This is a genomic window from Niallia yueguangensis, assembly GCF_052663115.1.
In genome coordinates, this window is the sequence record NZ_JBQTCX010000028.1 from 1 (window position 1) to 57,671 (window position 57,671).

At 35.3% G+C, this 57,671-nt stretch carries 46 protein-coding genes, 1 pseudogene and 1 riboswitch (1 of these 48 running past the window's edge); of the genes and pseudogenes, 10 read left to right on the plus strand and 37 right to left on the minus strand.

The window, feature by feature from the left end; translation table 11 throughout:
• From ACTYA4_RS19475 to ACTYA4_RS19505, 7 genes are all read right to left on the minus strand, one after another.
• The coding region (locus ACTYA4_RS19475) for an alpha-amylase family glycosyl hydrolase (RefSeq protein WP_443483199.1) at window positions 1-601 on the minus strand (601 nt) is incomplete at its 3' end.
• A gap of 26 nt (window positions 602-627) precedes the next feature.
• Window positions 628-1,665, minus strand: coding sequence for a LacI family DNA-binding transcriptional regulator (locus ACTYA4_RS19480; RefSeq protein ID WP_443483200.1), 1,038 nt, complete (start codon window positions 1,663-1,665; stop codon window positions 628-630).
• A gap of 185 nt (window positions 1,666-1,850) precedes the next feature.
• Window positions 1,851-2,684 (minus strand): sugar ABC transporter permease, encoded by an 834-nt coding sequence (locus ACTYA4_RS19485; RefSeq protein ID WP_443483201.1) that lies wholly within the window; start codon window positions 2,682-2,684, stop codon window positions 1,851-1,853.
• Window positions 2,684-4,033, minus strand: coding sequence for a sugar ABC transporter permease (locus ACTYA4_RS19490; RefSeq protein WP_445505843.1), 1,350 nt, complete (start codon window positions 4,031-4,033; stop codon window positions 2,684-2,686). The genes ACTYA4_RS19485 and ACTYA4_RS19490 overlap by 1 nt, the downstream gene beginning before the upstream one ends.
• 95 nt (window positions 4,034-4,128) lie before the next feature.
• Window positions 4,129-5,397 carry a sugar ABC transporter substrate-binding protein gene (locus ACTYA4_RS19495; protein ID WP_443483203.1) on the minus strand — a complete coding sequence of 423 codons (1,269 nt, stop codon included), beginning with the start codon at window positions 5,395-5,397 and terminating at the stop codon, window positions 4,129-4,131.
• A 369-nt stretch (window positions 5,398-5,766) separates the two neighbouring features.
• The gene (locus tag ACTYA4_RS19500; RefSeq protein WP_443483204.1) at window positions 5,767-6,867 is read right to left on the minus strand and encodes an ABC transporter ATP-binding protein; all 1,101 of its coding nucleotides are present in this window, start codon (window positions 6,865-6,867) and stop codon (window positions 5,767-5,769) included.
• Between the two features lie 666 nt (window positions 6,868-7,533).
• Window positions 7,534-7,634, minus strand: a riboswitch (purine riboswitch).
• A gap of 212 nt (window positions 7,635-7,846) precedes the next feature.
• A complete protein-coding gene (locus ACTYA4_RS19505) occupies window positions 7,847-8,668 on the minus strand; it encodes a TetR/AcrR family transcriptional regulator (protein ID WP_443483205.1) in 822 nt (273 codons plus the stop codon).
• Window positions 8,669-8,768: 100 nt separating this feature from the next.
• On the opposite strand from ACTYA4_RS19505, the gene ACTYA4_RS19510 reads away from it, so the two are divergent.
• Window positions 8,769-11,852, plus strand: coding sequence for an efflux RND transporter permease subunit (locus tag ACTYA4_RS19510; RefSeq protein ID WP_443483206.1), 3,084 nt, complete (start codon window positions 8,769-8,771; stop codon window positions 11,850-11,852).
• A gap of 238 nt (window positions 11,853-12,090) precedes the next feature.
• On the opposite strand, the gene ACTYA4_RS19515 is transcribed toward ACTYA4_RS19510, so the two are convergent.
• Together ACTYA4_RS19515 and ACTYA4_RS19520 are read right to left on the minus strand one after the other, a co-directional pair.
• Window positions 12,091-12,759 (minus strand): GntR family transcriptional regulator, encoded by a 669-nt coding sequence (locus tag ACTYA4_RS19515; protein ID WP_443483207.1) that lies wholly within the window; start codon window positions 12,757-12,759, stop codon window positions 12,091-12,093.
• Between the two features lie 245 nt (window positions 12,760-13,004).
• On the minus strand, window positions 13,005-14,429 hold the full coding sequence (locus ACTYA4_RS19520; RefSeq protein WP_443483208.1) for an NCS1 family transporter: 1,425 nt from the start codon (window positions 14,427-14,429) through the stop codon (window positions 13,005-13,007).
• 738 nt (window positions 14,430-15,167) lie between these two features.
• Here ACTYA4_RS19520 and ACTYA4_RS19525 point away from each other — a divergent pair.
• Window positions 15,168-16,127 (plus strand): L-lactate dehydrogenase, encoded by a 960-nt coding sequence (locus tag ACTYA4_RS19525; RefSeq protein ID WP_443483209.1) that lies wholly within the window; start codon window positions 15,168-15,170, stop codon window positions 16,125-16,127.
• Between the two features lie 88 nt (window positions 16,128-16,215).
• On the opposite strand, the gene ACTYA4_RS19530 is transcribed toward ACTYA4_RS19525, so the two are convergent.
• The 3 genes from ACTYA4_RS19530 to ACTYA4_RS19540 all read right to left on the minus strand — a co-directional run bounded on the left by ACTYA4_RS19530 (window position 16,216) and on the right by ACTYA4_RS19540 (window position 20,892).
• Window positions 16,216-17,610 (minus strand): NCS1 family transporter, encoded by a 1,395-nt coding sequence (locus ACTYA4_RS19530; RefSeq protein ID WP_443483210.1) that lies wholly within the window; start codon window positions 17,608-17,610, stop codon window positions 16,216-16,218.
• Between the two features lie 336 nt (window positions 17,611-17,946).
• A complete protein-coding gene (allB, locus tag ACTYA4_RS19535; protein WP_443483211.1) occupies window positions 17,947-19,323 on the minus strand; it encodes an allantoinase AllB in 1,377 nt (458 codons plus the stop codon).
• A 678-nt stretch (window positions 19,324-20,001) separates the two neighbouring features.
• Window positions 20,002-20,892 (minus strand): LysR family transcriptional regulator, encoded by an 891-nt coding sequence (locus ACTYA4_RS19540; protein WP_443483212.1) that lies wholly within the window; start codon window positions 20,890-20,892, stop codon window positions 20,002-20,004.
• Window positions 20,893-21,005: 113 nt separating this feature from the next.
• Here ACTYA4_RS19540 and ACTYA4_RS19545 point away from each other — a divergent pair, with 113 nt between their 5' ends.
• Complete coding sequence (locus tag ACTYA4_RS19545) at window positions 21,006-21,881, plus strand: sulfite exporter TauE/SafE family protein (RefSeq protein WP_443483213.1); 876 nt, start codon at window positions 21,006-21,008, stop codon at window positions 21,879-21,881.
• A 256-nt stretch (window positions 21,882-22,137) separates the two neighbouring features.
• Here the strand turns inward: ACTYA4_RS19545 and ACTYA4_RS19550 are convergent, their stop codons facing one another.
• From ACTYA4_RS19550 to ACTYA4_RS19570, 5 genes are all read right to left on the minus strand, one after another.
• A complete protein-coding gene (locus ACTYA4_RS19550; RefSeq protein WP_443483214.1) occupies window positions 22,138-22,476 on the minus strand; it encodes a YmaF family protein in 339 nt (112 codons plus the stop codon).
• A gap of 280 nt (window positions 22,477-22,756) precedes the next feature.
• The gene (gene cuyA, locus ACTYA4_RS19555; protein WP_443483215.1) at window positions 22,757-23,758 is read right to left on the minus strand and encodes a D-cysteate sulfo-lyase; all 1,002 of its coding nucleotides are present in this window, start codon (window positions 23,756-23,758) and stop codon (window positions 22,757-22,759) included.
• 102 nt (window positions 23,759-23,860) lie between these two features.
• A complete protein-coding gene (locus tag ACTYA4_RS19560) occupies window positions 23,861-24,850 on the minus strand; it encodes an anti sigma factor C-terminal domain-containing protein (RefSeq protein ID WP_443483216.1) in 990 nt (329 codons plus the stop codon).
• Complete coding sequence (locus ACTYA4_RS19565; RefSeq protein WP_443483217.1) at window positions 24,843-25,343, minus strand: RNA polymerase sigma factor; 501 nt, start codon at window positions 25,341-25,343, stop codon at window positions 24,843-24,845. The genes ACTYA4_RS19560 and ACTYA4_RS19565 overlap by 8 nt, the downstream gene beginning before the upstream one ends.
• Window positions 25,344-25,642: 299 nt before the next feature.
• Window positions 25,643-26,053: a VOC family protein gene (locus tag ACTYA4_RS19570; protein ID WP_443483219.1), complete on the minus strand. Its 411-nt coding sequence runs from the start codon at window positions 26,051-26,053 to the stop codon at window positions 25,643-25,645.
• A gap of 148 nt (window positions 26,054-26,201) precedes the next feature.
• On the opposite strand from ACTYA4_RS19570, the gene ACTYA4_RS19575 reads away from it, so the two are divergent.
• Window positions 26,202-26,696, plus strand: a complete 495-nt coding sequence (locus tag ACTYA4_RS19575; protein ID WP_443483243.1) for a L,D-transpeptidase family protein — start codon at window positions 26,202-26,204, stop codon at window positions 26,694-26,696.
• A gap of 119 nt (window positions 26,697-26,815) precedes the next feature.
• Here ACTYA4_RS19575 and ACTYA4_RS19580 read toward each other — a convergent pair whose 3' ends face one another.
• The 11 genes from ACTYA4_RS19580 to ACTYA4_RS19630 form a co-directional block, all read right to left on the minus strand.
• Window positions 26,816-27,466 (minus strand): hypothetical protein, encoded by a 651-nt coding sequence (locus tag ACTYA4_RS19580; RefSeq protein ID WP_443483220.1) that lies wholly within the window; start codon window positions 27,464-27,466, stop codon window positions 26,816-26,818.
• A gap of 116 nt (window positions 27,467-27,582) precedes the next feature.
• Window positions 27,583-28,587 carry a LacI family DNA-binding transcriptional regulator gene (locus ACTYA4_RS19585; protein WP_443483221.1) on the minus strand — a complete coding sequence of 335 codons (1,005 nt, stop codon included), beginning with the start codon at window positions 28,585-28,587 and terminating at the stop codon, window positions 27,583-27,585.
• A 122-nt stretch (window positions 28,588-28,709) separates the two neighbouring features.
• Window positions 28,710-29,396, minus strand: coding sequence for a YesL family protein (locus tag ACTYA4_RS19590; RefSeq protein WP_443483222.1), 687 nt, complete (start codon window positions 29,394-29,396; stop codon window positions 28,710-28,712).
• A 33-nt stretch (window positions 29,397-29,429) separates the two neighbouring features.
• Window positions 29,430-30,308 carry a carbohydrate ABC transporter permease gene (locus tag ACTYA4_RS19595; protein ID WP_443483223.1) on the minus strand — a complete coding sequence of 293 codons (879 nt, stop codon included), beginning with the start codon at window positions 30,306-30,308 and terminating at the stop codon, window positions 29,430-29,432.
• 17 nt (window positions 30,309-30,325) lie between these two features.
• Complete coding sequence (locus ACTYA4_RS19600) at window positions 30,326-31,237, minus strand: ABC transporter permease (RefSeq protein ID WP_443483244.1); 912 nt, start codon at window positions 31,235-31,237, stop codon at window positions 30,326-30,328.
• Between the two features lie 614 nt (window positions 31,238-31,851).
• Window positions 31,852-33,504: an extracellular solute-binding protein gene (locus ACTYA4_RS19605; protein WP_443483224.1), complete on the minus strand. Its 1,653-nt coding sequence runs from the start codon at window positions 33,502-33,504 to the stop codon at window positions 31,852-31,854.
• A gap of 272 nt (window positions 33,505-33,776) precedes the next feature.
• The gene (locus ACTYA4_RS19610) at window positions 33,777-35,402 is read right to left on the minus strand and encodes a glycoside hydrolase family 13 protein (protein ID WP_443483225.1); all 1,626 of its coding nucleotides are present in this window, start codon (window positions 35,400-35,402) and stop codon (window positions 33,777-33,779) included.
• A gap of 527 nt (window positions 35,403-35,929) precedes the next feature.
• Window positions 35,930-36,652, minus strand: coding sequence for an amino acid ABC transporter ATP-binding protein (locus ACTYA4_RS19615; RefSeq protein WP_443483226.1), 723 nt, complete (start codon window positions 36,650-36,652; stop codon window positions 35,930-35,932).
• Window positions 36,649-37,305 (minus strand): amino acid ABC transporter permease, encoded by a 657-nt coding sequence (locus tag ACTYA4_RS19620; protein WP_443483227.1) that lies wholly within the window; start codon window positions 37,303-37,305, stop codon window positions 36,649-36,651. Before ACTYA4_RS19620 ends, ACTYA4_RS19615 begins: the two co-directional genes overlap by 4 nt.
• Before the next feature lie 104 nt (window positions 37,306-37,409).
• The gene (locus ACTYA4_RS19625; RefSeq protein WP_443483245.1) at window positions 37,410-38,219 is read right to left on the minus strand and encodes a basic amino acid ABC transporter substrate-binding protein; all 810 of its coding nucleotides are present in this window, start codon (window positions 38,217-38,219) and stop codon (window positions 37,410-37,412) included.
• Window positions 38,220-38,742: 523 nt separating this feature from the next.
• The gene (locus ACTYA4_RS19630; protein WP_443483228.1) at window positions 38,743-43,896 is read right to left on the minus strand and encodes an AAA family ATPase; all 5,154 of its coding nucleotides are present in this window, start codon (window positions 43,894-43,896) and stop codon (window positions 38,743-38,745) included.
• Between the two features lie 240 nt (window positions 43,897-44,136).
• On the opposite strand from ACTYA4_RS19630, the gene ACTYA4_RS19635 reads away from it, so the two are divergent.
• Window positions 44,137-44,313, plus strand: coding sequence for an anti-repressor SinI family protein (locus ACTYA4_RS19635; protein ID WP_443483229.1), 177 nt, complete (start codon window positions 44,137-44,139; stop codon window positions 44,311-44,313).
• Here ACTYA4_RS19635 and ACTYA4_RS19640 read toward each other — a convergent pair.
• Window positions 44,291-45,016, minus strand: coding sequence for a response regulator (locus ACTYA4_RS19640; protein ID WP_445505844.1), 726 nt, complete (start codon window positions 45,014-45,016; stop codon window positions 44,291-44,293). The genes ACTYA4_RS19635 and ACTYA4_RS19640 overlap by 23 nt on opposite strands.
• Window positions 45,017-45,845: 829 nt before the next feature.
• On the opposite strand from ACTYA4_RS19640, the gene ACTYA4_RS19645 reads away from it, so the two are divergent.
• Window positions 45,846-46,670 (plus strand): hypothetical protein, encoded by an 825-nt coding sequence (locus ACTYA4_RS19645; protein WP_443483231.1) that lies wholly within the window; start codon window positions 45,846-45,848, stop codon window positions 46,668-46,670.
• A 282-nt stretch (window positions 46,671-46,952) separates the two neighbouring features.
• Here ACTYA4_RS19645 and ACTYA4_RS19650 read toward each other — a convergent pair whose 3' ends face one another.
• A complete protein-coding gene (locus tag ACTYA4_RS19650) occupies window positions 46,953-47,597 on the minus strand; it encodes a spore coat protein (protein ID WP_443483246.1) in 645 nt (214 codons plus the stop codon).
• Between the two features lie 170 nt (window positions 47,598-47,767).
• Entirely contained in the window at window positions 47,768-48,187 is a 420-nt protein-coding gene (locus ACTYA4_RS19655) for a disulfide oxidoreductase (protein WP_443483232.1), read from the minus strand.
• A 292-nt stretch (window positions 48,188-48,479) separates the two neighbouring features.
• On the opposite strand from ACTYA4_RS19655, the gene ACTYA4_RS19660 reads away from it, so the two are divergent.
• Window positions 48,480-49,250 carry a hypothetical protein gene (locus tag ACTYA4_RS19660; protein WP_443483233.1) on the plus strand — a complete coding sequence of 257 codons (771 nt, stop codon included), beginning with the start codon at window positions 48,480-48,482 and terminating at the stop codon, window positions 49,248-49,250.
• 339 nt (window positions 49,251-49,589) lie between these two features.
• The gene (locus tag ACTYA4_RS19665; RefSeq protein ID WP_443483234.1) at window positions 49,590-50,708 is read left to right on the plus strand and encodes a S8 family peptidase; all 1,119 of its coding nucleotides are present in this window, start codon (window positions 49,590-49,592) and stop codon (window positions 50,706-50,708) included.
• An 80-nt stretch (window positions 50,709-50,788) separates the two neighbouring features.
• Here ACTYA4_RS19665 and ACTYA4_RS19670 read toward each other — a convergent pair.
• A pseudogene (locus ACTYA4_RS19670) lies at window positions 50,789-50,971 on the minus strand (IS4 family transposase); the annotation flags it as partial.
• A gap of 88 nt (window positions 50,972-51,059) precedes the next feature.
• On the opposite strand from ACTYA4_RS19670, the gene ACTYA4_RS19675 reads away from it, so the two are divergent.
• Entirely contained in the window at window positions 51,060-51,317 is a 258-nt protein-coding gene (locus tag ACTYA4_RS19675; protein ID WP_445505845.1) for a hypothetical protein, read from the plus strand.
• Between the two features lie 352 nt (window positions 51,318-51,669).
• Here ACTYA4_RS19675 and ACTYA4_RS19680 read toward each other — a convergent pair whose 3' ends face one another.
• The 3 genes from ACTYA4_RS19680 to ACTYA4_RS19690 form a co-directional block, all read right to left on the minus strand.
• Complete coding sequence (locus ACTYA4_RS19680; protein WP_443483236.1) at window positions 51,670-52,584, minus strand: nucleoside hydrolase; 915 nt, start codon at window positions 52,582-52,584, stop codon at window positions 51,670-51,672.
• A gap of 105 nt (window positions 52,585-52,689) precedes the next feature.
• The gene (gene rbsK, locus ACTYA4_RS19685) at window positions 52,690-53,619 is read right to left on the minus strand and encodes a ribokinase (RefSeq protein WP_443483247.1); all 930 of its coding nucleotides are present in this window, start codon (window positions 53,617-53,619) and stop codon (window positions 52,690-52,692) included.
• Window positions 53,620-53,638: 19 nt separating this feature from the next.
• On the minus strand, window positions 53,639-54,616 hold the full coding sequence (locus ACTYA4_RS19690; RefSeq protein WP_443483237.1) for a LacI family DNA-binding transcriptional regulator: 978 nt from the start codon (window positions 54,614-54,616) through the stop codon (window positions 53,639-53,641).
• Window positions 54,617-55,165: 549 nt separating this feature from the next.
• Between ACTYA4_RS19690 and ACTYA4_RS19695 the strand changes: the two genes are divergently transcribed.
• Window positions 55,166-56,011: a dimethylarginine dimethylaminohydrolase family protein gene (locus ACTYA4_RS19695; protein ID WP_443483238.1), complete on the plus strand. Its 846-nt coding sequence runs from the start codon at window positions 55,166-55,168 to the stop codon at window positions 56,009-56,011.
• 64 nt (window positions 56,012-56,075) lie between these two features.
• Here ACTYA4_RS19695 and ACTYA4_RS19700 read toward each other — a convergent pair whose 3' ends face one another.
• Together ACTYA4_RS19700 and ACTYA4_RS19705 are read right to left on the minus strand one after the other, a co-directional pair.
• Entirely contained in the window at window positions 56,076-57,041 is a 966-nt protein-coding gene (locus tag ACTYA4_RS19700; protein ID WP_443483239.1) for an NAD-dependent epimerase/dehydratase family protein, read from the minus strand.
• Window positions 57,038-57,671: the 3' portion of a phosphotransferase gene (locus ACTYA4_RS19705; RefSeq protein WP_443483240.1), read on the minus strand. Its footprint extends 320 nt past the window's final position; only the last 634 of its 954 coding nucleotides appear in the window; its start codon lies beyond the right edge, outside the window — the gene reads right to left on this strand; the stop codon is at window positions 57,038-57,040. The genes ACTYA4_RS19700 and ACTYA4_RS19705 overlap by 4 nt, the downstream gene beginning before the upstream one ends.

Sequence of the window (57,671 nt, forward strand, 5' to 3'; positions counted from 1 at the left end):
TGACATCCATTCGGAATCCATCTATTCCTTTATCAAGCCACCATTTCATCATCGTATATACTTCATTGCGAACATCTGGGTTTTCCCAATTTAAATCAGGCTGCTTTTTTGAGAAAAGGTGAAGAAAATACTCTCCTGAATTTTCATCATATTCCCAAGCAGATCCGCTGAAGAAAGACTGCCAATTATTCGGTTCTTTCCCATCTTTTCCAGGTCTCCAAATATAGTAGTCTCTTTTTGGATTTGTCTTAGATGAACGGGATTCAATAAACCAGTTATGTTCATCCGAGCTGTGGTTAACAACTAAATCCATGATTAGCTTCATCCCACGGTCATGGACATTTTGCAATAACATATCCCAGTCTTCCATCGTTCCGAATTCATCCATAATATCTTGATAATCACTAATATCATAGCCATTATCATCATTGGGAGATTTATAGACAGGAGACAGCCAAATAACGTCAATTCCCAATTCCTTTAGATAATCCAATTTAGAAATAATCCCTTGTAAATCACCGATTCCGTCCCCATTGCTATCCATGAAGCTTCTCGGATAGATTTGATAAACTACACTTTCTTTCCACCATTGCTTATTCATAGCTGCTTCCCTCTTTTCTAATACATTTACAAACTATCAATTAATTTTGCACAACTCTCCCTTTCAATAATTTTATGTGGCACTATTTTCGCTTCATTTACCATATTTTCTTTATCTTTTAATAAGTTTAATAACATTTGCACTGATTGCATGCCCATATCAAATATTGGCTGATGGACGGTCGTGATGGATGGTCGGTAAACTTCGGCAATAGGAACATCATCAAAACCTATAATAGATAAATCCTGTGGTATACGGAAGCCCATCTCTTCTGCTGCTCGAATGGCTCCAATCGCCACCATATCACTTACACAGCAAAGTGCAGTCGGTCTATCCTTCAAACTGAACAGCTTTTTTGCTCTTTCATACCCTGATTGAACGTCGTAGTCGCCTTCCCAAAACCAGTCCGGATTATATTCAATACCTGCATCTGATAATGCTTTCTTGTAGCCTTCATAGCGGATGATTCCTGAATCATAATAATTTAAATCTCCACTGAACATAGCAATTTCACGGTGTCCAAGCCCAATTAAATACTGCACCGCATCATAAAATGCTTGAAACTCATCTATATTAATAGAAGAAAATTTCTCCTCGTCCTGATCGTAATGACTTGCAAATACTACAGGAATAGAATTCACTTCAAAAAACTCCTTGTATTTTTGCTTTTTATTTGGAGAAGAACTTAAAATGATTACTCCATCAACATACTTTTCCTTCATAAGCTGTAAGTAATGCAATTCCGTTTCTAAATTCCCTTGTGTATCGCAAAGAAGCGTTGAGTAATTTGCTTTAAAACATTCATTATTTACCCCTCTTACAAAGTTTGAGAAAAAAGCGTTGGAAATATCGGGGATCAGTACACCGATTAATAAGCTTTCTTTCATTATCAAACTGCGTGCGACTGAATTAGGTTTAAACCCAAGCTCTTCAACTGTCTGTAATACTTTTTCACGTACTGCTGCACTTACCGGTTTACTACGATTTAATACACGAGACACGGTGGCAATTGACACATTAGCTTTTTGCGCCACATCTTTGATTGTAATAGTTATTCCCTTCATCCCCCAATCTCGTATACTATTAACATTTTTTTCTAATGCAATAGATGGAATATTTTAATATTTTATATTAAATGTACCAAAAATCGCTATTATTTAGGAAATGTTTTATTTAAAAAAATTATATTCTTGCATTTATTCCCATATATTATGGATATTTGTATAACCAATCGGTCCGGTTTTAACACTTATCCTTTATCTGCTCCAGCCGTAACCCCTTCGATTAAATATCGCTGCATAAATATAAACAATAACGTAACAGGCAAGGCGATCATGACACATCCAGCTGCAAATACAGTAAACTGACTCGCTACATTCTTCCCGATTAAATCAAACAGTCCGACTGCTAATGTCTTTTGCTCTGGTGAACGAAGAACAAGCTTCGCAAAAATGAAATCAGTAAAGGCACCATTAAAGGTCATTAACGATGTATAGACGATTAATGGTTTGGACAATGGCAAAATGATTTTGGAAAAAATCAACATATGTCCTGCTCCATCGATTCGTGCGGCCTCGATGATTCCATTTGGCAATGTATCAAAAAAGTTTTTCGCAAATAATACATTTATTAATGGTGCACCAGCAACATAAAAGATAATGATTGCTGTATGGGTATTAAGCAAATCCAATTGTGTAAGTAGGATATATACAGCGATCATACTCATATAACCTGGGAATAAACCTAAAATTAGTATGCTGCTGAATAAATGTTTCTTTCCTGTGAAACGAAATGTGGAGAATATATATCCACAAATAAGGGTAGAAATCGTTCCACAAACCATGCTGATAATCGCAATTTTCAATGTATTCATATACCACTCGGCAAATGGCATATTAGTAAATAGATGTTTATAATGCTCCAACGTAAATGTTTGTGGAATTAATGTTTCACTATATAAGGATGTACCAGGACGAAAGGAAGCCAAGATCACCCAAAATGCTGGATAGAGACAAATAATCGCAATGATGATTAAGGCAAGATAGCTTAAAGTCAAACGTATCCGTTTTTTTGTTTTCCCCATTAATGTGAATCCTCCTCTTTAAAAGCTTTTGTCCGACGAAGATTAAAGATGGCAAATATAGAAAGACCAATAAAGATGAATGTACCGATTACGGATGCAAAATTATATTGGCCAACATCCATGGATAAACTAAAGAGCCAAGTGATTAATATATCTGTGTGCCCAGCAAACATATAATCTGCATTTGTCGGCTTACCATTTGTCATTAAGTAAATAACATTGAAATTGTTAATATTAGCGACAAACTGCATAAGAAGAATTGGCGCCATAGTAATCATAACGGATGGATACGTAATTAAACGAAGCTTTTGAAAAGCAGTCGCACCATCTATATCGGCTGCTTCATACATATCCTTGGAAATCGTTGTAAGTATCCCTATAATCATAAGCATCGTAATAGGAAAACCTAACCAAAAATTCACTAAAAGGATCGTTACTTTTGCCCACATTGGATCAGACAGCCAAGGAATTGAAGAAAGTCCCATCAGCTTTAAGTATTGATTAATTGGACCAAACTGCCCGTTGAACATATTTCGTAAAATTAAAGCAGATACGAACATTGGGATAGAAAAAGGCAAAATAAACAGTGTACGCCACAATTTTTTATATTTAATTTCCTTTTGCTGCACAAGCAGAGCTACAGCAAATCCACCGATAAAACAAGTTAATGTTGCTAAAATAGCCCATGTAAACGTCCATAATGTTACTCCATAAAGGGTGGAGCTCCATGCTTTAATCTTAAAAATATTAAAAAATGTTTTAAAGCCATGCCAATCGATTAAATGAGCAGGAGGCATCGTTTCTCTTGTATAATTCGTAAATCCAATTAAGATCATGAATATAATCGGCAGTACGGTAAAAAAGAATATCCCCAACATTGGAATCGATAAGATAATCTGCGGAAATTTATATTCTGATATATATTTAATCGTCTGACGGAAATTATTGATTTTTACTCCGTGTTCTCTAAGACTGCCAATATGATATGCATCTTTAATATTCATTACATAAATGCATACGATAACAATCAGCATAAAAATAGTAATGAGCCCTTCCACCATCAAAAAGATGGAGTGGTCTCCTATCACATTTTGATAGATTTTGCCTACTTTTTTTAATTGCGTCGCCTGTTCCCCCAGCGTAGTCAAGCCCCAAAGTGCATGCGGAAGGCGAAAAATGATTGTATATAAGCTAAAAAGGTGAATGGCAAAAAGAAGAATTCCCTTTATATACTGCTTATTGTAAATTTGGCCTAATCCCATAGCAATGATCGATAAGATTACTGCTTTTTTTCGACGCGGAGAAACGTCAGCTTGTTCATAACCCTTAATGTTTTTCTCCTGAATCATTTTTTCTTGCATCTCCCTTCCATCACACAAAATTGTGACCATCCAGCAAACTTATGCCAGATGGTCCTTTTCTAAATGAACCCTTGTCTCTGTGATTACTTGCTGCCAGCTTCAATACTTTCTTTCATCTTGCTTTGTGCTTGGTCTAAGGTCTTTTTAATATCTGAACCATTCCAAATTCTCTCTAAAGCTGGCTCGACATTTACCCAATAATATTCCATTTCAGGAAGGTTTGGCATCGGTGTTGTATACTGTGATTGTTTAATAAATCCTTGCATTAATTTATTATCTTTAAATTCAGGCAAGTTGCTATCAACACCTTTAAATACTGGAATATTTCCTAATTCCTGTGCACTTTTTATTTGATTTTCTTTTGATGCCATAAAGTGGGCAAAAAGTTTAGATGCATTTGGATACTTCGTATATGCTGAAACATAAATGCCGCTGATTCCAGAGTATGCTAATGGTCGTTTGCCGCCTGGCATTTCTGGAAGAGGTACTACGTCCATATCAAATGATACATCTTTATAAGAAGCTGCATTAAATGTTCCATCAATATTTAATGCTACTTTTCCATCATGGAATAAGCTTGTTTTTACGTCACGTGTAATTTCTGTATTTTTAATTGGAAGAATTTGCTTAAGAGATTTAAAGAATTCCATCCCTTTCACTGAACCCTCGCTGTTAATTCCTAAATCATTTTTATCCGTTCCATTTTTTCCAAAAACATAACCGCCATATCCAGCCATAAAGGAATTCACATCATACAGACTGTTTGTTTCCATCATAAATCCATATTTATTATTCGGAATATCATTGTACTTTTTCGCAATATCCATTACTTCGTCCCAAGTATCAAGCTTCGCATCTCCTACAATATCTCTGTTTACATACATTGCATATGTGTACATATATTGTGGGTAGCCATATAAAATATTATTGTATGTTACAGCATCAATCGCTGATGGAATCGTATTTGCTTTTGTTTCTTCTTCAAAATAGTCATTCGGCAGAATAAGTCCAGATTTTGCTGCATCTCCTACACGGTCATGGCCGAATGCCAGTACATCTGCTCCTAATCCTGCAGGTCCATCTGTTTTTAATCGAGGTAGTGTTTCAGTATAAAACACATCTTCCAGCTCAACTTCTACTTTATATTGCTTTTCAAATTCAGCGATTGCATCTTCTGTGAACTTATTTTTTACAGTCCATAATTTTAGCTTTGCTCCTTCTTCTGGTACTAATTCACCAGAATCTCCTCCAGCATTTGCCTGCTCATCTGTTGATTTTTTTTCTGATTTTCCACTACACGCAGACAGCAGTAACATCATCATTGCAATAAATAAAATCAGCCCTTTTTTCATCTCTAAGTCCCCTCTGCTTTCTTATGAATTATATATATAAAGCACTAATGTATTTACATAAAGCACCTTGCGATTCTCTTAGTAGAGATTAACGCTAAAGTAAATACTCAATGCTACCTCGCTACTTCCATTTTCAAAAGGCTATTTTCGTATAGATTGTTGCTTTTAAACTCGCAGCCTGAATACACTTCGCTTTCCGTGGGCAAGCGCCGAGCCTCCTCGTCGCATACGCTTCTGTGGGGTCTCGTCTTTCTCGCATTCCCACAGGAGTCTACGTGTACTCAGGCTGCTAAGAAATGCTTTTCCAAATGTTTTATGTAAAAACAACAAACTTTGAGAAAACAGCCTTTCAAAAAGATATAATGAAGATTATCGTATTGCCAGCTCTGTCTCTTTATCAAAGAAATGAACTTTGTTTGTATCCATATATAAAGTCAATTGTTGTCCATTTGTGTATTGCTTATTCCCTTTTACCCTTGCTGTCATCTGAATACCATTAACTTGAACATACAAATACATTTCTGACCCCATATTTTCCAGAACTTCCAGCGCTGCTTGCAATGGAGCTAAATTATTTTCATTATTAGCATCATAAAAGTCTTCAGGTCTAATCCCAAGGATGACCTCTTTATTTACATATCCTTTTGTGCGAAGAGCTTTATCGTTATTTTTTGAAACCTTAAACTTTACTCCTGATGCTGTAAAATAAAGATTGCCATCTTCTTCTTTCATTTTTCCATCTATAAAATTCATGGCAGGAGACCCAATAAAGCCTGCAACATACTTATTAACTGGGTAGTTATAAATCTCCGTTGGCGTTGCTGCTTGTTGAATTTCCCCATTATACATAACGACAATTCGGTCTCCCATTGTCATTGCTTCTGTTTGATCATGTGTCACATAAACAAATGTTGTTTCCAAACGCTTATGCAATTTGCTTATTTCTGCCCGCATTTGTACACGGAGCTTGGCATCTAGATTTGATAAAGGCTCGTCCATTAAAAAGACTTGAGGATTCCGAACAATCGCTCGTCCTAACGCAACACGCTGTCTTTGCCCACCTGAAAGAGCTTTGGGCTTTCTTTTCAAGAGATGCTCCAAGTCTAAAATCTTCGCTGCTTCAATGACTTGCTTTTCAATCTCTTTCTTTGGAACTTTTCTCAGTTTTAAGCTAAATGCCATATTGTCAAACACAGTCATATGTGGATATAAAGCATAATTTTGAAATACCATTGCAATATCCCGGTCTTTTGGAGCAACATCATTCACCAGTTTATCGCCAATATAGAATTCACCTTCTGTTATGTCTTCCAATCCAGCAATCATTCGAAGCGTTGTAGACTTGCCACAACCAGAAGGACCGACAAGCACCAAAAACTCTTTATCCTTCACCTCTAAGTGAAAATCTTTGACTGTATAAGCGTCACTTTTATATTTTTTCTTTACATGCTCAAACCGCAAACCTGCCATTTCTTAAACCCCTTTCTTCCAATTCAACTACTTTAAGGTGCAAACCTAAATTTATTTGATGATTTTATTATTCTAAGGAAAAGGTTTTCCTAATCTGATAAAAACACTTAGGAAAACCTTTTCCTAATAAACTAAAAAACTTATCTTTTTTCAAAAACGGTGTCCTCTGCAAAATAATAGAATGATGGTTTTAATATTATCTTTCTTTTTACTTGGAAAAGGTTTTCCTAAAGTCTCTTAAAAAATGATAGGAAAAGGTTTTCCTAATCAGCAAAAATTCCCCATTCATTCTTACACTCGTATATGTATTCTCTCCTTTACCACTTTTATTTCGCCTTTGAAAACGATCATCTTTCGTTTTCTACCTAACTAACATGGTTATAGAAAAAACTAACATCATTGCTTTCCTAAAAACCCCTAAGCAAATTCTATCATCAGATGTTAAGAAAGATAACATCGATTAAGTTAATTCATATTATATAGTGGGAATTTTCTAAAAACAATAGAAAAATCAAAAAAATTAGTATTTTTTTATTATCCGAAATTTGGTATTCCAATGATTCTTCCATAGAAAAAGCTCTGGTCAGATGCTTCTTCCACGCAGAGAGAAAGCATCCAACCAGAGCTTGATTATTCTAGCAAAAATAGAAACTGCTTTTTTCAGCTGGTTTTATTACTTCCCCTCATAGTCCGGCAATTAAGGTTGCCGGGTAGAAACTTATGGGCCATATTCCCATGATTATATGAGGGCTATAAAATTGTTCGTTTATTCATCTATTGCTTTAAAACAATATCATCATACAAGCATTTATATTCATTGTCAATAATAAAATCGAATAATAAAACTCTATGTACATTTATTGTTCGTGATTTAACCTTAATTTTACCAATGTGGCAATATAGCTTCGCTGCCTTATTGGAAAAAGGCTAATATTTCCTGCCCCTCTCCAACAATTCACAGATGATATGCCCTAACCATTTACATCTTAAAATAACTGCGAAGTAAATAACTGATCCATCTGCAATCAGGATGATTTCGAATATTTTCTAACAGTCCTTTTACAATAGCAGGACTAAAAGTAGATTCAAGCATCTGCTGTTTCAACAGAATTAAGGATTCCTTTTCAATCGATTCTTCCATCTCTGCTATTTTATTCTCCATATTTTCAAGGATTTGTTCCTTCGTTGCTTCTTCATTTATCGGCTGCTTTATTTTTTGGTAAAGCTCTTCTGAGAAAAAAGAGACGGCAGCATGTTTTGCCAGTAAATTTGTTTTTTCCACAAGCGATCGTGACAATAAATCTAAATCAAATGGCGCATTGGAAAATAAAAACAAATGGGAGTAAATATTCATAAAGCCTTTAATAGCGTAGATCATATCATATTTTGTTTTTAAATCGCTTCCATATAAACGTTCAATCATAGAAAGAATCGTTTTCTCGATTAAGCTGTCATAATAATGCATTTTTAAGATAAATTCTTGATTAAACGAATTCTCTTTAATAAAAATTTTTGTGAAATCAGAATACTTATAAAAAATCGAAAAAACCGCATAGTAAAATTCAAATAAAAGCGCCTCTTTTTTTTCGTTCCTGACTACATAGTCAATATCGGCGGTTATCTGCATCATAAAATGATCAATCAATGCTAAAATCAATTCGTCCTTTGACTTGAATGATAAGTAAAAAGCACCTTTTGAAATATTGCATTGCTCTGTTATTTGCTGAACAGAGGTAGCTTCAAATCCTTGTTTTGCAAAAAGCTCCAGCGCTTTTTCCATAATTAATTGTTTTTTCATCATTTTATTTTTCCACTCCTAAGGTCATATTGTTGACAAATGACTATGTAGTCACTATTATGAATAAATGAGTTAGACAAGTCAATTAAAGGATGGTGTAGCAGTGAAAGGTATAACAAATTTTGTCTTGAAAAACAAACTGGCAGTATGGCTTTTGACCATTATCATTACTGTCTCTGGCATTTATTCAGGTACCCGTATGAATATGGAGACGATGCCTGATATTTCGATTCCTTACTTAATGGTAATGGACGTATATCCTGGCGCAACTCCTGAAAAAGTAATGGAAGATGTATCCATGCCTTTAGAGAAAGCAGTGGAAAACCTTGAAAATGTCAAAGCTGTCTATTCAAATTCTTATTCTAACATGGCAAACATTCAAGTGGAATACGAATATGGGATCGATATGGACGAAGCAAAACGTGAATTAAAATCTGCATTAGATGCAGTTAAATTGCCTGAAGGAGCACAAGAGCCGACTACTTCCGCAATCAGCATGAACATGATGCCAGTTGTTGCCTTAAGTGTAAGCAGCTCCAAAGAGGATATTGTTGACTTAACCTCAACAGTGGAGGATATTATCCTTCCAAAAATCGAAAAGATCGATGGTGTAGCCTCTGCTACTATTTCAGGCCAGCATGTGGAAGAAGTGGACCTGACTTATAATAAAGAAAAAATGGCTGCACTTGATTTAACAGAAGATAAAGTGAAGCAAATGATCCAAGCAAGTGACCAAGCAGTTTCATTAGGACTTTATGAATTTAAAGAAGGTGAACAAGCTGTAGCAGTAGACGGCAAGTTCATGACAGCTAATGAATTAAAAAATATGCTCATACCTGTAACTCCGTCAGAAAAAAATCCATCCCCTTTTGTGAAGCTCAGCGATATTGCTTCCATCAAAGTGGTTGGTAAAGTAGAATCGGTTTCTCGTACAAATGGTAAAGATGCCATTGCGATTCAAATTGTCAAAGGTCAACAAGCAAACACTGTTGACGTTGTAAATAAGGTAAAAAAACTAGTTAAAGATGAAAAAGCAAATATCGATGGCATTGACATCGATGTAACAGTTGACCAGGGCAAACCAATTGAAGACTCTATTTCAACGATGATTGAAAAAGCGGTATTTGGTGGTTTAATTGCTGTATTAATCATTCTGCTATTCCTGCGTGATTTTAAATCAACGATCATTTCCATTATCTCTATTCCAGTGTCAATTTTTATGGCGTTGCTTTTATTAAACTGGATGGATATTACGCTGAATATTATGACGCTTGGTGCAATTACCGTTGCCATCGGCCGTGTCATCGATGACTCCATCGTCGTAGTAGAAAATATTTATCGTCGTCTTCATTTAAAAGAAGAGAAATTAACAGGACGGGCTCTTGTTCGTGAAGCGACAATTGAAATGTTTAAACCAATCTTGTCATCAACATTAGTAACGGTTGCCGTATTCGCTCCACTTATGTTCGTTGGTGGCATGGTCGGCGAGATGTTTACGCCGTTCGCATTAACGATGACATTTGCACTTGGCGCTTCGTTAATTGTAGCGATTACGATTGTACCTGCTTTATCTCACTTTTTATTTAAGAAAAAGCTATACAGTGAAAAGACAGAAAGCCGCCACAAAGAAACAGGCAAATTATCTATATGGTACAAAGGGGTTCTTGCAAAAGCGCTTAACCATAAAATCATTACTTCTATCATTGCCGTTGTTTTATTAGTAGGAAGTTTAGCCTTGACTCCATTAATCGGCTTTAGCTTTATGGGCAGTGAAGAAGAAAAAGTCATGTACTTAACCTACACCCCGGAAGCAGGCGAGCTAAAAGAAGACACGTTAAAAAATGTTCAAGCAGTAGAAGAGAAAATGCTGCAGCGTAATGATATTGATATCGTTCAATTATCTGTAAATGATGAAGCCGATCAAATGTCCGCAATGATGGGCGGCGGCGCTGGCGGTGCATTAATGTACCTAATATTTGATCCTGATATGGATAATTTCTCTAAAGTTCGTGATGATATTGTAGAATACGTGACCAATCTTAATCAATCTGGTGAATGGAAGAGCCAAAACTTCGCTTCTACGTCAGGATCTACAAATGAAGTCAGCTATTCTTTCTACAGTGAAAATTTAGACAACCTTAATAAAACGGTTAAAATGGCAGAAGAGATTTTACAAAAAAATGACGGCTTAAAAGACGTTACCTCAAGTGCAGAAGATGCATATGTAGAGTATACATTCAAAGTAGCACAAGATGAATTGCTGCAATATGGGTTGACAGCAGGCCAAATTGCTATGATGCTGAGCCCAACAAAAACAAAAGATGTTTTAACAACGGTTGAAAAAGATGGAAACTCTTTAGATGTAATCGTACAGCAAGACGAAGCTGCACAGCCAAAATCAATCGATGATCTTTTAAAAACAAAAGTACCGACAGCACAAGGTACAACAATGCCGCTGTCTGAGCTTGTAACAGTAAAAAAAGGGACAACATTAAATACACTTGCACGCAGCAAAGGCGAATACTTCGCATCAGTTTCTGGAACAATCATTGGTGATGATATTTCGAAAACAACAGCTGAAGTAAAAAAAGAAATAGATAACTTAGATCTTCCTAAAGGTGTTACACAAGACGTTGGTGGTGTATCTGCCGATATGGCGGAAACATTTACACAGCTTGGAGCAGCAATGCTTGCAGCAATCGCAATCGTGTACTTTATCCTAGTTGTGACATTCCGTGAAGGTGTTGCACCATTTGCGATCCTATTCTCGCTTCCTTTTGCGGTAATTGGTTCATTTGTTGGTTTATTAATCGGCGGAGAAACCATTTCAGTTTCTGTAATGATGGGGCTGTTAATGTTAATCGGTATCGTTGTAACAAATGCCATTGTCCTCGTGGACCGTATTATTCATATGGAACGTGATGGCATGACGATGCGTGATGCGGTGCTTGAAGCTGGAGCAACACGCCTGCGTCCAATTCTTATGACTGCCATTGCCACAATCGGTGCCTTAATTCCATTAGCACTCGGATCAGGCGGCGGCGGTTTAATCTCAAAGGGTCTTGGGATTACAGTAATCGGCGGTTTAACAAGCTCGACTTTATTAACGTTAATTGTTGTACCAATCGTTTACGAAGTATTATCTAAGATTTTTAAGAAAAACCGTAAAGTAGTAGAAGAAAACTAGAAAAGCGGAGGTGCCTTGGTCAGCCCCGAAGAAGAATGTTCTCTTAACTCAAAAAGTGCTCTTTCCTTTTAGAGTCAAGAGGTTATCTTTCATAAGGGCTGGCCGCTTGCGCTAGACAGTTAACTAACTTAAAACTTACAAATTCTATAGCAAAAACAGCCCTGCAAGATGAAATACTTCTTGCAGGGCTGTTTTTGCTATAGCGCCTAGTAAATAGGCACCTAAAACATATTCCTTTTTATTTTTGAAAGATGTCAGATAAAGAAGTGGAAATTTGATGTCTTTCGTTGAAATGAAGATTTTTTTCTATTTCTATTAAATGTTCAATCATTAATTTTTCAGCAAGGTCTTCATCCTGCTCCTTAATTGCATGGAAGAGATGGAGATGATGGAGGCAAGTGTCTTTTTCTGCTTGTCCTCTTCCATATATGGAAATAATGACATGAGTTAAGGAAATTAAGTCTTCTAAGTATTGATAAAAATAAGAATTTCCTGCCATTTCAGCTATTTTCAAATGGAAATCTCCCGACAATTGGATCGAATCAATATAGTCTATATGCTCATACATAGTTCGTTCCTCTTCCACCATCTTCTCGAGTTCATTCAGCTGCTCGTCTGTATATAAACGGCATGCTTTTCGAACCGCCTGCGCTTCTAGTACTCGTCTCATTTCAAAAACTTCTTTTGCTTCTTCAATAGATGATGATGTAACAAATGCCCCTTTGTTTTCAATTATTTTTACTAATCGTTCATAGGACAATCTTCGAAGAACGTTGCGGACCGGGGTTCGACTTACTCCAAATGACTCTGCTAGTTCTTTTTCAACCAACTGCATATTTGGCCGAAGCTTTTGAAGGATGATCGCCTGTTTTATTTTTTCGTAAATTTCTACTTCTTTTGAGTTCATCCGGATGTTCCTTCCATCTTTTATCACACCATATAAAAATTCATGATGGTGGTTTTTATATAAATATTAGAATGCATACAACTTTTATATGTAATAATTTACAACATCATTATCTAATTTCCAATCATTTTGGTGATTTTTTTATTTATTATATCACTGATATCATTCAAAGGAGAGAAATCTCATGTTGACTTCCATAAAAAAAAGAATGCCCACATCAATGGACATCCCCTCTTATATTACTACTAACCTATTTTTCTACTTGCAACATCATTATTTTCAAAAATCGTACCTTTTTTAAACTTCGAATCTTTAAATGCAAATTTCATTAGAAGAAGGTAAGCAATTCCTGCTACGACAACGCCGATTATCCACGCTAGTTCTACTACGATAAAGGCTGCAGCTGCACCGATAAGCATCGCTAGTATTGCGGCTGGATTATATCCGGCAAACGGACCGTCTTCTTTGTACAAATCTGCTACATTTACTTTTTGTTTTCTTAACAGGTAATATTCGATTAATAAAATCGAAACAATTGGACCTAAAAATGCTGAATATATTAAGACGAACATACTAAGTCCCTTTGCAGAAGAGTCTTGTACAAGCAACCATGGAAATGATACTAGTCCAAGCAGTCCAGTTACAGTTACAGCTGGTTTGTATTTTAGTTTAGTAATCAATGTGATGACATAAGTTGGCGGAATAATATTGGCAACCATGTTTACAGCAACTGCACCCATTACAATAAATGCTGATACAAAGAATGTAATATAAGAGTTGTCTACTATGATTGCAAATGCTTTTACAGGATTGGAAATACCTGTTGCAGAAGCAAGCATTGCACCAATTGCTAGAACAAATCCATATGCGATTAAGATAGGGAAGAAGTATAAAGCACCGCGTTTTTTGTCGCTAAGACCAGATTTCAGTTCTCGTGAATAATCTGCTGCGCTTAAAAAGATTCCTGCATAATTCCCCAAAAACACCATAATGAATGCAAAGAACGGCAAGCCCCATGATCCTTTTGCATGAACCCATTTTTCTACAATAACTTCGCTGTGGGATTTTAAAAGAACGCCAAATACATACACCAGTGCTAGCATAATTACAATAGACGCAAGGGATTCTACCCATTTAATAGCATGGAAACCGTACAGTGAAAGTACAATTTGAATCACTTGAAGCACGACAAAACAAATAGCAACACTATCAAAGGCACCGCCTGTTACGATTTTAGCAATTTCATTTAATGCCGTTCCACCAATCCAGCTTTGAAAACCATACCAAATGATAGCTGGAATTCCCCGTAAAAGTGAGGAAATGACGGAACCTTTCAGCCCGAAAGACATTCTAAGCTGCACAACATAAGGTATTCCTGTTTTGTATCCAAGTCTGTCGTTTAAAGCAAAAAATCCGGAAATGATGCCAATTGCGATGATAGCTGCAAGAAATGTTTGATAAATGTTCAGCGTTGCTACTCCCGCTGCAATCAAACTAGCTCCAAGCGTCATATTTCCTAAATTAATGCCGTCTCCGATCCACATAAACATATACGATAGCGATCCTACCGTCCGAACCTTTTCAGATTTCGGCAATAGCGATTCATCAACATTTGTACCATGTTGAATATTCGTCTCCTTTGTCACATTACTTCCTAAATTTGCAGCCATAATCCCCACTCCTTTTTTATGTTTAAAGTAATTATTTATGTTCCTGTTGCCCCTACTCTTACACTTACTTCTTTTATAAAAATAAGTACCTGACGGATTGAATATCTGTAATTAAATTCTAAATATTCAGTTATTGTAGGATTCATGATGGTATACAATTTTTATAAGTTTGCATTTCTATATGAATACTAGATTGTATACAACATTTATATGTTATAATTTACAACATCATTTTCTAAATTTCAACAATTTTTTGATAATTTCTTTGTTTTTTTACATCAAGATGGTAGATTTTATTACATCTATTGCATAACTCTGGATTTTTCTGTTTTTTCGTTGTATAGCATCACTCTAATACGTCTAACGAAGCATTTGTAAGTTTGAACATCGCAGCCTATTACTCTATAGAAAAATGGTTACCCTTCTTAGATTTTCTGTTGATCATAAAGTTAGATCGAGTAATTTACTCAATATGTTTTCTGTCTTTTTTCGATCATTAATCTAAACAATATTTGTTACAAACATGTGAACATAACTTTATATAAAAACGCTTTATTTGTTCAATTCACAAATTAGACACATATTTGTGATGTTTTTCACAATTTATCCACTATAATAAAAGTATCAAAAGCAGATGGATTACAGAAACAACGAAATAGAGCTTTTGATTAAATATCTAATCAGATGAACTTAGCTTATTCTAATAAATTAATTTTAATAATAAAGGAGAGAGATACGATGAAAAAACAAAATATTAACCGTGTAGTATTAATTGGTACTGGAGCAGTTGGATGCAGTTATGCTTATTCTTTCATTAACCAAGGAGTAGCAGAAGAATTGGTTTTAATTGATGTAAATGAAAAAAGAGCAGAAGGCGAAGCAATGGATCTTAACCACGGCATGCCATTCGCTCCAAAACCAGTAAAAGTTTGGAATGGTAAATATGAAGATTGCGGACTTGCTGACTTAGTTGTAATCACTGCAGGTTTGCCGCAAAAACCAGGTGAAACTCGTTTAGATTTAGTTGCTAAAAATACTGCCATTTTTAAAGACATTGTGAAAAGTGTTATGGACAGCGGATTTGATGGCATTTTCTTAATCGCAACAAACCCAGTTGATATTTTAACGTATGTGACATGGAAAGAATCTGGCTTACCGAAAGAAAGAGTAATCGGTTCTGGAACAACTTTAGACAGTGCTAGATTCCGGTATATGCTTGGCGAATACTTTAATGTGGATACTAGAAACGTACATGCCGCTATTATTGGCGAACATGGCGACACAGAATTGCCAGTGTGGAGCAAAACAACTATTGGCTTAGAAAGTGTAGAGTCTTTAGTAAGCAGAAATCCACAATACAATTTTGAAGATTTAGATGAAATCTTTGTAAATGTTCGTGATGCTGCATACCATATTATTGAAAGAAAAGGTGCAACCTATTATGGCATTGGTATGTCTCTAGTTCGCATTACAAAAGCAATCTTAAATAATGAAAATGCTATTTTACCTGTATCTGCTTACCTTGATGGACAATATGGTCATAATGATGTGTATATCGGTGTTCCAGCTGTTATCAACCGTGATGGTATTCGTGAAGTAGTTGAGCTTCATTTAAATAAAGAAGAACAAACACAATTTGAGCATTCTGTTAAAGTGTTGAAAGAAACAATGTCTCCTGTACTTTTTGTACAAAATTAAGAAACTTGGCAGTCGATAAATAATATAGTACGAAAACAAACCGGCATGTTGGCATGCCGGTTTTGTTTATTCTATATTCAACTGAATCTTACTCAAATATCGTACCTTTTTTGAATTTTGAACCTTTAAATGCATATTTCATTAGAAGAAGGTAGGCAATTCCTGCTACGACAACGCCGATTATCCATGCTAGTTCTACTACTACAAAGGCAGCAGCTGCACCGACCAGCATCGCTAGTATTGCCGCTGGATTATATCCAGCAAATGGACCGTCTTCTTTGTATAAGTCTGCAACATTTACTTTTTGTTTTCTTAATATATAATACTCGATTAATAAAATCGAAACAATCGGACCTAAGAATGCAGAATAAATTAAAATGAACATACCAAGTCCCTTTGCAGAAGAGTCTTGTACAAGCACCCATGGGAAGGATACTAATCCAAGCAGTCCAGTTACAGTTACAGCTGGTTTGTATTTTAGTTTAGTAATCAATGTGATGACATAAGTCGGCGGAATAATATTGGCAACCATGTTTACAGCAACTGCACCCATCACAATAAATGCTGATACAAAGAATGTAATATAAGAGTTGTCTACTACGATTGCAAATGCTTTTACAGGATTGGAAATGCCTGTTGCAGAAGCAAGCATTGCACCAATTGCTAAAACAAATCCATATGCGATTAATATAGGGAAAAAGTATAAAGCACCGCGTTTTTTGTCGCTAAGACCAGATTTCAACTCTCTTGAATAATCTGCTGCGCTTAAAAAGATTCCTGCATAATTTCCCATAAACACCATGATGAATGCAAAGAACGGCAAGCCCCATGAGCCTTTTGCATGAACCCATTTTTCCACAATAACTTCGCTGTGGGATTTTAAAAGAACACCAAATACATAAACAAGTGCTAGCATAATAACGATTGATGCAAGTGATTCTACCCATTTAATGGCATGGAATCCGTATAACGAAAGCACAATTTGAATCACTTGAAATACAACAAAGCAAATAACAACATTATCGAAAGAGCCGCCTGTAATAATCTTAGCAATTTCATTTAAGGCAGTACCACCAATCCAGCTTTGAAAACCATACCATATTATAGCGGGAATACCACGTAAAAGGGAAGAAATAACAGAACCTTTTATCCCGAAAGACATTCTAAGCTGCACAACATATGGTATACCTGTTTTATATCCAAGTCTGTCGTTTAAGGCAAAAAATGTAGAAATAATAGCAATTGCGATAATAGCTGCAAGAAATGTCTGATAGATGTTCAGCGTTGCTACTCCCGCTGCAATCAAACTAGCTCCAAGCGTCATATTTCCTAAATTAATACCGTCGCCAATCCACATAAACATATACGATAGCGATCCTACCGTTCTTTCCTTTTGTGATTTCGGCTGTAGCGATTCATCCACACTTGCAGCATGTTCAACCTGAGTGTCTTCTGCAACATAATTTTGTAAATTTGTAGACATTGTACTCAACTCCTTATTATTTTAAACATAATGGTTTATGTTACAAGGCCTCTTTATCATTAGTCTGACTTTGTCCCAAGCATTCGGATTCAGTCTACTAATGTAAAGTCCCCGTATATCCAATCAATTATTACTTTTTGTTAAATTCGGAATATTAAGTCTATATTTTCCAGAACATAGCTTACTGTAAAAATATTGTTATTTCGCCAATAATTTCGGTATTTAAAAAACTTAAAACTCTTTTAACTTAGGGGAAATTCGAATCAGCATTAATTTACAGCCAAATCGAATTCCCCAGGTAATGCTTTATCTTTTACTACCTATAGAAATAAGGATTTATTCAGCTTTTTTATTGTAGGTTACGAGTTGTCCCACTGGCTCACCTACAATGCCTTCATTCACATCAAAAACAAGATTTCCGCGGACAAATGTTTTCGTAACGCGGCAATTAATTTTTCTGCCGATGTACGGGCTGTGTTGATGGCGATAATATAGATCCTCTTTTTTTACAACATACGACTGGTTTGGATCTACTAAAATAATATCTGCATCCTTTGCGACCGCAATTTCCCCCTTATTTGGCATATGAAATCGCTGCGCAGGGTTGTAGCTAATCATGCGGACAAAATCAGTTACAGGAAAATTTCTCTTAAGAATCGCTTCATCAAACATCAAGTCGACGTTGTTTTGGCAGCCTGTAATTCCACCCCAAACTTCAAAAATATTATTTGTTTCACTATATTTCATTTCCGGTGGACATGGCGAATGATCCGATGTCAACATATCAATTTTGCCTTCGATTAATTTCTTCCACAGCTTTTCTTGGGCTGCTTCATCACGCAATGGAGGAGAACATTTGGCAACTGGACCAATCTCCTCAAATTGAGCAGTTGTAATCGTGAAATAATGAGGGCAAGATTCAACCGTGACATCTAATCCATTATTTCTTGCTTTTGTAATTTCCTCGACTGCTTCCTCTGAACTGATATGAACAAAATGCAGTTTACAGCCAGTTTCTTCCGCGAAAAATAATGCTCGTTTAACGGCTTCCACTTCTGTAAATACCGGGCGTGTCGCGACATAATCTGTTGCGGTTATTTTACCTTTTTTCACCATTTCCTCTGCCATCCGATCCGTAATCAATGCATTTTCAGCATGGATGGACAACATATGACCAAGTTCAGCTAATTTCTTCATTCCGGTATATAATGTATAATCATCAACATTTGTAAAGTCTTCTGGAATATCAGAACCGCATGTTGACATGAAACATTTATAAGCAACTACCCCTTCATCGGAAAGTTCTTCTAATTGTTCTAAATTACTAGGAACAAGTCCGCCGTATAAGGCATAGTCAACATAGTTTTTTCCTTTTGCTGCATCTAGCTTTAATTGAAGTGATTTGCGGTCAACTGTTGCTGGCAATGCGTTTAATGGCATGTCAACATAGCTTGTCGTACCTCCAGCAGCCAACGCTTTTGTTCCAGTCACAAACCCTTCCCATACCGTCCGGCCTGGTTCACAAATATGGACATGGGTGTCAATCATGCCAGGCATAACATATTGCCCTTTTGCATCCACTATTTTGTCAGCCTCACCATCAATTGTTTCCGCAATTGCAGAGATTTTTCCGTTTTTTACGGCAATGTCTACATTTTTCACTTCGTCCCTGAAGACTACTTGTCCACCTTTAATAATCAGATCATATTCCACGCAAATTTCCTCCTACTGTATATCATGTTTAGCTACAACTTTGGTATACCAACTATTTTTCCATTATTGGAACGGTAATTGTTTCATTCTATTATCTGAAAACTTCTGACAAATTAGCGGGAATCTGAAGTTTCTCATTGAAATAAAGGTAATCTTCTATTCTATTATTTGTTCAATCGCTAAATTTCCCGCTAAATCCTCATTGTTTTTCTTTTTTCCGGAAAATTTTTATATAGAATACATAATTGTATACAATTATTTCCGAGCTGTACTTTTTATTGAATACTAGATTGCATACAATTTCTTATACGTTATAATTTACAACACATTTTTTAAATTTTCAATTACTTTCCGAAAAAATGTTTTATTTTTTGACATATATGTGGCACGTTTTCTTACACACCTAATATATTCTGTATTTTCTTTTGTTCTTTTAGCGTGACAGTTCTTTTAAATAGTAATTATTTGACATTGAAATCGCTTTCTTTTATACTGTAAACAGGTTGGATGGCATAAGTGGTCATCATGGTATTCAGCGTAGGATGGAGCTGGTACTAAAATTGCTGCAAGTTAATACTTCTTAGAAAAGATAAAAAAGACAATCCATGCAGGTTGTCTTTTTATCTTTCTTAAGAAAAATATACATTTATGTTGAATTAAAAAATTTCAAATAAGTTATTAGAAAGAACAACCTTTTATTAAACTAAGAAAATAATTGATGGCAAGGGATCGTTCTTTATCTCTTTTACGCATACAAAGATAAACAGGGCGTTTTATTTTAATACCTTTAACCTTAACTCTACCTACTTCTTTTCGTTCTATATGTTCTTTTACAGCAAGTGAAGGTGCTAGCATTATACCGTACCCAGAGATAATAGCGCGAATGGATTCATTTAAACCATGAAATTGCAGCCCTATATGTGGGGCTGGAACCCCATGAATCTTGCATAAAGAAAAAAGGATATCTCTTGTGGAACTTCCTTCTTCCCTTAATAAAAATGGTTCCTTGATCAAATCAGATAATAATACCTCTTTCCCATCATATTTATGACCTCTAGGGACAATAAACCAATAATCTATGTCTATTATTTGATATAGGTTTAAATCTGTATTTCTCCACTCTTCTTTTACTACAATAGCGATGTCGGTTTTATAGTGAATTAATTTTTTCATTACTTGATTTGAATTCCCACTATATAATTCTACATTTACTAAAGGGTATTCTTTTTTAAACTTTGCCAGCCATGAAGGCAGTAAAAAATTAGCTGGTAAATAAGTTGAAGCTATTCGTAGTTTTTCAAATTCTCCTTTTTTTAAATGTTCTAATTTATTTTCAATCTCTTTTTCCATATCAAATAAACTCTCTGCTTGTTTAAATAAAAAGTCACCTGCATCGGTTAACTTTATCCCTCTTCCATCTGTTTCAATCAACTTTAAATCAATTTCATTTTCTAATTTTCGTATTTGAATAGTCACAGCAGGCTGGCTAATTAAAAGAGCCTCTGCGGCTTTAGTAACACTCTTTAGGGAGGCTACAGTGGTAAATATACGTAAGGAGTGAAGGTTCATTTATACAAACTCCTATCATTAGTTTTATTTATGAATATATTTAAAACATATATTAGATTTATCAATTTTTATTATATACCCTATAGATAAAAATTGGTAAAGGAGATAAATCAATGAAAGCCTCTATCATTAAAAAGAAAGTCAAAAAGAACAAAAAACAGAAAATATATATAATCTTCTTTCTTACCGTTATGTTATCAATAGGAGCTGGAACAGGAGTTTATGTAGTAAAAGCAGAAAATTCCCATCATTTTATTTTAGTTTCTATTGGGCTAGGAGCCTCACTTTTAGGAACATTAGCAGGAGGAGCGGGTTTGATTACAGTACCAAGCATGATGTTGGCTGGTATTCCAATTCAAACAAGTATTGCTACGAACAAATTTTCTTCTGGCATAGCTGCATTTTCAAGTGTATTTTATCTTATCCGTCATAAACAGCTTACTATAAAATCTATCATCAACAATTTATTAATAGCATTTTTGGGAGGTATTGGTGGGGCTTTATTAACATCACATATTCATGAAGAAACAATGAATATTACTGCCCTCATTTTACTTTGTTTTGCATTGATTGTTACGATTAAAAATAAGAAAAGGAAAGAAAATATACATGTTCCCAAAAAACATTCGAGTAACAAGATAAAGCTATATATTCCTTTTTTTGTCGCCGCTTATGACGGAGGGTTTGGTCCAGGTTCTTCTACATTTAGTATTTTGTATTATATGAAAAACAATCATAACTATATGAAAGCTGTCCAAATGACGAGGGTTCTAATCTTAGGAAGTTGTGCAGGAGGATTTATTATTTTTTATCAAAGTGGATTTATTCATTGGTCCTATTCGATTGCTATGGCTATCGGTTCTATTATTGGCTCTCAAATAGGTCTTATACTTTTACCTAAGGTGCATAAAAAAATTGCAAACACTTTATTGCTTACGATTATCTGCCTTTTAATCGTACAAATGATTTACAAATTATTTTGTCATTAACTAACTGTTAAAAAACACTAGAAAAATCTTTTTATAGCCTTCAATAACGATACAATTTACACGTAAATTATTTTTAAATTATTCATTAAAAAATAACTTGGGGCTTCCGAGAAATCCCTAAAAAGTAAAAACAGCTAAAGAAAAACGATCCATTTTCTTTAGCTGTTTTTTCGTTTGCAGTTTTTTCATTAAAGTAACGAGTGGGGTACCTGTTACCTATTAGAGTGTGTCCTAATGCTACAAACCCTTTGTTTTTCTATCTATTTCCTGGAGCTGGCTGATCCACCCCTTTTATACGATGTCGATGTCCATCATCTTCTGTTGTGTAGAAATCATAATAGTGGACATGCATTCCATTTCCTACAGGAATCGCTGGTCCAGAATAAGCCTTATAATAATGGTTATGCCCATCTTCAAATACAACATACCCCTCCGTTAAATGGATATGGTTGTTATCCTCAGTCTGTATAGGAGGCGAAGTAACATCTAAACATTGATGAACGTGACCATCCACAACCGAAGTGTAATCAACTGAACCATGATTATGGTGCGGTACAAATCCTTTTACAAAATCATTTTTTCTTATTGTAGCCATATAATCACCCCTATAAAGTTATCCAGTAATTTATGGGAGACGAACATCTTATTCCCCTAATTCATAACGAAGCTGCAGATGATTTTGCCTATTCTCCCTTAAAAAATCTCTTTATTACCAATGATATTTATAGGAAAATGAGAATATGTATTATTTCAAAAAAATTTTCCAAGATTTATGTGCTATAAAAAATTGCTTAAAAATAATAAATCCTAAAGGGTAGTAACTGTGTTTACTGACTACTTTGATTTATCGATACAGTCACCTACTACTTTATATATTATTCTATATTCTCATTAAAAATAGATGTGTAAGCATATAGAGCAGGCGCCCCACCGGAATGAATAAATACGATATTATCTTCTTTTTTAAAAGTACCTTTTCGAATCAAATCAATAAGCCCTGCCATTGCTTTCCCCGTATATACAGGATCTAGTAAAATACCTTCCGTACTTGCTGTCAGCCGAACGGCCTCCATCATTTCTTTTGTTGGGATGGCATATCCATCGCCTACATACTCATCAAAGCATTGGATATCTTTACGAGATAAATTATCAATATGTAAGTGATTTCCTATTTCAGAAAGCAAATTATATACTTTATTCTCTTGTTCTTCTTTATCGCGACTTACATTCATTCCAATAACCGGAACATTACTATTTAAACCTTGAAATCCTGCTACTAATCCAGCATGCATTCCTCCACTCCCACTTGTGCATACTACATAGTCCATTTGTATTTGCTGTTCAAATGCTTGAGCAAGAAGCTCCTGAGCACAAGCTGCATATCCAGTTGCTCCAATTGGATTTGAACCTCCAACTGGAATTAAATAAGGGGTATGTCCTTTTTCAACAAGCTCTTTTTCCACCTTTTTCATCTCTTGCATGAGATCTGTGCCTTCAGGAACAAATTTCATGTCTGCAGCACCAAGAAGATGATATAGAAAATAATTTCCTGTTGGCATATCACTCGCTTTATTCTCCCCTTCTTCAAGTACAAGCACACATTTCATTTTTTCTTTTACAGCAGCAGCTAGAGTTAAGCGACAATGGTTCGATTGAACAGCTCCACAAGTAACTAGAACATCTGCACCATGCATTTGAGCATCTGCTATTAAGTACTCTAGTTTTCTAGTTTTATTTCCTCCGGCAGTTAGACCTAGTAAATCATCACGTTTCATATAAATAGTTGGTCCCCCAAGTACTTCTGACAGTGACTCCAATTTTTCCAAAGGTGTATAAGAGTTTGTATATTTTTTGCGTGGTAAGTGGGATAAATTCATTTACTTTATTCGCTCCTTATTCATCCTATATTTTCATTCCAACTATTTTGAAAAATAGTAAATTAGAATCCTAAAAGGTTTCCTATTCATTTAGAAATTACATTAATACTTATCAATCGTTGCTCCAAGAACAGAAGCACGAATGAAATCTAATTTTTGAAATCGTTGGAGTTCCTTTTTAGTACCAGTTACTACTGCTCCATTGTATTTTAATTCTTTGCTATTTGATTTTGTAGCCTCTTTAATTCCTTTAAGAGCCTCTCTAACCTCACCTTTGTGCTGATTTGTTTCGTCTAGTTCATATAATTTATTAATAAAAATCTGATTTATCTCCTCAGAGTAAGGAGTTTCAGACTGAACATCTATTCCAAAGGCTCCTCCTCCGCCTTTTGTTTTTAAACTATCATGATCCAATTCCTTTTCCATTCTTTCCATTTGAGCTGAAGTTGTTGTATCAGCCCATAGCCAATTAACATTTTTATATCCAAGTCGGCTGCCTAATTCATCTATGGTCATTGGTTCTTTAAATGATAATGCAATCTCGATTATTACATGTTCATGTAATGAATCTACGATATCTATTTCGTCTGGTAAAAAATCGTACGATAATTTAGGATAATAAAAATCTATTTTGCGTTCATTATTAAAGTCATTATAACGAACTTCCCGTTTATCCTTATCATTTAGTGCATACATTTCCATCATTCCGCTTCCTCTTTCAATCAGTTTTTTTCTGCCAAATAAAGGTATTTCCTCTGTTTTTTTATCCCAAAGTATGGAGCGGTCACCCATATTTTTACGGTATGTTGTCTCTGCAGTTACACTAAATATATCATGGTTATACCATGTATTTCCGTAAGAAATATTAGCTCCATGAATACTGTCATAAAGAGATTCATTATTGTCCAGTTTTTTATTTAGAATATACTGGCTGCCATTAAAGACAATAAACAATAAGATAATCGTGGTAATAGATGCAATAAGTATGTATTTAATCATTTGTTTTCTTTTTGCCTTTTTTATAGCCACCTGTAATGATGGTTTGCTTAAAAAATCAATTTCTTTCTCTGTTTTGGAATTTTTATCATCCATGACTTTCCTCCTTATATACTTTTGCCAATTGTTTTCTCGCCCTATATAAATTCGTTTTTACTGAGCCAATACTCATATTTAATAATGCTGAAATGGAATCATAAGATAAACCAGAATAATACTTTAATAACAAGAGCTCTTGATATTTTGGTTTTAATTTAAAAATTGCCTGTTTAAGTCCCATGTTCCGTTCCTTATCAAGAAATATGGTTTCAGGAAGCTTATTGAAATCGATTTTTACTGTTTCCATGTTTTCATTTAGATCATACCTTTGTTGTTTTCGATATTGGTCATAGTGAGAATTTAAGGCAACACGGAATAGCCAACTGCGTACCTTGGACGTTTTTATTGAATCATAATGCTGTAGATATTTAACCGCTGCATCTTGAACAGCATCTTCTGCATCTGTCTGAGATATACCTATTTTACATAAGTATCGATATACGATATTAAGCTCTGAATTTAGTTGATTATTTTTATTTATGTCATCCATCTTCATCCTCCTGCTTACTAGACGTTTATCAAAAAGAAAAGTTTACATTCGAATACCATAAACATCGAAAAAATTTTTTATACTTACTCTAATAAAAAGAACGTTCCTGTATCGTACAGAAACGCACCTGTTCATTGAAAAGATTCATTAACATTCACTTTTGAAAAATATAAGGTGATTAAGATTTTTATAAGCTCTCTATTTCACCTGAATGGTAAGGCATTACATTATTAGCAGTACCAACATCCTCCCATTTTATTTCTGCAATTTCGTTCTTTTCTCCATCTATAACTTTTGCTTTATATTTTTCCATCTAAATTCGCGAAAATACTTAGAAGGTTGCCATCTGGATCTTTAATAATGGCATAGCGTTGACCCCAAAATGCATCCCATGGTTCACAATAAATTTCATACCCTTGCTCTTTTAATTCCTGACATTTTTTATCCACACTTTTCACTTCATCCATAATAAAAGCCAGCTCCACTTTTGGAATTACAGTTCCAATTGGTTCTTGAACATCTGCTAAAGACACTTGATAAACCTCTGTCAGCATATCCAGCAAATTTAAAGAAATACGCACTCCATCATTTTTTAACTCTGCATAAGGTTCATCAGGACCTCCTGCTAAAATGTCAAAACCTAATGCCTGGTAAAACATCAAAGACCTTGCCATATTTTTTACCTTAAGACCTACCATATCTAATCTCATAATGTTCGTGCTCCTCTTTTTAGATTCAATATATCCTTTGGAATTTTCTTAGGAAGCTATCACTTTAAAAGCGAATTCCTATAGGAATCAATTTTTATCATCTACATAGAATGTAGTGTGAACCTTATAACCTATGGAGGTGTTTAGACTGATTCATACCGTTAAACCAGGTGAAACACTGACTCAGATTTCAAAAGACTATCGTACACCACTGTCGGCAATCATTCGTGCTAACCCTGTTATAAATCCAAATGTTATTTATCCTGGTCAATCCATTGTAATACCGGGTTTTCCTCTAACTGAAACCATTCCATATCAGATTGATGTATCTGTTAATAATCGTTGGCTGAAACTGCTAAAAGACGGTGTATTGCAAAAACAATATCCGATTGCTGTTGGAAGAATATTATTCGGGACACCAGTTGGAAAGTTTATCATTATCAATAAAGCTCCAAATCCTGGAGGTCCATTCGGTACCATGTGGATGAGTTTATCTAAAGAACACTATGGTATTCATGGAACGAATGATCCTAGTTCGATTGGCAAAGCCGTATCAAAAGGCTGTATTCGAATGTTTAATAAAGATGTAGAGGAATTATCAAGGATTGTTCCAATAGGAACAGCAGTGTCCATTCATCCGTAATTTTTTAAGTGTGTAGGGAAAAAACAATAAAATTTGAGAAAACAGCCAAGATAAACAACGAAGAAATCGAGCGTTTGTCGACAGCCTGAGACACTCCCCTTATTTGGAAAGTGCCTAACCTAAGCTTTATTACGATCATTTCCAATCATCAAATGACCTTTCTCCTTTTTTTCTACATAAGGGATCCCCTGCTCTTCAAGCAATAATATAATTTTTTCAAGATGAATACGGTCTTCAACGACGATCATATTTGATGGAGAAAACTTCTTTTTCACATTAATAGTCAATTTATAGGCATTATTCAAGCGAGAATGTAAACCATAAAGCTCATGCCATCTGATAATTTGTTCTGTTTCGTACGACTTTATTTCATTTGTCAAATAGTACTTTCCATTTATTATTAGTCCATCTTTTAAAATGAATAGATTTCCACGATGCCTAATCGAGATTATAATGTAAAACCACCAGTAGGCAGCACTTAAATACATTGACTCTAACCAGTCTGTTGCAAGTAAAATGATTAATATGCCGGATAAAAATACTAGTGCTGCAACAGTCCCCCATTTAACAAACTGGTAGGATCTCGTACTTTTTGAGAGGCATTCCATCTCTTTCCATTCATTTGGGATTAGAATACTGCAAAATTCGTCTTCTTGTTGAGGATAAATAGCATCTGTTGAAATTTCCACTGCTTTTTTTATATTTAATCGATACTTAAGTAGATAATAGACGCTGCTAATGAAAATCAGAATAAAAAAGATATTTAGCATTTTCCAACCCCTTCCTTTTCCCCTGCCATTCTAATAGGGAAATAGGCAGCTATGATTCGTTAAGTTAAATGAATATACGATCATACGATGGAAAAAGTTTCATTATTGCTAAATAACTAATTTATTTTTTTTACAGATTTTCGTACTACTAATCGGTAAGGTATAATTTCAGATGGAATTTCTTTCTTACTTTGAATTGCTTCTATCACTATTTTACATCCTTCATTCCCCATCTCCCAAAAGGGCTGCCCAATAGAAGTTAATGGTGGAATAGACATTTCTGCAACTCTCGTATTATCATAGCCAATAATAGATAAATCATCAGGAACCTTTATACCATAATCATATGCTACAGAAATAATTCCTAATGCCACATCATCACTAACACAAAAAACGGCAGATAAATCTGCTTTTTCTTGCAGATAAGATTCCATTGCTTCTTTGCCTGAGTAGAAACTAAAATCTCCATGTTTTACTAATTTTGCATCAAAAGATAAACTATTGTCTTCTAATGCTTTTTTATAACCTTCTATCCTAGGTATCCCGGCTACCCTGTCCTTAGGGTTTACACCCGCTAACCCGATTATTTCATGTCCATTTTCAATTAGGTATTGAGTTGCAGAATACGCTGCGTCAAAGTCATTCACTTTAATATAAGGAACATCTTTATCTGGTGTATCAGTAGATAATAATATAAGGGGAATATTCAGTGATTTCACCAACTTTATTTGGTCCTTGCTTAACTCGACTGTAACAATCACTAATCCATCAACTTTTCTTTCTGCCATTAATTTGACACACTCTACTAACCTATCTCCATTAACACCAGAATGCGAAATGATCACACTATAACCGTTCTTATAGGCAACACTCTCTATTCCACTTACAATATCTCCATAGAAAATCGTTGCAACATTCGGCATAATAACCCCAATGATATTGCTGGAGTTTTTAACAAGACTCCGTGCATTTTCATTTCTTCTATACCCTAGTTCGTTTGCTACGTTCATTATTTTTTTTTTCGTTTCTTCGTTGTAGCCCCCAACCCCATTAAGAACTCTTGAAACTGTTGCTGTCGATACTTTCGCTATACGTGCAATATCCTTTATCGTTACATTCATGTTCTCAGCCCTTTTACGTAAACGTTTAATAAATATATATATCACCTTACTTTTTTAAAGTCAATGAGAAGCTAGCCTGCGTATTGACGCACCCCGATATGGATTACTGATTTGCATAAAGTTTATAATCTGATTTCTTGTTTTTTTATTTCAAGACCCATACTCTTTTGATAAAAATAAGTCACAATTAGTACTGACAATCCTGGTAAAATAAAGATTAATAATGGCGGTAATACCACCCACAAAATGTAAGCTGCAACCAGGACATTCAAAATCATGAGAATAGTATTCAAAGGATGCATAAGCAATAGAAATATCGTATTGTACAGGTACGCCTTCAATGGCAGCTCCTGATCTACTAGAAAACTGTAAACGTACAAAAAGAAAAATGGTGTCAAGATGACCAACACGTAAAAGACGATTGCCAATGGTGAAGACAGCGCGGCATAATACCTTAGTGCCAGGTAAAAGACAATCAAAACTATGGCATTTAGACAGCCTAAGACCATACTTTTTACATACTCTCTTTTATAATAATTCCAGAATGCTTTAAAAAATGGAAACGAATCATCACCCTTTACATATCTTCTTGCAATTGCCAAGGCAGCTACCGTCGCTGGTATTGCCACAAACGGCAATAAGACAATACCGATGATGACTATCGTGTGTACGCTTGCTACATCTGGAGCAGCCAAAAGATTTACTCCTAAAAATACATACGGTGCATTAAATAGCCACCAAATACCCGTCAGTTTTAGAATTATATAGAGCCTCTTGATCATATTATTACTGAGATGGGACCTGTTCATTTTGCACCTCCCTATAAAACAAATAAACTTGTGTTATTCTTTGACAGACCCAATGACTAACCCGCTTACAAAATATTTTTGCAGCAGCGGATAAATTAACAGCACCGGAATAATAGAGACCACAATCTTAGCCGCATTCAGAGTTTTGTTTGAAACCGATGCTAAAGCCTTTAATTGTGACGGATCCGTAACTTTAGTAACGTCAACGGTTAATTGTTGAATATAAGTTTGCAGTGGATAGTTAGCAGAACTGTTCATATAAAGCAAACCACTGAAGTAATCATTCCAATGCCCCACCATGGAAAAAAGTCCAATCGTTGCTAATGCAGGCAGTGAAATTGGCAAGTAGATCTTGAACAAAATTTTTAATTTTGACGCACCGTCCATAATGGCAGCTTCTTCCAACGTATTTGGAATACTCTTGAAAAAGTTCATTAACAAGATAACGTTAAAGATCGGCACCGCTCCTGGTAAAATAAGCGACCAAATGGTATCAATCAAACCTAAGCTCTTAACAACGATGAAAATTGGAATCATCCCACCTGAGAAAAGCATCGCAAAAATCATAAGATTCATATAAATATTGCGTGCACCAAATTCCCTTTTACTTTTCGACAGTGGATAGGCCATCAGAACCGATAACAGCAAATTCAACGCGGTCCCTAACACAACTCTTTCCACAGAAATCATAAATGAACGCCAAAACTGTGTATCTTCTAGCAACAGCTGATACGCACTAAAATTAAAATGAACTGGCAATAAACCAACAAGATTCGCTTGAGCCGCAGATTTGTCGCTAAATGAGATAGACACCATATTAAGCAGCGGTAAAAAACACAGCGCCGTCAACAGCAATAACACAGCCCAAATACATATATCTGCTGATCGACTTCCAAACGTTTTTGATCTCATCCACTTTCACTCCCCTTTTAAAAGATCCGCATGTTTACTAGTTTCATAGATAATCTGTTAGCTGCTATAAGCAGCGTAAAGGATACTACAGATTTCAATAGGCCAATTGCTGTCGCAAAACTATATTGTTGTCCCAACAGACCGACGCGGTACACATAAGTATCAATAACATCCCCAGTTTCATACACAATCGGGTTATATAAGGCAAAGATTTGGTCAAAACCAGCATTCAGAATGTTCCCTAGATTAAGTGCTGAAATCAGCATAATGGTCGGCAAAATTCCAGGTATGGTAATATGCAGCAATTGTTTAAAGCGATTAGCCCCGTCAATCGAAGATGCCTCATAAAGACCAGGGTCAATCCCTGTCAATGCGGCCAAATACACGATTGCACCATATCCAAAACCTTTCCAAACGTCTGATACAACCATAATTTCTCTAAACCAATCATTGCTCGCTAAGAACAAAACTGGTTTAAATCCTAGTGCTTGTAAGAAATCATTCACTGGTCCATGATAGTCAAATACGTTAATTACTACCGCTGCCACGACTGCCCAAGATAAGAAGTTTGGCAAATAGACAATGGTTTGAATGGATTTTTTAGCCCATTTCAATCTAATTTCGTTTAACAATAATGCAAAGATAATAGGTACTAAAGTTCCGAGAATAATTTTACCAACTGCAATAATCACTGTATTCCTTAGAATCTTCATGCTATCCGGAATTTGCAGCATGTATTTAAAGTTGTCCAAACCAACCCAGTTAGACCCTAAAATACCTTTAGCAGGTACATAGTCTTGGAATGCCATGATAATCCCAAACATCGGCACAAAACTGAAAATAATCAAAAAAATCATGCCCGGTGCCATCATTAAATGATACTCCAGCTGACCTTTACGTTTTTTCTTTTTTTTCCTTCCCGGTGTCATCTTTAGAGGATATTGCAACTGGTCTACATGTTTATTTTTTATTTCCATTTCCCACGGTACCCTCTTTCAACAAAATATTTTATAGAAAGGCTCTTTTCGTATAGACTGTTGTTATTTAACCCGCGGACGAGTGCCGAGCCTCCTCGTCGCTTTTGCTGAGGCCACTGAAAAAGTGAATGCTTTAAAATATAGGTAGTGACAATCCAAGCAACGAAGAAGTTTCGTTCGGTTTTCCGAGGCTTACCACACGCTTTCCGCGGGGCGAGCGCCGAGCCGCTTCGTCGCTACGCTCCTGCAGGGTCTCGCCTGTCTCGCTAATCCCGCAGGAGTCGTGCGGGCGCCTCTCCTAACCAACATGATGGTCGTTTTCAAACTCTCTATACCATTTTTATCCTAATAAATTAAGTGTTTCACCTATAATTTATCTAATTAAACACTTTTTCAGTGCCGTCGCTTTTGCTCCTGCTCAAGTCTCGTCTTTCTCGCTTTTCCCGCAGGAGTCTACGTGTATTCAGGCTGCTCAGTGCTTTAGCTATGTTTATTATTTTAATCAAAAACAACAAACTTTTAGAAAAAATGCCTATATACAATTATTAACTTGTACCCACCTCTTATTATTTTTCTTTAATAGCTTCAGATACTTCTTTGGTAATATCGCTGCCGCCTGTTTTCTTCCATGTATTAACAAACTTATCGAAGTAATCTAAATCTTCTTCACCAGTTACAATCTTCAAGAACGCCTCATCTTCTAATTTAACTAAGTTAGCCCATTTTAGTTTCATACTTTGTGTTTGGCCAAAGAAAACAGGGTTTATTTCGTTAACCTTTGTATCAGCCATTAACTTGCCAGCTACCATTCTAGACATATAGCCGCTCCATTGGTTAGCATCTGCTTTTGCTGGATCTTTTAAATAACCTTCAATCTTTTGATAGGACGTGCGATCATCAAGCGTTAATGTCTCAAAATCTTTTTCACCATCAACAACTGCTTTAAGATCCTTATACATCTGTGCCGTTGCATCATTAAAGTTAACAGCAATATTTAATGGCTTCCCACCATCAAAACCTCCTTTGTTAAAATCAATAACTGGCTGGTAGTTAAGATCTTCCCGAACTAACTTATCGTTTAACGCGCTTGCTATTTTAGGCAGTAATTCTGGATGTTCAAAGCCTTTTCTTACCACATAAAATTCACTGGCTGGGTTCTGTGTGTAGGCTGTGATTTCACCACTGCCATCTTGAGAAATGATGTATGGCTGCCAATCGGCATCTTCATTATTCTTTCTTGCATCGTTCAACGGATAGTCAGGTGAGAACCAAGGGCCAAAGAACGCACCAGCTTCACCACTTGCAATCAATGATTCAATGCTATCACGTACAGCAAGCTGTGGATCAATCAAACCTTTTTTGTACCAATCTGCTAATATGCCTAATCCTTGTTTCGTTTCATCCGTAATAGACCCATAAACTACTTTCCCATCTTGTTCAATCCATTGACGTGGGAAAGAATGATGAATTGCAAAGATATTATCAGCTTGGAACAATGATCCGTATAACCCACCAACTGATTTAGAAAGGGCTAAACCGACCGTTTTTCCTTTACCGTTGCCGCCTGGATCTTTTTGGACAAATTGTGTTAAAATTTTCTCCATATCATCAATGGTCTTCGGTTCATCTAATCTAAGCTTATCTAACCAATCTTTACGCAGCCATAGCATTGTTGGGATGTTTGCATTTTGTGTTGATGGCAAGGCCATTAGTTTACCATCAAATGTCGCTGCCTCTAATGCTCGCCCTTCGTAAGAATTATATTTATCTTTCACATAATCAGAAGCACTCGTTTCATAAACATCTGTCAAATCAGCAATCATGTCATTTTCGACCAATTCCCGTAATGTATCTGCATTAACTGACATAATATCAGGTAAATCACCTGATACTACTGCCATAGAAACTTTCTGATCGTAGTTCTCCCCATTTTGCGCTTCAAACATATTTTTATTTTGAATATTCAGCTTTTCTTTTAAGTAACGTGTGTAAGCATTGTCTTCGTATGTTTGCCCATTAGGTAGTTTAGGAATACCTGGTGTTGCCTTCCCAACAGTATAAGTAACGGTTTTTTCATATTTCCCGAAAGGTTTTAATTCTTCTGTCGATGCAACCGTTTTTGTTTCCGCATCTTCAGAGCTGGAGCCCATTTTAACACATCCTGCCAAAACACCAAGTAACAGCAGCAATACAGCACTTAATGAGAAAAATTTCTTCATGAATGTTTCCTCCTGATTATTAGGTTTTCATACGATTTAAATCATTGGCTGTTTTCATATAGATTGTTGCTTTTAAACTCGCAGCCTGAATACACTTCGCTTTCCGGTGGGCGAGCGTCGAGCCTCCTCGTCGCATACGCTCCTGCGGGGTCTCGTCTTTCTCGCATTCCCACAGGAGTCTACGTGTATTCAGGCTGCTGAGTACTTCTTCTTCCATTTTTTACGTAAAAAACAACAAACTTTGAGAAATCAGCCAAATCATTTAACCAACGTCATAGTTTTACTGCGAATGCTTCATATGGTCTTAAATCCAAGTGATTAAAGTCAGCCGATAATTTTTCATAATTGCTGATAATTACCTCATCACTTTGTCCCAAATCTGGTAGTTGAAGAGTTGTATTTTCTTCCCCAAAATTGGCAATTACAGCCCAAGTTTGGCCTTCATAACGACGCAGATACATAAAGACTTGCTCAGGTACATCCGTCACTAATTCAAACTCTCCCCAAACAACAATTGGATTCTTGCTTCTTAATTGAATTAATTTTTGATAGCAGTAAAAAATAGAATTCGAATCTGCTAGATTTGCAGCTACATTTATCTCATGATAATTTGGATTGATATGCAGCCAAGGTGTTCTAGTTGTAAAGCCTGCATTTTCTGTATCGTCCCATTGCATCGGTGTCCGAGCGTTATCTCGCCCTTTAGAATTAATAGAAGCAATAATTTCTTCTTTTTTATAGCCATTCGCTAAACGTTCATGGTACATGTTTATGCTTTCAATGTCCTCAACTTCACTTATATCATTGACAGGGTAATTGGTCATGCCAATTTCTTCCCCTTGATAAATGTAAGGTGTTCCTTTCATCAGATGCAGTAAAATCGCAAACATTTTTGCACTTTCCACACGATAGGCTGTATCATTTCCCCAACGAGATACAATCCTTGGCAGATCATGGTTATTCCAAAACAAACTGTTCCAACCCTCATTGCCTAATGCTGTTTGCCACTTGCTAAGGACCTGCTTTAACTCATTCACCTCAAGCGGTTTATGGTCCCATTTTTCTTTGCCAGGCTGTTGGTCTAAACCAATATGCTCAAACTGGAAGACCATGGATAACTCATTGCGTTTTGGATTAGAATAAAGCTTAGCAATTTCTGGTGTAGCTCCCCATGTTTCTCCTACTGTCAACACATCGTATTTGCCAAAGGTTTCCCTATTCATCTCTTGTAAATAATCATGCAATTTGGGGCCATTTCCTGTTATTTCTTTGTCTGGAATTTTTCCAACTAAATCAATTACGTCCATTCGAAATCCGCCAACACCTTTTTCGAGCCAAAAATTCATCATATCCCAGACTTCTTGTCTAACTTTCTCATTTTCCCAGTTTAAATCTGGTTGTTTTTTGCTGAATAGATGTAAGTAATATTGACCACTTTCTTCATCATATTCCCATGCTGAACCACTAAAAGTTGATTTCAGTGAATTAGGTGCCTCGCCGTTTACAGGATCTCGCCAGACGTAGTAGTCACGATATGGATTGTCTTTGCTTTTACGAGATTCTATAAACCACTTATGCTCATCTGATGTATGATTAACAACCAAATCCATAATGATTTTGATGTTTCGCTGGTCAGCCTGTTTAATCAACTCATCCATATCATCCATCGTGCCAAATTCCGTCATAATAGCTTCATAATCACTAATATCGTAGCCATTATCATCATTCGGTGATTGGTATACTGGACTTAGCCAAATAGCGGTAATCCCCAATTTTTCTAAATACTCTAATCGACGGATAATACCCTTTAAATCACCAATTCCATCACCGTCGCTGTCTTGAAAACTTCGCGGGTAAATCTGATAAACCACTGCAGTCTGCCACCATTTCATTTTCATTGAACACACTCCTCATGCTTACTTAATTAGCAACCCTTTACCTAAGTAAACGTTTACGTCATTAGCAAATTCGAACTTGCGTAAACGTTTACGTTTACGGTAAACCTAAACCATTTTAATACAATTAAACAAAACTCAACGAAAGTAGCGTTTACCTTTAAGCAAACTCCACATTAATGTAAACGTTTACTTTTCTTAAATTTACCATGTCACTTCATAACAGTCAACAATTTAATAGTAAACGTTTACGTTTTTTATTTAATCCACTATATTTATCAGTGAATGAAGCAAATTAAAAATTGGGTTTATCATAACGAATAAAATCTATCCTATTCATTTGCCTAACTAAAGAAATCGTTTCTTTTCTACATTTTTAAAGATATGCATCGACAACATGATTCATACATCAAGATTAAACGCAAAGAATAATAGCTTCTTTGCGTTTAGATATACCTATTTAATTGGCTGTTTTCGTATAGAATTTTATAGGGTTAATACTTGTTTCTGAACTTTTTAAAAAACCTATTCTAGAGTACTTTGCTCAAAAAAGATTTTGTCCTGCTCTCACGGGGATTGGCAAATAATTCACTTGGAATATTTTCCTCCACCACATATCCACCGTCCATAAATATGACGCGATCGCCTACTTCTTTTGCAAAACCCATTTCATGAGTCACGACTACCATCGTCATTCCTTCTTTTGCTAACTGCTTCATCACCTCTAGCACATCACCAACCATTTCTGGATCTAATGCTGAAGTTGGTTCGTCAAACAGCATGATTTTCGGTTCCATTGCAAGTGCTCTTGCGATAGCAACACGCTGTTTTTGTCCACCAGATAATGAATCTGGATATACATTGGCTTTCACTTCCAGCCCAACTTTTTTCAGCAGCTCCAACCCTCTTTGCCGAGCACTTTCTTTTTCCATTTTTCTTACCTTTATAGGAGAAAGCATAATATTTTCAAGTACCGTCATATGAGGGAATAAATTAAATTGCTGAAATACCATTCCTACTTCTGTTCGAATATTATTTATATCTGTTTTTTTATCTGAAATATCAATACCTTCTATGTATATATGTCCCTCTGTAATGCTTTCTAACAGATTGATACATCTTAAAAATGTTGATTTTCCAGATCCTGAAGGTCCTATAACAACGACAACCTCTTGTGGTTTTATTTCTATGTTAATATTCTTTAAAACCTCATGTTCACCATATGACTTTTTTAATTTTTCCACTTTAATCATTTCACTGCCAACCTTCTTTCAAGTCGATTTAACAAGAAGCTTAATATCAACGTTAATAATAAATAGATAAATGCAGCAGAAAGGTATGGCTCCCATACGCGGAAATATTCGGCACCCATCGCTCTTCCCCAGTACATAAGCTCTGGTGCTGCAATCACTGAAACTAAGGAAGAATCTTTTATTAATACAATAAATTCATTTCCAAGGGGTGGAATCATTCTTTTAAATGCTTGAGGCAAAATAATATATCTCATGGCTTGAACATGATTCATCCCAAGTGAACGAGCTGCTTCCATTTGTCCTTTATCGATGGATTGAATTCCAGCTCGAAATATTTCAGCAATATAGGCTGAGGCATTTAATGAAAGCGCGATAACCCCTGCAGCAATCGCATTCGTCTCCCCTATAAACAATGGAACTACACCAAAATGAACAATTAAAATCTGTACTAGTAATGGGGTGCCTCGAAAAAATGTAATAAAACAGACAAAAGGAAAAGCAATTATTTTATTTCTGCTTATTTTTCCTAAGCCAACTATTAATCCTAAAGCTGTTCCAATTAAAATTCCTGCAATGGTTAAAGCAACCGTAAGCAATGTTCCTCGCAATAAAAGTGGAGCATATTCTATAATAATATCCGTTCGAAAGTCCATATTTTTCCCCCTATAAATTCCTCTCTAAACCGAAAAGTTGCGTAACACTTTTGCATTAGAGCTACGCAACTTTGTTTATATCCTTTTCATTTCATTGTAAAAGACTATTTTTTCTGCTGTGTTTTTAAATCCTCCGTATCTGGTTCTGATTTAAACCATTCTTGATAAATTTTTGCATAAGTTCCATTATCGTATAATGTATTAATCGCTTTATCAAAGTCTGCCTTTAATTTGCTGTCTTTTGGAAAAGCCAGCCCATAATATTCAGGTTCAAAGCTGCCTTTATCTTCAATAACGATTAATTTTTTATCTGGATTATTTTTTGCATATTCTTCAACAACCGTATTATCCGCAACAACAGCATCTGCCCCGTTGCTTGTTAATTCCATAATCGCCAAGTTCGTATTTTCAAACTTTTTAATATTTTTATTGTTTTTCCCAAGAAGTTTTTCAACTGCTTCCTGTCCAGTTGTTGAACTTTGAACGGCAACAACCTTATCTTTTAGATCAGCTGCATTTTTAATGTCACTGCCTTCTGGAACTAAGATTTTGTTTGTTGATAAAAAATAAGGCACTGAAAAATCATATGTTTGTTTTCTTTCATCATTAATTGTAATAGCAGAAATCCCTATATCAGCTGTCTTATCTTTTACTTCTAATAACAGCGGTTCAAACGCAACATGAACAAGCTCATATTCGTAGCCTGCTTCTTTTGCTACAGCTTTAAGAAAATCTACATCAAAGCCAACAATTTCCCCTTTATCCATATATTCAAATGGTGCGTAGGCTGCATCGGTCACCACTCTCAACTTTTTAGATTCTGTATCACCTTCACTTTTATCTGTGCTTGTCCCACATGCAGATAGGAATAAAGCAAAACTGAGTGCTAAAATAAAAATAGAAAATTTCTTCATCTTCATTTAATACCTCCTGAATTTTAGAAAAATTATGACATTTATTAATTTAATCATGGAAATACAAATACCTCAAGTGCTTTAAATAAACAGCACAAACCTTTTTATTATACCTCCTTTTTCTAACTATTCAATATCGAAAAATGCATATTGTATATTGTATTTTTTAAAAATATAACAGTTTTTCGATATATATACAACGACATTGTTAGAAAATCTAACAATTATTTTCACTACTTGGCAATAGTGACTCCCCCAAGTGCAATAAAGTGCTGTTTCACTAGGGGCAGGTACTTAAACTTAAAGGCTGTTTTCGTATAGATTGTTGTTTTTAAACTCGCAGCCTGAATACACTTCGCTTTCCGTGGGCGAGCGTCGAGCCTCCTCGTCGCATACGCTCCTGTGGGGTCTCGTCTTTCTCGCATTCCCACAGGAGTCTACGTGTATTCAGTCTGCTGAGTACTTCTCCCATTTTTCAAAAACTTTGAGAAAACAGCCAACTTAACAATAATCTTCAAGGCACCTAGTCAATCATTTCAACAATTGGAAGCTCAATATATACGGTGGTTCCTCTGCCGACTTCACTTATCGCTTCGATATTTCCTTGATGGGCGGTGATGATTTCTTTACAAATCGCAAGACCTAATCCGTTCCCTTCCTGTTTTGATTTTCCTTTTTTAGTAAAAGACCTTACAAAAATATGCGGTAAATCGTCTTGATCAATTCCTGATCCAGTATCTGTGACAAACATGGAAACTGTTTGTTGTTCGTTATTGATTTCTAGGCGAACTTCAATGTAGCCGGATTGGATGAATTTTAATGCATTGGAAATCAAATTTGCCAAAACTTGTTCGATTCTCCCAGGGTCGACATAAACAATTGGGAAGTCCAGCTCATTTAGATTAGGCATTATCACTTTATATTCTATCCCTTCAGCCTGTACATCTAATTCAAATAAGCTTGTAATATATACAAAAAGATTGCGAATCGATACAGCTTCAAAAGAATAGGAAATACTGCCGATTTCAAGCTGGGATAAATCAAATAAATCAAGAATAAGTCGATTTAAGGATTTAATCCGAACTAGGCTTCGTTCTAAATAAAAAGTTTGCTGTCTTGGAGTATCGACAATTCCATCTAAAATGGCTTCAATATAACCTTGAATTGATGTAATCGGTGTTCTTAAATCATGTGATATATCAGAAAGAAGCTCTCTTCTTTTTTTCTTTTCTTCTTCAAGGTGTTGATTTGCTTTTTCTAATTCAACATTTGCGTTTTCTAAATCGATTGTTCTTTCTTTTACCTTCTCTTCAAGAATCGAATATATTTGTGCGTTCTGAATAGAAATCGCTGCTTGAGAAGCTAGTAAGGAGAGAATTTCAATTCTTTCTTGTGTAAAAGCATGCGTAATTAAATTGTTTTCTAAGTACAATACGCCAATTAAACGATTTTGATGCAAAATGGGAAAAGCAAGAATTGATTTAGGTTTAAAAGCTTTAATATAGCGCTCATTGGTGAACAGTCCATTATTTGCGGCATCTTCCAACACAATCGGCTCTAATGTTGTATGTACGTAATGGATTAATTCCACAGCCAATTCCTTTTTCAGCGCATCGAGTTCCATATTCCCAAGCAGATTTACGCCGTTTTGATTACTCCCTTTGATTACTTTTTGCAAATCATTTTTTTCATTTAATAATAAATACCCTTTTTCTGCCCCTGCAATCTCTATCAAGGTGTGCATCATTTTTATAACAAGCTGCTCTAGTTTAATTTCACTTGATAAAGCTTGCGAAACTTTGATAATTGCGTTTACATCCATTCCTGTTTGAAGATCCTTTTTTTTATCATCTTCAGAAAGTTCTTTTTTAATAACGGGATATGCTGCTAAAACTTTTTCAGCAATCCTTACAGCACCCCAAGTTTGAAAAAGATCATATGCATCTTTCATAAATAAGCTTCCTAATTTCAAAAGTCCTTTTTCATTATAATATTTCCCTGCACATTGACTAATAATAGCTGCATCTTGTACAAATCCATTTTCCATCGCCACTTGGATTGCGTGATCGTACATTCCTTCACTATTTTTATTAAAAAAAACAATCGAATCGATTTCCGCTTTCATCGCTGCGTATTTATGTTGATAATTTTGCGGCGAGTGTTCCGCCCATTTTTTCATTGTTTTTAAATCATGCATAAGTGCTTTTTTATATTTTCCCTGCTTTGATCTTGGAGCTTCTCGATATAAACGACATAACCACAAGGTATGATAAAAGTAGTATTCTGGAGCATTTACTAAAATGAATGTTTTATTGATCAAAGGTTCTAAATTTTCGATTATTTTGATCCCTTGATCCTTTTCATTTAGTAAATACGCCATTTGCAATCGTAATGTATAATGCATGATTTCATTTGAAGAACTGTCCTGCAAAAAAGGAATATTATAGTTAGGCTGAATATCTTTCTCCATTATAACTTGAAGCCAATGCTCCAATTCACGTAGAAAATTTATCGATAATTCATGGTTCATTTGTTTGACAAATTGAAACTGCTTATTTACTTCTTCAACTACTTTTTCAAGTGAATCTCCATTAATCAATTTGATTAATGAAATAAAGGAACTTACTGCACTAGCTAGAAACATATTACCTGACTCGATACTATATTTTTGCGAATTTTGTAAGTAGGTTATATTATGTGAGATGTGACTCTTCCATTGATTTATAAATATTCCATACACTAAATATACTTGTGCTAAAATGCTCTTTTTCCCTTCTTTTTGTGCATGTTTAATCGATAATTCTCCAAATTCATAGCTTTTATCTATGTTTCCAAAAGCAGCACTTTGAATTAAAGCATAGTTATTATATACAATCGCTGAAATATCTGTATCTCCGTATTTTAATGTGTACGATAACGCTTTAAGCATTAATAGAGCCGATAAATTTTGATTATCATGGTAAGCAGAACCATTCACATTATTAATGACTTGTACTATTAACCTTTTCTGCTTTTCCTTCATTTTTGGCAATTCTAAGAGGTTGTTAAGTTTCTTTTTCGTTAATCTGCTTTTTACTATTAAAAGCTCTTGTAAAATGGCAAGCTTATGTGGATTTTTGGATATTTTCCAACCACAAAGATTTAGTACCTCCATGCCAGTACGAACGGCATCTTCGACTCGAAACAAATAATTGTATAAAATAATTTTTAAGTTATACACTTCCAACTTTTCTTCGATTGTCTTTCCATACGTTAATAAGTCATTAAATGCCTGTTCCGATATTGCAAACTGTCTATTTAAATAAGCTGCTTCCCCATACCCTATATAAATTTGAAATGTTAATGGATAGTGATCAATCCAAGCATCTTTTGGAAGAAGCTCCTTTGCCTTTTGAAAATATTGCAACGCGGATTCAAAAGCAGATGTTAGGATTGCTTTTTCACCAGCCTCTTTATTCCATACAGCTAGTTGGAAACGGTCGTTTTCATCTAAAACTTCTTTACTCCTATTCAAATGCTCGACAGCATTGAAAAGATCCTGTTTGTCTATTTGACTCGGAAGCTTTTTAGCATAATACTGACCGATTTCTTTGTGCATTTTTACTTTTTCAGAAGTGGACAACATTTGATAAAGCGCTTGCTGGACTCTATCATGGATGAACATAAAATGTGGATTTTCTTTTTCATCATGCTCGATAATAGAGGAAAGTTTAGGAATCATAAATCCCTCTTCCACAGCTTGTAAAAGTTGTTTTCTTACATTTTCCCTCTTTTGGCCATAAAAAAGTGAAAGATCCTCTACGTTTAGTTCATTCCCAAAACAAGAGGCTGTTTTTAAAAGGGTTATTAAATCATCTGGCAGTTTATTAATAAGGAAAACTAAATAATCAATTACATTATCATGTAATTTCAGCTGAGGAGGTTCTATACTTGGCTTATTCTCCTTTTCTGTTATGTACGTTTCCATCAATTTTTGAAATTCAACAGTTTGCAATAGCTGCTGAATATAAAATGGATTCCCTAATGTAACACGATACATGTAAGAGGACAGCTCCCTCAATGAAGCTGAAGCTAATTCATAATAATCGGAAATCCATGCTTGCACCTCTTCTCTTTTTAAAAAGGTTAAAGGCATAGAAAGGTGGGATCTTCCAATTGCTTGTATCTCTGTTTGAAGCTTATCCATATACTCGCTATTTCCCATCTCTTCCTCATTTCTGAAAGCGAAAATAAACAGAATATTTTTTAGTTCAGGTGATTTGATTACATAATTAAGTATGTCAAAAGTAGCAGCATCCCCCCATTGAATATCATCAATAAATAGGACAATGGGAGCTTTGCCTGCAATGGTCTGAATAAAAGCTTGAAAAGTGAATAAAAATCTTGTGTGGCTTTCCATAGAGGATACATTTTCTGGATGTGGTTTTTCCCCCACAATCCACTCTAGTTCAGGAAGAAAGGAAGTCATAACATTCATTTGCTCCCCTAACTTGCTCATTAACAAGTCGTTCCATTCTTGAATCGTTTTTTTGCCTGAAGATACAATTTTTCTCGCAAACATTTGAAAAGCTTGTGTGATTGGAACAAATGGTTTATTGTTTGATAATTGATCAAATTTACCAGAAAGAAAAAAGCCTTCATTTTCTTCTGCTGCCGCTTTTAATTGGTTGACAAGCGTCGTTTTCCCGCTCCCAGACGGACCAGAAACAAATAACGTTTCAACCTGTCCAGCCATTACTTTCTCATATGTTTCAAGAAGGAGATGAAGCTCTTCACTACGTCCATACATGGCCTGCTCTTTTGGCTTCTTTCGATCATAGGTTCCGAGAATAAAATCTTGAATGACTCCTGTTTCTTTATATTCTATAAAGCATTTTTTCAAATCAAATAATAGACTATCAGCGGATTGGTATCTGTCTTCCGGCATTTTCGATAATAATTTTAAAATAAGTTTGGACAAACTTTCAGGGATTTGAGAGTCGATTTGTTTCGGTGATAAAGGAATCTTTGTAAAATGAGCGTAAATCAGGTCACCTAGGTCTGTATTAGCAAAAGGCAACGTTTTCGTAAGCATTTCATAAAAAATAACTCCCAGAGCATATAGATCTGTCCGATTATCAGCCTCTCGATCCATTCTTCCCGTCATTTCTGGAGCAGAATAGGCCATGTGGTTGATATCATTTATTCCTTTTACCTTTTCAAAAGGTGTCTTTCCCTTTCGATAGTTAATAGCTTCTTGCAATCCAATTAAATCAACTTGGTTATTTATTAAGTCAATGAGGATATTAGCTGGGTGTAAATTCCGAATCAAAATATTCTCTGCATGGATGCTTGCAATAATCTCTGTCAGTTCGAGAGCAATGGTGAAAAATTCCGTTAAAGATACAGATCTTAAGGATAAAAATACTTCTAAAGACTTTACACGAAAAGGTGTATAAACAAAAATTCCGCTTTCACCCTTTTTTTCGTATTTTAATAGAGATAGGTTGGGAGAAAACGGGATGCTGAAATGATATTCCTTTTGTAAATCATCTGCATCATACATATCTTGATAACGCTTATTTACCATTCTAATGATGACTTCTTTTTTATCAACCGCGGAATAAGCGGAATAATAATTCCAAAATGTATTTGACTCTAATAATTTATCGACTTTATAACCAATTAACTGCATCATTTATCATCACCCTTGCTTTAAGGTTAGTTTGACAAAAAAAGTAGATTCTCACACATGATGGCTAAATATTAATATAGAAGAAAAAAGAAACAGCAGCGTATTTCTTTCATTAGTTTTGTAAGTAAGCGCAGCGCAGCCCTTTTTCCATAAAACTTTAGCAAAACTTAAGGTAGATTTATACTGAAATTATAATATTTTTATTATTCTGTTAGTAGAAATATTATTAAGTGGGGGGTAAAAATGAAAAGTCCGGTTGAAAATACTCATTTCGAAACGCCTAACCTTTACCATTTAGAACGAAAAATTGATCAGGAATGGTACCTTCTTATCATGCAAGCAAAAAAATTAGGTTTATCAACTACAGAGGTGAGAAATTTTTTACAAAAGAGATGCGTTACAGATCCCGAAAGCCATTGAATTTATATCCAATCCCTCTTACCGTTAAAATATACATAGGTTTTGAAGGATCTATTTCTATTTTCTTTCGTAAATTGCTAATATGAACCATAACCGTTCGATTATCTCCTAGGCTGTCTTCTCCCCATATGTTCTGAAATAATTGCTCAATAGGATAAACACGATCAGGATTTTTAGCTAATAAGCATAGTAACTGAAATTCTTTTGTCGAGAGAGAAATGGTCGTATTATTCCTCTTCACTACACAGCTTTCTAAATCAATGGAAAGTTCAGGAAATGATAATACACTTTCTCTCGTTTCATTTTTTTTATTGTCATTTAGCTTGGAGCGGTGTTGACGACTTCTCCTTAAATGTGCTTTAATTCTTGCAATTAAAACACCTGGACTAAATGGCTTTGTAATATAATCATCCCCCCCAATTCTTAACCCTAATATTTTATCTATATCCTCTTCTTTAGAGCTTAAAAATACGATTGGAACATCCGTTTTCTTTCTTATTAATTGACAAATTTCAAAGCCATCGAGATCAGGAAGAACAATATCAAGGAAAATTAAATCAGGTTCTTGCATGTCCATTATCGTTAATGCCTCATAACCATTGTGTGCACAAAAAATTTGAAATCCTTCTTTATGTAAATACAACCTCAACACTTCTTTAATGTCATCATCATCATCGACAATCAAGATTTTTTCTCCATCCATCCCTATTCCTCCTACAATTGCTCCTGTCTATGGAAGACATTTTATAAATTCAACTACTCATCCTTAGCTATTCCATTCATTATTATAGCTGTTCTTTTTTGAAAATTATAACATTTTCAAGGGAACAAAGTCGATTTAATTGATAGGCTGTTTTCGTATAGATTGTTGCTTTTAAACCCGCAGCCTGAATACACTTCGTCCGTTTAGCGAGCTCGAGCCTCCTCACTCGTACCTCGAGGCCACTGAAAAAGTGAATGCTATAAAATATAGGTAGTGACAATCTAAGCAACGAAGAGGTTTTCGTTTGGTTTTCCGAGGCTTACCACACGCTTTCCGCGGGGCGAGCGCCGAGCCGCTTCGTCGCTACGCTCCTGCAGGGTCTCGCCTGTCTCGCTAATCCCGCAGGAGTCGTGCGGACGCCTCTCCTAACCAACATGATGGTCGTTTTCAAACTCTCTATACCATTTTTACCCTAATATATTTAAGTGTTTCACCTATAATTTATCTAATAAAACACTTTTTCAGTGCCGTCGCATACGCTCCTGTGGCGCCCGAGTCTTTCTCGCATTCCCACAGGAGTCTACGTGTATTCAGTCTGCTGAGTACTTCTTCTTCCAATATTTTACGTAAAAAACAACAAACTTTGAGAAAACAGCCAATTGATAGAAATAGTAACAAAGATATACAATGGAAATATATACAATTTACTAAGAGTTCATGCATAAAAAATGACACTGAGGTAATATCTATTGTTCGAAAAATAATAGTTGGCTTATATCTAATGAAGGTTAGATGAAAGAAGATGCCTTATTCTATTAAAGGAGGAGCTATGGATTCATTTGAAAAAATATACTCGGAAAGTCGAACGACTAGAATAAGTACTACACCGGAATATATAAACGATTTAAATAAACTAGATTTCAAAACAAATGAAAATGGCATTTTTGAAGGTACTCATATATTAAAACATAATACATCAAAGGACGAAAAAGTCGTTTTTTATGCAGTAATGGAGAATGGTGCATCCCCTCTTTTAATCACTTTAAATGGAAAAAAAGGATATTTTCATATGATAGATGTACCTAAATGTGGAGAAGTCCAATTAAACTACTCCTTATCGAATATACCAGCCGGCAAACAAATGATTTACTTATTTACAGAAAAATATTTTGACGATTATAAGCATTCAGATGAATGGGAGAAACGTCATTCTAACTGGTATATCACACATCTTTATTTTTCCCTTGATGTAAAAGGTGCAAATCCAGCACCAGTTGCCAATCATCTATACGTCGTGCCAAAACGAATAGAGAAACCAACACAAAAAGGTCTTCCTATCACCATATATAAGGATAAAAACTTATTTAAGGAAGCAGACGAATTAAAAGAAGGAACTTATTACTTGAGCATAAACAATAAATATGATCGAGAAATGCAAGGACAATTAATGATGATGACAGATTATACAGTAGGGAATTCTCAAAAACTGTTCATCCCTGCCTTTTCCAAAATAATCATCCCCTTTGAACTAAAAAAAGAGAGCTTAATTGAAAGTATCCGTTTTATTCTACTTGGAATACCAACAAAAGATTATTTTGAGGCTCCACGTCCAATCAGAATAGTTCAAGGAAGCCATCGTTTGCCGGTTGAATGATTTTTCAGTAAGAGTGAAAAAGCTAACATCAAAAGACGTTTTTCAACGACCTTTTGAGTTAGCTTTTTTTCATCTGGCTGTGTTAAAGCTAATTGTTGATTTTGATACTTTGTTGATTGGAGCGGAAGGTGTGAGACTCCTGCGGGAAAAGAGAGTCAAAGGGAGACCCCACAGGCGCAAAGTGCCGAGGAGGCTCCCGGACCGCCCGCGGAAAGCGAATGCCTGGAGCGGAAATCAACAAGCAAGTTTAACAGAGCCTTTCATTTAGTGACTGTGCACCTATTAATGCATGTTAGGATTCGTCATTTGCTGCTGCATTTGGGTTGGTGTGGCTGGCGCATAAGCATTTAAAAGCTGCTGCATATCTTGCGCTGCAAGCTGTGGCACTTGATAGTAATGATGTTTGTTTTGATATAATGAGATTTCGTATGCCATTTCAATACAGTTTGGAATGGATGCAGCAATCACTCTGCGAACAACTGGGTTGGTTGTTTCTGTTGCTGCCATCGTTTTCATTGCTGCAGAAGCTTTCATCGCATTAAGCATAGCAACAGAAACTTGTTGATCAGTTATTTCTGATATGTTTTGAATTGGTTTTGCAGGCGTTGTTGGCACTAACCCAAAGGTGAAATCATTGCCCTCTTTCATCATATATGGTTCTGTTCTTTTAACAGGATCTTGACCTGTTTGAAAGCTTTGCAATGTTAGATTGTACTCTTCTTGAATAAATTGATATTGTCTATTGAGCATATCACGCAATTCAGGATCTTGTACATGCTGCTCTAAAAGCTTATAAGTGTCTAACGCATTAATAGTACCAGTTAATACCTCATGCACGTCGAATACTTCATGCCCACCATGATTCATGTATTGAGGAACTTGCCCTGTTTGTACATTTTGGTGCATTTGATTTTGTCCATTTTGCATCAAGAAAATCTCCTCCTGTTTAAAAAATTAACAACAGGAATAGTATGGAATAACAAAAGCAAATTATTCATGTAATGAAGAAATGAAAATGCACAACAAAATTCCCACTCCTTTGGTCATAATTTTCTCCTTTTCTTTATTTCGCTACTAACAATGATAGGAATCTTTATTTATCCCTTAGTTCTTTTCAAAATAAGTAGACTAGCAATCAATATAATAATAAAAGCAATAAGTGCTAGGAAAGGAATAGTTATAAACCCAAACCAATTTATATACTTATCTGTACACGAAACTCTACCGCAAGCAAGAGAACTTTCTTGAAACAAAGTAAATTGCTGTGTTAAATAATGATAAGTAGAAAAGATAATACCGATAGATGATAAAATACTCGTATAGAGTGCAATGCTTGTTTCTTTTCTAACTATCGCTACACCTAATATTAAAACTTGTGGATACATCATAATTCTTTGAAACCAGCATAATTTACAAGGTTCATATTTTAAAACTTCCGAAAGATATAAGCTACCAAACATAGCAATTAACGCTACACAAAATGCAGTTAAGAGCAGGTTTTCAACATTTTTTTGCATCAAAATAAACTTCCTTTCTCCTTTTCATTTATTTATTTTCTACATAGTTTAATCACACCATTCTTTTCTAATGATGATCCAATCTCTTCAGTGAAGTGACCAAATTCGCCTTTTATGAAAAGTTCTCCCTATTTTTTAACATTATATTGGTATTTATATTTAGTCAATTAAAAAGCTAATTTATCATCTAAATCCCAAAAAATATGTAAAAAAAAATTACGACAATATTTTTTACAAAATTGTTAAAATTGGTTCAGATATACTCATTTACTAAAAAAAGGGGGAATTTTTCATGAAATTATTTAAAGCAATTATTATTTCTGGACTAGCTTTAGCAACATTCTTTGGTACAGAAATCATTGGTGTAAGTCCCAATGAAATCGCATTAGCAGCTGAAAAAAATCAAGATCAAACTCAAAAAACTGGTCTAGTATTTAAACAAAAGGACTTAGTCAAAGTAAAAGAAGAGTTACAAAAATATAATGTAGACAATGAAACTATTAATAAACTAATTTCCAAATTAAAAAATCAAGAACCACTTGATTCTATGCTATATGATACAGATCAAGCTGTTAATGTAGATAAAATTGATACTTCAACTGGTTATGAAGAAGTTTTTACATTTGCAGATGGTTCCATTACTGTTACAGGTGTAGAATTAGCTGATAAGATAAGCTCACCTGGTACTATTACTACAAAAGGAACTGGAATTGAAGGAGGAAGTTGTTCAGGTGGAAGTGGTTATGTAAATTGTAACTATAGAAAAGTTTATTATTTAAATCCTGGGGTTTGGGAAATTAGTTTTAGAGCTAATTATACATATGTTAACGGCGGTTATGATTATATATCATGGGCTGGTGACCAGAGTGTTTGGGAAATATATGGGTCAATTGGAAGCCCATCTTGTAGAATAATTAGATCTAAAGAAACCTCATTTAATAAAGCAGAAGCAAGATTCTCTGTTTATTTATATATAGGTGGATCGTATGGTACACTAACAAGAAGTGTTTCATTAATTGTAGGCGGAGATTCAGCTTATGCTCGTGGAAACACTTATTATTAAATAATTCACAGTGGAGGGAGGAAGAAAATTTATGTATTTTGGTGATACATTATTTCAACTAATTGTTTACGGAGTCCCATTACTACTATTAATTTTATTAATGTTTGCTTTTAAAAATAAAAAATCAAAAAAACAGAATTAATCAAACTTCCTTTTTCAAAAGAAATGCCCTCCATAAACAGACGATCACTTATTAAAGCAAGTGGTCGTCTGTTTTTCTTAATACCTTCAAATATTGTAAATATTACAAAATATAATCTACACTGTAACTATTTTATATTTTTAATAAAAATAGTTAGTAATTCCCATAAAGAAAAAATAAAGGAGTTTAATTATTTTATGAAAAAAATATTGTCGATAGTAATTGCTGTAATTCTATTATTTATTTTTATTAATCCAGAAAATAGTAAAGCACAAACTAAGAAATCTTTTTTAATAGGTTTTAATAATCATGTTAATGAGAAACTAGTAAATGAATATGGCGGCAAAATAGAAAAGAAATATAGATTTATGCCAGTCGTATATGTTAATTTAACTGATAAAGCAGCACAGGCTTTATCAACAAACCCGAATATTTCTTATGTAGAAGAAAATGGACTAGTACATATAACGGGTCAAGAAATTTCTTGGGGAGTACCACATATCAATGCTGATGATGTTAACAACCTTGGCGGGACTGGTAAGGGTGTTAAAGTAGGTGTGATGGATACAGGTATTGATTATACTCATGAAGATCTTAGAGTAGACGGAGGAGAAACATTTGTTGACGGAACCTCTGATTATATGGATGATAATGGCCACGGATCTCATGTAGCAGGGATTATTTCAGCGTTAAATAATGACGTAGGAGTCTTAGGTGTAGCATCAGAAGCAAACCTCTATTCAATTAAAGTTTTGGATAGCAATGGTAATGGAAATTATAGTGATGTAATCGAAGGTATTGAATGGGCTATTTTAAATAATATTGACATTATCAATATGAGTTTTGGTACTAATACTAGTTCACGTTCGTTACAAAATGCCCTAGATGAAGCATATAAAGCAGGTATTCTTATAGTTGCTTCTGCAGGGAATAGTGGTTACAGTAAAAAAGGTACTATTGAATATCCAGCTAAATATAGTTCAGTTATATCAGTAGGAGCAATTGATCAATATGACCATAGGGCTGAATTCTCCAGTGTAGGGAAAGAATTAGAGTTAGTTGCTCCCGGTGTACAAATAAATAGTACAATACCTAAAGGCTATGCAGTTTATAATGGAACTTCTATGTCAGCTCCATATGTATCTGGTGTTGCAACCTTATTAATGCAATTAAGTCCAGAGATTTCTAATGTTAAGGTTAGAGAAATTTTAAATGATACTGCAAAACCTTTAGGTAATTCATCTTTATATGGACATGGGTTAGTAGATGCTTTAAACGCTGTTAACTATATAAATACAAATAAAACAATTAGATAATACTACTTAAAAAATATAAAATTAATCTTGCAAAAGAATTAGAGAAATGAACAGTCTACTACAAATTAAAAATGATTAACTCAACTTTCGCAGACCAAATTAGGCAGGTAAGCCCTGATGTAACTAGGTAAACCTGCAATCCATTGTGATAGTTGATTTTTAAGTAATTGTTGTGTTTGTTTGTTCGTTTTCTTCAAGACATCTCGTAGAAACTCGATTAATTGCTGCAATGCGACAGCCCAATCGAGTTCAATCACTTCGTTATTAGCACTTATATATCAGAAATACAAGTCTATTTCTCTATTTTTTAAAGGACAATGTTTCCCAAATTTCCCACGAAATTTTTGGTGGATGTTGTCTTTTTTAGTTCCAAAAGGAGCGAATAGAGGAATTTTAATGGCATACAACGCTGATGTACAGGCATACATACAGTATGCGAGACTATCGAAAATTAGAAAAGATACTATACTAGCCTCAAAAAAAGTAACAATCTATAAAGCTGGCTTATGTTTTTCTAAACTATTTCCAGCAAAACAAAGATTAATTTTGGATGAAATTGTATATTTCTTAGCGGGAAAGGTATTTGGAAAATTGGAGCAGATAAATTAGCAGAAAGAGTCGGCTACAGCGTAAGAACAGTTTACAATGCTGTTAGATCATGGAAGAAAAGAGGAGATATCTTAGTATGCCGTTTACGGACAATATTATTTTTAAAACAGAAATGGGAAAACTACACTATAATGAATCAGTGGCTTTGTATAATTGATAAGAACATAAAATTTTGTTGTGCCAGCGAATTTCATGATAAACTTCAAAAGGCAGGCTTATTTTAAAAGATAAGAAAATTTTTCCTTAGATGAGTGTCTAGCTCTGACTTATAAGATGTACTAGTACCGGCGTTGCCAAAGACTCGCAGGATGCGAGTCAATCGACGTTGCCACAGGACGTGCGCTTTTCTTAATCAAATTACTCTGCTAAGAAAGTGAGCTAAAAATCGAGCCGCTTCTACTTTTGTACAAACGTGAATCTTAGGCTCACCCTCAAAGCTGCCTACTGTTCTTCCTAACTCTTCCCCTTCTAGGACAACCTTTACATTCATCGCTTCAGTTGTAACAAAATTGGCATCTATTGCAACACCTACTGCAAGCGGATCATGAAGAGCACAACCGCCAATACCTGGATAAAAAGATTCATATTTTTCCATATAAAACTCGGTTATATCTGCTAAAAAGCGAGCCGATTCCTGCTCAGCAGCACGCCATTCATTTAGTGTAGATTTTGGCAATAATGTCTTCATTGTTACATCGAGTCCCACAATTGTGACTGGTAAACCTGAAGAGAAAACATAATCGGCTGCTTCAGGATCAGAGAAAATATTTGCTTCACTATATGGAGTTACGTTCCCACGTACATTTACAGCACCGCCCATAATCACAACTTCTTTAACAAACGGTATTATTTCCGGTGCTTTTTCTATTGCTAGAGCAAGGTTAGTCAGCGGACCAACTGAAATGATTGTTATTTCTTGAGGACGTTTTTTTACTTGTTCAATGATAAAGTCCGGTGCAAATCCAATTTCAGCTTGTGCAATTGGATCACTCTTCAAGGCATTGCCTAAACCATCTTCTCCATGAACGTGTTTCGCCGAATGTTTTTTCTCCCCACGCCTGAATGTTTGTGCTGCTCCTTGGTAAACAGGAATCCGTTTCCCTACTTTTTCTAAAACTACCAGTGTATTGCGTGTCGCTTCTGCTGCTGATACGTTTCCAAAACAAGTCGTAAAACCAAGCAGCTCTAATTCTGGAGAGTTTAGAGCATATGCCATCGCTAAAGCATCATCAATCCCAGTATCAACATCGAATATAATTGGCTTCAAATATAATCACTCCATTTAATAGTTTAAATTAACTTTATTAGAAAATAAGAAAACATAATATTTTTGAACTTAGATCAGTGTCTAGCTCCGGAGCCTGCGCTTTTCTTATAACTTTGAAACACGTTTCATAAATTGATGTGTTTCTTCCATATCAGGCATTGAGCTTTGAGCTCCTGATCGTGTAACGGTTATTGCTCCTACTGCATTTGCGAATTGAGTCGCTGACCATATATCTTTACCGCTGACAAGTGCTGTTGCGAGCGCACCTGCAAATGCGTCTCCTGCAGCAGTCGTATCAACAACTTGTATGTCATATCCGTCCATTGTAAAAGTTCTATTTCCGTTTGTGACCACAACACCTTGTCCCCCAAGCTTTGAAAATACAGTATTGACGCCTTTTCTTAACAGTTCTACACTGGCTATTCTTGCTGATCGAATATCAGAAACATCAATGTTAGTAATTACAGATATTTCACTTTCGTTTGGAGTAATATAATTGACCATTTTGTATAATTCGTCTGGTAAAACTCTAGCTGGAGCAGGATCAAGCATGAGTGGAATGTTTTTTGCTTTTGCTATTTTAGCCACTTCTATCACTGATTCTAAGGGTATTTCAAGTTGAACGATGACAAGCTTTGCTTGACATATTACTTGCTTATGTTCTCTTATATACTCAGGAGTTACTAGATTATTGGCCCCCGGAGCTACAATAATGCTATTATCGGCATCTTCATTAAGATTAATGAAGGCCACTCCAGTGGACTCATTTTCAACTCGTCCAATAGAAGAGGTATCTACACCAACTTCGTTTAAATTTTGCAAGAGTTGATTGCCAAATACATCATTTCCAACCCGACCGATCATCGCGACAGATGCCCCAAGTTTACCTGCAGCATATGCTTGGTTTCCACCTTTTCCGCCAGGACTCATAAAAAAGTCACTGCCAAGTATGGTTTCTCCCCATTCAGGTTTTCGCTTCACTTTAACTACCATGTCCATGTTTAAACTACCTACAACAACAATGTCTGAACTCATCACTTTTGGTCCTCCCGATTTATGTTTCTCTTTGGACAAATTTATGCTCTAGCACCAGGCTCTTGGCTGTGGACCTTACCCCCTTTATACGTTCAACAAGCATCTCAACAGCTGTTACACCAATTTGATATGCAGGAACCGAAATAGTACTTAACTTTGGAGTACTCATTTGTGCAAATAAAATATCATCACAGCCTATGACCGAAATATCTTGTGGAATCCTTAATCTCTTTTCTTGAATGGCATGCATAGCTCCCAATGCAATTAAATCATTTGCTGCAAATACTGCAGTTGGAGTTGATTCTTCTAAAATTGATTTCATGAGCTCATAACCAGACTCATAACTAAAGTTTCCAATCCTAATGGAAGGATTAAGATTATGTTCATGCATCGCGTCTCTGTACGCATTCCTTCGCATTTCAGCCGACTGAACGAGGCTAGGTCCTGATATATGACATATATCTTGATGCCCTTTCCGAATCAAATTGAGAACTGCTTCGTATGAAGCTTTGTAATGATCAATCGATACGGTATCAAATGTCGTTTTTGTTAATAATCTATCGCACAAGACAAATGGGGTTTTTAAATCACTCAATTTGTTTACTTTATGCTCGTCCAATATGGAAGAAATTAAAATAATTCCTGCTACTTGCTGGCACATCATTTTCTCGATATATTCTTGTTCGATATTAGGATTATTGTCTGTATTACTAATAAACAGTGAAAATCCTTCTCGATGTGCTGCATCCTCAACCCCTCTTGCAATGATTGGAAAGTATGGATTCGTAATATCAGGCAAAATCAAACCAATTACATTGGAAGTATTGTTAGCCAAATTTCTGGCAAAGGCATTGGGGTGATACCCTAATTCCTCAATGGATTGGAGAACCCGCTGTCTAATTTGATCATTAACTTTTGGATTATGATTAAGAACTCGAGATACAGTTGCTTTGGAAACATTAGCATAGTTAGCTACATCCATTATCGTTACCTTCATGTTTTCCTACCCCTTTTATATAAGGAACCGGTTTCTCTTAGAAGTAAAAACCCAGAAACCGGTTTCTTAAATAAGTGTAAATATACAACTGTTTTTTCACTATGCATATAATACAATCAATAAAAAAAGATATCTACTTTTATGTAAGAATATATTACAAGATATTTTTTATTAATTCCTCAAACTTCGCACCTTTAAATTCGTTTGCAAATCTTGATATGACTCGGTTTAGAACAATAAAAAGGGAGGCTTGTTTTTTATTGTTGAGGTTGCTTTCCACTACGGGTTGCGAGTATCCTGAAACGGAAAGCAAGCCCCTATTTGTAAGGAATAATGTTTGCAAAAAAACACCCTAAAAGACTAATCAATCACCCTTTTCTAATTGCCCTAAACCAAGTTATAGCAATACATGAAGAGGAATTTATAATTGCGAAGTTTGAGTTAATTCTAATCCTTCATTTATTTTAAGAAAAATCTTATTTTAAAAAAGAAATTGGAAAAACTAATGTATAAGTTTATATTCAAAAATAAATGAACGAGAGGTTTATTATGATAGATGAAAGCATGAAAATCTGTTGCGCCAGCGAATATCATCCACTAAAAAAGGTAGTCTTAACATCTCCAACCTATATGACGATTAAAGAACCGATAAATGCGATACAAGAACAATATTTCCAAGAAAATATCAACACACAAAAAGCGGAACAACAGCATGGAATATTTGTAGAAAAATTAAAAGAGCATGGAGTCGAAGTTACTCTTCTTCCCCCATTTAAAAAGTATCCAGAACAAGTTTTTACTAGGGATATTGGATTTATATTAGGCATGCATGTATTTGTTTCTGAAATGGGACATGATGTAAGGAAAGGAGAAGAGAATACCTTTTTAAGATGGTTAGAGAAAGAAAACATAACGTACACCAATTTAAAAGGCGATAAAATGGAAGGCGGCGATGTGTTAATTGACCAAAATACCATTTATGTTGGAGTAAGCAACCGGACAAATAAGAAAGCGATTGAGCATTTACAAACTTTATTGCCGACTTATGAGGTAATTGCGGTCCCTTTCACCGATACATTTTTGCATTTGGATTGTGTGTTTAATATTCTCTCCCCGACAGAAGCTCTTATATACCGTGGTGAAATCGATAAGGAGGTAGAGAAACTGTTAGCGGAACGTTATGAATTAATTGAAGTATCAAAAGAAGAACAAGCAACATTAGGAACAAACGTATTATCAATTGGAGATAAAAAAGTATTCAGCCTTCCAATTAATAAAGGAGTAAATAAAGAGCTTAAAAAGCGAGATTACACTATAATCGAAGTAGATATTTCAGAAATCATCAAATCTGGTGGAGCTTTTCGCTGCTGTACGCTTCCCCTTAAAAGATTATAGTTTGTTGTGGTGCACTGGCACCGCCCAGATTTACGACAGCTAATCTTTGGATAGTGACATGCATCTAAAAATACTCTTTATACCACTGAACTGTTTTTTCTATTCCTTTTTCAAAGCTGTAGACTGGTTGCCACGTCAGTACTTCCTTTGCTTTTTTAGCGGATAGATAATGGCCAGCAATTTTTTTGCTATTTTGCTTTAAAATTACTGGCTTCAGATTACTATTCATGATTGCTATTATTCTTTGAACGACCTCTAACACTGTTAATGCGTTTTCATTGCCGAAATTAAAAGCTTCTCCAGCAAGCTTATATTCTTCCATTTTTTCTGCAACAAGCAAATGAGCATGTACTGCATCTTTCACATAAAAAAAATCGTGAATTTGTGTACCATCACCTCTTATGATTGGTGCTTCGTTATGAAGAATGGAGCGAATTGTTCCTGGAATGATTCTGCTAAAATTAACATCTCCGCCTCCATACAAATTTCCACATCTTATTATGCAAACTGGGAGTTGATAAGTCTCATAATACGTATGTGCAATTAAATCAGCGCAGCTTTTTGACACATCATAAGGCTTTCGTCCATTTAATGAAAAGGACTCTTCAAGAGGCAAGAGCAGGGACTCCCCATATGCTTTTTCACTCGATGTGATGATCACTCTTTTCACTGAATGCTGCCTGCAAGCATCTAACATATTCCATGTTCCTCTAATATTTGTCTCAAAAGTGGAAAGTGGATTTAAAATGGCTTCCCCAGTAACTGCTTGGGCTGCCATATGAAATACTGTATCAATGTTATGTTCTGCTATTGCACATTTTATCGAATCTAAATCTTCTAAATCCCCTTGTAAAAAATTCACTTTTTGAAAAGAAGGATTTAGACAAAAGGGTGATGTTGGATTTCTTACTAACGCTGTAATATTTGCATTTAGCTGAACCAATTCTTTCAACAAATATCGCCCAACAAAACCGGTGGAGCCAGTAATTAAAACGTTTTTATTCTTCCAAAAATATTTCCGATCACTCATTTATGATCATGCCTTCCATTTTGAAAATTGCATAAATGATAGATTCTCTTCTGACCATCATCTGATAATACCCATTCCAACTGATTTTTGTTTTTTTCTAAATCAAAATCGCCAACACCAGCAAAAATTCCAAAAAACAACCCAATTTTCGCTATTAACACGGGCAGAATTAATATTTCTTGTTCTGTTAATTCTCCATAACCATGCAAAAATTCCTTGCCTAAAGAGTCCATCATTTGATGAGTTAAAATAAAATAAAGGGCATAGGCAACATCAAATACTCTTTCTCCAATTTGCAAAGAGTCAAAGTCCATCACACAGCTCACCAGATCGTTTTTATGATAAAGCTGATTCCACGGATTCCAATCGCCGTGAATAACAGTCTTTGGAAGATCTTTAGCCGAGGTTTGCTGTTGATTTATTAGATCGAAAAGATGATCAACATCTTTTTGGTTATTTTTTGGCAGTTTATGTCCTTCTTCCTTAAGCAGCTTCACGATCGTTTTAGGGGGAAGATTATAATAGGAGTAAACCCCGGTAGGTTCAGGACTTTCCTTCACGGAATGCAGTGCATCATGTATTTTTCTAAGTGTTTTTCCACTATGATAAGCTTGCCCAGGCACCCATTGA

Bases quoted from the DNA above. Each gene is read 5' to 3' on its own strand.
- ACTYA4_RS19480 (WP_443483200.1), bottom strand. From the start codon at position 1,665: ATGAAGGGAATAACTATTACAATCAAAGATGTGGCGCAAAAAGCTAAT.
- ACTYA4_RS19485 (WP_443483201.1), bottom strand. From the start codon at position 2,684: ATGGGGAAAACAAAAAAACGGATACGTTTGACTTTAAGCTATCTTGCC.
- ACTYA4_RS19490 (WP_445505843.1), bottom strand. From the start codon at position 4,033: ATGATTCAGGAGAAAAACATTAAGGGTTATGAACAAGCTGACGTTTCT.
- ACTYA4_RS19495 (WP_443483203.1), bottom strand. From the start codon at position 5,397: ATGAAAAAAGGGCTGATTTTATTTATTGCAATGATGATGTTACTGCTG.
- ACTYA4_RS19500 (WP_443483204.1), bottom strand. From the start codon at position 6,867: ATGGCAGGTTTGCGGTTTGAGCATGTAAAGAAAAAATATAAAAGTGAC.
- ACTYA4_RS19505 (WP_443483205.1), bottom strand. From the start codon at position 8,668: ATGATGAAAAAACAATTAATTATGGAAAAAGCGCTGGAGCTTTTTGCA.
- ACTYA4_RS19515 (WP_443483207.1), bottom strand. From the start codon at position 12,759: ATGAACTCAAAAGAAGTAGAAATTTACGAAAAAATAAAACAGGCGATC.
- ACTYA4_RS19520 (WP_443483208.1), bottom strand. From the start codon at position 14,429: ATGGCTGCAAATTTAGGAAGTAATGTGACAAAGGAGACGAATATTCAA.
- ACTYA4_RS19525 (WP_443483209.1), top strand. From the start codon at position 15,168: ATGAAAAAACAAAATATTAACCGTGTAGTATTAATTGGTACTGGAGCA.
- ACTYA4_RS19530 (WP_443483210.1), bottom strand. From the start codon at position 17,610: ATGTCTACAAATTTACAAAATTATGTTGCAGAAGACACTCAGGTTGAA.
- ACTYA4_RS19540 (WP_443483212.1), bottom strand. From the start codon at position 20,892: ATGAACCTTCACTCCTTACGTATATTTACCACTGTAGCCTCCCTAAAG.
- ACTYA4_RS19545 (WP_443483213.1), top strand. From the start codon at position 21,006: ATGAAAGCCTCTATCATTAAAAAGAAAGTCAAAAAGAACAAAAAACAG.
- ACTYA4_RS19550 (WP_443483214.1), bottom strand. From the start codon at position 22,476: ATGGCTACAATAAGAAAAAATGATTTTGTAAAAGGATTTGTACCGCAC.
- cuyA (WP_443483215.1), bottom strand. From the start codon at position 23,758: ATGAATTTATCCCACTTACCACGCAAAAAATATACAAACTCTTATACA.
- ACTYA4_RS19560 (WP_443483216.1), bottom strand. From the start codon at position 24,850: ATGGATGATAAAAATTCCAAAACAGAGAAAGAAATTGATTTTTTAAGC.
- ACTYA4_RS19565 (WP_443483217.1), bottom strand. From the start codon at position 25,343: ATGGATGACATAAATAAAAATAATCAACTAAATTCAGAGCTTAATATC.
- ACTYA4_RS19570 (WP_443483219.1), bottom strand. From the start codon at position 26,053: ATGAGATTAGATATGGTAGGTCTTAAGGTAAAAAATATGGCAAGGTCT.
- ACTYA4_RS19580 (WP_443483220.1), bottom strand. From the start codon at position 27,466: ATGCTAAATATCTTTTTTATTCTGATTTTCATTAGCAGCGTCTATTAT.
- ACTYA4_RS19585 (WP_443483221.1), bottom strand. From the start codon at position 28,587: ATGAATGTAACGATAAAGGATATTGCACGTATAGCGAAAGTATCGACA.
- ACTYA4_RS19590 (WP_443483222.1), bottom strand. From the start codon at position 29,396: ATGAACAGGTCCCATCTCAGTAATAATATGATCAAGAGGCTCTATATA.
- ACTYA4_RS19595 (WP_443483223.1), bottom strand. From the start codon at position 30,308: ATGAGATCAAAAACGTTTGGAAGTCGATCAGCAGATATATGTATTTGG.
- ACTYA4_RS19600 (WP_443483244.1), bottom strand. From the start codon at position 31,237: ATGACACCGGGAAGGAAAAAAAAGAAAAAACGTAAAGGTCAGCTGGAG.
- ACTYA4_RS19605 (WP_443483224.1), bottom strand. From the start codon at position 33,504: ATGAAGAAATTTTTCTCATTAAGTGCTGTATTGCTGCTGTTACTTGGT.
- ACTYA4_RS19610 (WP_443483225.1), bottom strand. From the start codon at position 35,402: ATGAAAATGAAATGGTGGCAGACTGCAGTGGTTTATCAGATTTACCCG.
- ACTYA4_RS19615 (WP_443483226.1), bottom strand. From the start codon at position 36,652: ATGATTAAAGTGGAAAAATTAAAAAAGTCATATGGTGAACATGAGGTT.
- ACTYA4_RS19620 (WP_443483227.1), bottom strand. From the start codon at position 37,305: ATGGACTTTCGAACGGATATTATTATAGAATATGCTCCACTTTTATTG.
- ACTYA4_RS19625 (WP_443483245.1), bottom strand. From the start codon at position 38,219: ATGAAGAAATTTTCTATTTTTATTTTAGCACTCAGTTTTGCTTTATTC.
- ACTYA4_RS19630 (WP_443483228.1), bottom strand. From the start codon at position 43,896: ATGATGCAGTTAATTGGTTATAAAGTCGATAAATTATTAGAGTCAAAT.
- ACTYA4_RS19635 (WP_443483229.1), top strand. From the start codon at position 44,137: ATGAAAAGTCCGGTTGAAAATACTCATTTCGAAACGCCTAACCTTTAC.
- ACTYA4_RS19640 (WP_445505844.1), bottom strand. From the start codon at position 45,016: ATGGATGGAGAAAAAATCTTGATTGTCGATGATGATGATGACATTAAA.
- ACTYA4_RS19645 (WP_443483231.1), top strand. From the start codon at position 45,846: ATGGATTCATTTGAAAAAATATACTCGGAAAGTCGAACGACTAGAATA.
- ACTYA4_RS19650 (WP_443483246.1), bottom strand. From the start codon at position 47,597: ATGCAAAATGGACAAAATCAAATGCACCAAAATGTACAAACAGGGCAA.
- ACTYA4_RS19655 (WP_443483232.1), bottom strand. From the start codon at position 48,187: ATGCAAAAAAATGTTGAAAACCTGCTCTTAACTGCATTTTGTGTAGCG.
- ACTYA4_RS19660 (WP_443483233.1), top strand. From the start codon at position 48,480: ATGAAATTATTTAAAGCAATTATTATTTCTGGACTAGCTTTAGCAACA.
- ACTYA4_RS19665 (WP_443483234.1), top strand. From the start codon at position 49,590: ATGAAAAAAATATTGTCGATAGTAATTGCTGTAATTCTATTATTTATT.
- ACTYA4_RS19675 (WP_445505845.1), top strand. From the start codon at position 51,060: ATGTTGTCTTTTTTAGTTCCAAAAGGAGCGAATAGAGGAATTTTAATG.
- rbsK (WP_443483247.1), bottom strand. From the start codon at position 53,619: ATGAGTTCAGACATTGTTGTTGTAGGTAGTTTAAACATGGACATGGTA.
- ACTYA4_RS19690 (WP_443483237.1), bottom strand. From the start codon at position 54,616: ATGAAGGTAACGATAATGGATGTAGCTAACTATGCTAATGTTTCCAAA.
- ACTYA4_RS19695 (WP_443483238.1), top strand. From the start codon at position 55,166: ATGATAGATGAAAGCATGAAAATCTGTTGCGCCAGCGAATATCATCCA.
- ACTYA4_RS19700 (WP_443483239.1), bottom strand. From the start codon at position 57,041: ATGAGTGATCGGAAATATTTTTGGAAGAATAAAAACGTTTTAATTACT.